The organism is Micromonospora sp. NBC_00821, from assembly GCF_036347035.1.
Classification (GTDB): domain Bacteria; phylum Actinomycetota; class Actinomycetes; order Mycobacteriales; family Micromonosporaceae; genus Micromonospora; species Micromonospora hortensis.
In genome coordinates this window covers 5,143,714-5,200,017 of record NZ_CP108880.1, presented here as the reverse complement: position 1 = coordinate 5,200,017, position 56,304 = coordinate 5,143,714, and the positions used below count along the sequence as shown (strand labels likewise).

The window sequence follows — 56,304 nt, the reverse complement described above, 5'->3', positions numbered from 1 at the left end:
ACCCAGCGCGTACGCGTTGAGCAGTGACACGGCGACGCCGAACACTGCCACCGAGCCGGCGATGATCGCCGAGTTCCAGAACTTCAGCGGGAAGTTCACTTCGGTCCAGTACGTGCGCAGGCCCTTCGTGTAGAACTCCGTCGGCCAGCTCAGCGGGCCGCCCGAGGAGTAGTCGCCGGGCGACTTGAACGCGTTGAGCAGCATGAACGCGAACGGCACCAGCATGACGAGCGCGCCGAGGGTGACCAGGGCGAGCACCACCCAGCGGCTGACGCCGCGGTGGTGTCGATCGCGTACGGGCCGGGCCGGCCGCACCGGCGCGGTGCTCGGTGTGAGCGTGACGGCCATGTCAGAACCCCCGGTCCCGGCGCTCGCTGCGGGCCTGCATCCAGATGAAGATCCCGGCCACCACCACGATGATCAGTGTCAGCACCATGGAGATCGCGGAGCCGTAGCCGACCTGCAGCTTCTTGAAGAACGTGTAGTAGGCGAAGTACGAGGGCACGTTCGTGGCATTGTCCGGGCCACCCCGGGTCAGGGCGAAGATCGGCCCGAACACCTTCAAAGCGGCGATCGTGCAGGTCAGGGCCACCACGAAGGTTTCCGGCCGGATCTGCGGAAGGGTGATCGCCCGGAACCGGTGCAGCCAGTTCGCGCCGTCGACCTCGGCTGCCTCGTACAGCTCGGGGTCGACCCGCTGCAACGCCGCCATGAAGACGACCACCGGGTAGCCGATCTGCACCCAGATCATCACCGCCATCACGGCCGGCAGGGCGGTGCCCGGGTCGCCGAGCCAGTCGTGGCGTAACGCGCCGAGACCGACCGCGTCGAGGAGGCTGTTGAACGCGCCGTCGGGGCGCAGGATCCAACCCCAGACGATGCCGGCGACCACCACGGGCAGCACCTGCGGGAGGTAGAACGCGGCCCGCAGCGCGGCGGCGGTGCGGGGCTTGAACCGGCGGCCGATGACGTCGAAGAGCACAGCGGCGAGCAGCAGCCCGAGCACTGTGGGCACCACCACCATCGCGACGAGCATCCAGACGGTGTTGCGGAACGACGCCCAGAACACGTCGTCCTGCAGCAACTGCTGGTAGTTGTCCAGGCCGACCCACCGGGGGTCGCCGATGCCGGACCACTTGGTCAGCGACAGGTAGAGGGTGCCGACCAGCGGCGCGCCGATGACCAGGAGGAAGAGCACAGCTCCGGGGAGCAGGTAGAGCCAGTACGCCGCGTTGCGGCCGCGGCGTCTGCGGCTGGGCGGGGGCGGGGTGGGGGTCGCGGCCGGCGGTGTGGCGGCGACCGTCTCGGAGACTGCCATGGAAGATCCTTCCCGGCGGGGCGGGCGGGCGCGCCGGTGGTGCCGGTCGCGCCCGCCGCTCGCCGTGTCACTTGCCGGTGATCTCCTTGACGCCATCGGCGTACGGCTTGGCGATCGTGTCGAGAACCTGGTCGGGCGACTTCGAGCCGTTGATCAGGCCCTGGAAGCCGGAGACCAGCACGTCGTAGTAGCCGGGGACCGGCCAGTCCGGGTAGAAGGCGAGCCCGTCGGCCTTGCTGACCGTGTTGAAGTCCTCGATCAGCTTGCGGTCCTTCGGGTCGCTGATCTTCGACGCGTCAGCGGCGACCGGAACGCCACCGTTGTTGCCGATCAGGTCCTGGATCTCCGGACGCAGGGTGATGTCGATGAAGTCGTACGCCAGGCTCTTGGCCTTGCTGTTCTCCGGGACCACCCAGAGGTTGCCGGAGGAGCCGGCCTGCAGGGTGTTGCCGGGGAAGAGGAAGGTGTCCCAGTTGGCCTTCATCTCGGTCTTGAACCGGCCGTACCACCAGCTACCCGAGACGATCATCGGAACCTTGCCGCCGATGAAGGCGGTGCCCATGTCCTCGGCCTTGAGGCTGGCCGAGTTCTTCGCGACGTAGCCCTTCTGCACCCACTGGGCGAAGGTGTCCGCGCCGTACTTGAGCGGGTCGGCCTTGAAGTCGACAGGGTTCTTGTAGAGCTGGTAGTTGTCGACGAACTGCCGGTCGCCCTTGGAGAGGGCGAGCTGGTAGAAGAGCTGCCCGGCCGGGTACTCGGCGCCGGCCATGCCCAGCGGGGTGACGCCCTTGCCGACGAAGGTGTCCATCGCGGCGGTCATCTCGGCCATCGTGGTCGGGACCTTGACGCCGTTGCTCTGGAACAGGTCCTTGTTGTAATAGACAGTGACGTACTCGCCGTAGTTAGGCACACCGAACCACTTGCCGGAGCCCATCACGCCCTTGTCGCTGTACCGGGCGGTGGTCTGCAGGCTGGAGCTGAGCTTGCCGGCCCAGCCGCGCTTGTCGGCCTCGCTGCTCAGGTCGGCCAGCAGGCCCTGGGAGGAGAGCAGCCCGGCGGTCGCGTTGCCCTTGTTGTACTCCATGATGTCCGGGCCCTCGGACGAGTTGATGATCATGCCCGCGTTCTGCTGGATCTGCTCGAACGCCTTGCGCTCGAAGCGCACCTCGACGCCCGGGTGCTCGGACTTGAAGATCTCGATCGCCCGGTCCCAGCCGATGCCCATGGCGCTGTTCTCGCTCTCGTAGTGCCAGAGCTTGAGAACCTTGGCGTCGCTGTTGTCCCCGTTGTCACCACTGCCGCAGGCGGCCACGGTGGTCGTCGCTGTCGCCGCCAGGGCGATCGCGGCGACGAGCCGGCGGAATCGCTGCATTAGCATCCTCCTCGTTGAGTACTAGCCGGTACTTCACGGGGCCCGTCGTCGCGTTGCAGCGCGGCGGCGGGCCATTTACTGATCGGCCCCCATTGGCTGGCGGCTTCGGGGCGCGGCGGTCGACCCCCGGATCTCCAACGCGCACGGCAGCAGTTGCTGGTGACGAAGGTCTGCGGGGCCGTCCAGGTGGCGCGTCAGCGCCTCGATCGCGATCCGGCCGAGCGCCGAACCGGGCGACGTCATGGCGGTCAGCGCCGGGGTGGCCAACTCGGCGACCTGCGGCGAGGTGACCATCGAGACGACGGAGACGTCGTCGGGCACTGACAACCCTCGGCCGGTCAGTTCGCCGAGGATGCCGAAGATCGCCGTCTCGTTCATGGCCAGCACCGCGGTCAGCTCCGGGGCCTGCGCGAACGCGGCGGCCAGGGCGGCCCGCCCGCCGGCGGCGCTGTCCTCGGCCGCGATCATCACCGGCTCCAGGCCGTGTCCGGTCATCGCCGCGGTGAAGGCGTCCCGGGTACGCAACGCGGGCCCGTAACCGCTGGCCAGCGTGGCGGCCGAGTGGTTGACGTAGACGATGCGCCGGTGCCCGAGGTCGACCAGGTGCGCGACGGCCTCCCGGACGGTCTGGTCGAAGTCGATGTCGACGTAGGAGAGCGTGCTGGTGTCGCCGGTACGGCCGATCAGCACCAGCGGCACCCCCGTCTCCTGGAGCACTGTGACCCGCTTGTCGGCCAACTGGACCTCCATCAGCACGACGCCGTCGAGCATCCGCTGACTGGCCAGCCGACGCAGGTCGTCGAGGTCGCCCCCGCCGACCGGCGAGAGCACCAGGTGATAGCCGGCGACGCTGGCCGCCGCGGCGGCACCGGTGACGAAGGCGGTTTCGGTGGCGCCGAGGCCGCGTTCGTCCATCGGCATCAGCAGGCCGAGGATCCGGCTGCGACGACTGGCCAGCCCACGGGCCATCGCGTTGGGCTGGTAGTCGAGCTGCGCCATCGCGGCGAGCACCTTGTTGCGGGTGGCCTGCGAGATCGGCCGGGTGCCGGTGAGCACGTACGAGACGGTGCTGACCGAGACCTGTGCGAGGCGGGCGACGTCGTGCATGGTGGCCACCGCGCACCTCCTCCGGCCTGGGGTGGGACCGCTCCCGAACGTCGTCGAAGCGTTTCGACGAAGCGGTTCGACAGGACGCTAGGCCACCTGTTACGGCGACGTCAATAGCCGATGTCGAAAACAATTCAGCGGGCGCGTGCGGCGCTCATCCAGCCGCGCCGCGCCGCGCCGCGGTGCGCCCGGTTCGGTCGGTCGGTGATGGTCGCGGCCAAGATCCGCGCAACATCGGGGATGTTGCGGCCTCCCAGCCGCCGCAGGCAGCTACATCCGGGAAGTTGCGCGGATCTTGGCCGCCGATCAAGGGGTGCGACGGCAAGATCGTGCTCGATCCTGGATGTAGTTCCCTCGGATCGTCGCGGAGGCCACTACATCAAGGATCGAGCACGATCTTGGGCGCAGGGCGCAGGGCGCAGGGCGCAGGGCGCAGGGCGCAGGGCGCAGGGCGCAGGGCGCAGGGCGCAGGGCGCAGGGCGCAGGGCGCAGGGCGCGAGGGCGCAGGGCGCGAGGGCGCAGGGCGCGAGGGCGCAGGGCGCGAGGGCGCGAGGGCGCGGGGCGCGGGGCGCGGGGCGCGAGGGCGCGGGGCGCGGGGCGCGAGGGCGCGGGGCGCGAGGGCGCGGGGCGCGAGGGCGCGGGGCGCGAGGGCGCGGGTGAGTGCCCGGCGCCGTGGGGCGGGGCGCGGGTCAGGGCAGGTTGAAGAGGGTGGCGGCGCTGGTCCAGCAGACCGCGCGTAGCCAGTCGTCGCCCAGGTCAAGTCGGGCCAGCCCGGTCACCTGGTCGGCGTACGGGTACGGGATGTTCGGGAAGTCGCTGCCCAGCAGCACCTTGCCGGCCAGACCCAACTCGCGTAACCGGGGCAACTCCTCGGCCGGGAAGGGCACGAACTGGTCGAAGAAGGGCGTGAAGGCCATTGTGGTGTCCAGCCGGACCCGCTCGTACGTCTCGGCGAGGGCCAGGAAGGCCCGGTAGTCCGGGGCGCCCATGTGCGCCACCACTGCGGTCAGCCGAGGGTGGCGGGCGAGCAGGGCGGCGAACGGGTCCGGGCCGGTGTTGGCGGTTCCCACCGGGGCGTGCCCGGCGTGCACCACCACCGGCACATTCGCGTCGGACAGCATCCCCCACACCGGGTCCAGCGCCGGATCGGTCGGCGCGAAACCGCCGACCTGTAGGTGCAACTTGAACACCCGTGCGCCTTCGGCGAGGGCCGCCTCGACGTACCCGGGGGCGTCCGGCTCGGGGTAGAACGTGGCCGAGGCCAGGCACCCGGGGGTGTCGCGGGCGAAGTCCAGCGTCCAGCGGTTGAGTTCCGCCGCCATGCCCGGTCGGTGCGCGTACGCCAGGGCACTGAACGCCAGCACCCCGAGCCGGCGCAGGTGCGCGACCCGGTCGGCGTCGCTCCACCGGTAGCGGATCGGCCACTCGGTGCCGACCAGTGGCCCGGCGGCGTCGAAGTAGGCCCACACCCGGCGCAGCAGGCGCGGCGGCAGGAAGTGCACGTGCACGTCGGCGAGGCCGGGCAGCCCCAGGGCGCGGCAGAACTCCGGTACGCGGTCGTCCTCAGCCGGCGGGATCGCCGACGCCGGATCGGTCATATGTCGATGTCGAAACGGCTCAGCACCGAGGGCGCGATCAGGCCGACGGTGGCGAGCGCGGAGACGACCGTCAGCGCGATGCGCATCCCGACCACTTCGGCCTTGCTGCCGACGCGTAGGGCGATGCTGTTCGGCAGGCCGATCATCATCCACATGCGCCGCTTGATGGGGATCGGCCAGAGGATCGGCACGCCCGCTCTGGTGATCATGTCGCCGAGGATGTGCACGAAGCAGCCCACGCCCAGCGCGGTGCCGATCAGCGGATAGCCGCGTCCGCCCGGCAGGTTGGCGAAGGTGAACCAGGCCGCCCCGGCCGACGCGAGAGTGATGATCACCCACCCGGCCCGCTCGGCCCACTCGTCGAACAGCCCGCGCAGCGCCAGGCCGAACATGAAGAACAGGATGGTGATGACCGCCCACTTGCCGTACGCGGCGCAGAGCGCCGTGGTGCCCCAGCCGACCAGCAGTGTGAACGGCAGCGTGTGGGTCAGCGTCCGGTGCCCGTTGCTGCGGCGTGGGTCCCTGCTGAGCTTGGTGGCGTAGTAGACCCCGAGAGAGATCTTCTCCATCACCTCGGCGGCGAAGAGCGAGAAGACTCCGAAGGTGCGGGCCACGGTGGCCCCACCCTGGTTCTTGGTCACCTTGCCCGACATGTCGAGGTCGGGAAAGAGCGCGCCGCCGGCGCACACAGCGGTGCCCACCGCCAACGCGAGCGGCGACTGGTGGTAGTCGGCGAACTGCTCCAGTGCCCAGGAGCCAGCCAGCCACACCGCCGCGCCGGACAGCGCGTGTTGCGGTCCCATCATCTCGGCTCACCCTCCCCAGGGATCTTGAGCGCCCAAAACTACGCCACTGTAGTCAGCGTCGGCGCCGCAGGGGCATCACCCGGGAAGTCCACATCGGACTGTGTTACTGGGTGGGGGTGAAGCTCTGCCGGATCATCGGCAAGTATGCCGCGTTGACCTGCCAGTCGAACTCTTCTGTCAACCACGAGACGGTGTAGGAGCGGTCGGCCGAGGTGTTGGCCAACAGCCGGAAGCTGTGCACCGGAACGCCGGCGGCGTTCTGCCAGCCGCACTCCCACACAGCGCCACCCTCGAAGATGTCCATGGCGGAGATGTCCACCTTGCGATAGTCCGGCAGAGCGGCACTCGCTGTCAGCCGAGCCTCCTCGGCCTTCCAGTGCGCCACCGGATCCGGGCGGGCCGGCCCCACCTCGACGCTGAGCACCCGGGACCCGCCGGATTTCCGGAAGCAGGTCACCGAGCCCTCGGTCCAGCGCGCCCACCCGACCGGCGCGGCGATCCGGAACCCGGTCGGGTCGTCGTACCAGGTCCAGCCCTCGCGCAGCCCGTACTTCACGTCGGGTGGCGGTGACACCGCCACCACCGGGGTCGCCGACGGTGGCGGGGACGACGTGCAGGCGAACGCCGCCGGACGGGAGGTCGGGGCGCCACCGCCCGCGCCGGACGGTGGGGTCCGGTCGTCGTGCCGGTTGACAAGCGCCAGCGCGACGCCACCCGCGGCGAGCACAGCGGTGGTCACGCAGCCCAGGGCGATCAGGCGCCCTCGCCGGCCAGGTGGGCGCCGAGGGCGCGGGCTCCGGGCTGGCGTGGCCGGCTCGCCCGACGGGGCCACCGGTGCGACCGGGTGCGGCGCGATGGCCCGCCCGGCGCTGCGGATCGCCGCGACCGCCGACGAGCGGACCGACCCGGCGGGCTCCTCGTCGCTTGCCGCGGCGCTGCGCAACAGCGGCTCCGCCTCGGCTGCCGTCAACCGCCGCCAGGGGTCGCGCTGCAACAGGCCGAGGATGGCGGGACGCATCGGGCCTGCTCGACGCATCGGATCCGGTGGTTCGGTGGCCAGCGCGCTGAGCGTCGCCATCGCGCTCGACCGTGCGTACGGTGACTGGCCCTCGACCGTCGCGTAGAGCGTCGCGCCCAGCGACCACATGTCGGTGCGGGCGTCGGAGACCCCTTCGCGGGCCCGTTCGGGGGCGACGAACTGCGGCGAGCCGAGCACCGTGCCGGGCCCGGTCATCACACCCTCACCGCCATCGAAGGTGGCAAGCCCGAAGTCGGTGAGCACCACCCGTCCGTCGTCGGCCACCAGCACGTTGTGCGGCTTCACGTCGCGGTGCAGCACCCCGGCGGCGTGCGCGGCCCGCAACGCGGCAAGTACCGCCAGCCCGATCCGGGCGGTGCGCTGTGGGCTCAGCGGCCCCTCGGCGCTGATGATCTGCTGCACCGACCGCGACGGCACGTACTCCATCACGATCCAGGGGCTCTCCCGGTCGTGGACCACGTCGTAGAGGCGGACCACGTTGGGATGGTTGAGCCGGGCGGCGGTGCGTGCCTCACGCAGGGTTCGGAGCCGCAACTCCTCACGCTCGGTCTCGGCCAGCCAGGACGGCGGCACGACTTCCTTCACCGCCACGTCGCGATGCAACATCTCGTCGCGAGCAAGCCACACCCGGCCCATCCCGCCGGTGCCGACCAGGTCGAGCAGCCGGTACCGACCCGCGATCAGCAACTGATGCACGGTCGCTCCCCCTCGGTCACCCCGGGATCCACGATAGCCACCAATGCCGGCTTTCTCATCCACTGAGCGGCCTCGATCCACGACGGACGGTGGTCCCGATCATGGCCATACGGTGCAGGTCAGCGGGGTGGTCGGAAACTCTTTCGCACCAGTTCCCAGTCGGCGGCGGCCCCGGCCCAGTCCTCGTCCCGGGTGATCCAACCCAACGTCCAGCGATCGGCGCCGAGGACCTGTTGTCGGGCGTGCAGCCACGTGTTGTGCGGCGTCTGCCAGCGCAGCTCCCACTCGGCTCCGCCTTCACCCGCGGCGAGCCGGATCTCGTCGTACCCCGGCAGGGAGCCTTTCCCGGCCGCCGCGTCGCGGGCGGTCCGCAGGAGTTCCAGGGGATCGGCGGCGCCGCCTTCGGCGACGCTGAAGGCCCGGCCGGTCGCCGGGTCCTGGAAGCACGCCACAGTGCCGTCGCGGGAGGTCAGCCACGTCGCCGGTACGGAGACCCGGAAGCCGGCGGTGTCGGCGTGCCAGACCCAGCCGGGCGGCGGCCGGAGTTCTTCGCCCGGGCTCGGCGTGCCGGCCCGCACCGGTGAACCGCCGACGTCCGGGCGGACACAGGCGAGCGGGGGCGGCGGGACGTTGCGCCCATTCGGCGGAGGGCCGGGCGGCGGGCCCGGGCCGAACGGCCCTTCGTCCGGGGGACGGTTCGGCGGCGGGGTGGACCAGCCGGTGGGGTTGCTGGGCTTGTCGCCGGCGAGGGTCAGCGCGGTGCCGACGCCGGCCACGACGGCCACCAGCAGCGCCACGGCGACCACCGCCACCCGACGCGCGGTACGCCCGGCGGCCGCCGGATGTGGGGCCGGCGTGGGGGAGGCGCCACCGGGTGCGGCCGGGTCGGGCAGCGGAACTGTGGGGTCCTGGTCGTCGGGGTCGTCCCCCGTGGCGGGCTGGCCAACCAGCCCCGGCCGGTCGGCCGAGGGGCGGTCGGTCGCCGGCGGCGGGTCGGCGCGGCCGGTCGCGGCCGTCTTGAGCAACCGACGGGCCGTCTCGTGGTCGAGGCGCTCGTGTGGGTCGCGGCGCAGCAATCCGTCCAGCACCGGTGCGAGCGTCCCGGCGTGCGGGGCGGGGTCTGGCGGGCCGGCGGCAAGCGCGCTGAGGGTGGCCATCGCGGTGCTGCGGGCGTACGGGGACTGACCCTCCACTGCGGCGTGCAGGGTCGCCCCGAGCGACCACAGATCGGCGGCCACCGTGGACACCCCCTCGGCGGCCCGCTCGGGGGCCACGTACTGCGGGGAGCCGAAGACCATGCCGGGGCGGGTCATCGCGCCGTCGCCACCGTCGAAGGTGGCGAGCCCGAAGTCGGTGAGCATCACCCGCCCGTCGTGCGCCACGAGCACGTTCTGCGGTTTGATGTCGCGGTGCAGCACCCCGGCGGTGTGCGCGGCCTGCAACGCGTCGAGCACGGCCAGCCCGATCCGGGCCGCGCGGGCCGGCTCCAGCGGCCCCTCGGCGTCCACGACGTCCTGCAGGGTGCGGGACGGGACGTACTCCATGATGATCCATGGGCTGCCCTCGACCGCGACGACGTCGTAGAGCCGGACCACGGCGGGGTGGTTGAGTCGGGCCGCGGCGCGCGCCTCCCGCATGGTGCGTGAGCGCACCTCGGCCCGTTCATGATCGGCCAACCAACTCGGTGGAACGATCTCCTTGACCGCCACCTCGCGGTGCAGCATCTCGTCGCGGGCGCGCCACACCCGACCCATGCCCCCGCGACCCACCAGGTCGAGCAGTCGGTACCGACCGGCGATCAGCACCTGTGCACGCTCCTCCTCAGCCGCTGTCCGGGCTACACCCTAACCAGCGGATCGGAAGTCACCTATCGGTCGTCCGACTCGGCTCAGCAGGCGGCGTGGTCGGCGGCGGCGGCGAGCAGGTTCCCTTCCGGGATGGCGATCCGGGTCCGCCCGCCGCTCAGTCGGGCGGCGGCGCGCCTGGCCTGCACCGGGCCGTGTTCGCGGCGAGCGGTGGCGTAGCTGGCGGCGGTGCGGGCCGCGATGGTGGCCCAGCCGTACCGCTCGCCGACCATCGTGCGGGCTCGGCGGGCCAACCGCCGGGCGAAGACCTCGTCGCCGAGCAGTTGGCCGACCGCGCCGGCGAGCGCGTCCGGGTCGCTGTGCGGGAACGTCACCCCGGTCACGCCGGGTTCGACGATCTCGGCGAGGCCGCCGGTACGGGCCACCGCGAGGGGCGCTCCTGCGGCCGCCGCCTCCAGCGCCACCATGCCGAACGGCTCGTAGAGGCTGGGCACCACTGTCGCGTCGGTGGCGCCGAGCATCGCCGGTAGTTGGGTGGAGTCGAGGAACCCGGTGAACCGGACGGTCGAGCTGAGCGCCAGCCGTCGGGCCTCGGCCTCCAACTCGGCGCGGTACGGGCCGTCGCCGGCGATCACCACGCGTAGCCCCGGGTGTCGTTCGCGCAGCCGGGGTACGGCGTGTACCAGGTGCTGGACGCCCTTCTCGTAGACCAGCCGTCCGGCGTACCCGACCAGCGGGCCGTCCCCGGCGAACCGTGCTCGGGCCGACGCGACAGCTCGGGGGCGGGCCCGCCATGCCCTGTCGTCGACCCCGTTGGGCACCACGTCGACCTGGGCGGCCGGTACGTCGAACAGGGCGGTCACCTGGTCGCGCATGTACCCGGAACAGGTGATCACCCGAATGGACGAGCTGCTGAGCCAGTGCTCGACGCCGTGGATGGTGCGGTTCATCTCCTCCGGCAGCCAGCCCTGGTGCCGCCCGGCCTCGGTGGCGTGCATGGTGGTGACCAGGGGGAGATCCAGGTGCTCGGCGAGGGTGACGGCCGTGTGGGCGACGAGCCAGTCGTGGGCGTGGATGACGTCGTAGGAGCCGGCCTCGGTGGCGCGTAGGGCGGTGCGGGTGAGGGTGTGGTTGAAGGCCATCGTCCAGGCCAGCAGCGAGTTGGTGGCGAGGGGGAAGGTGACCGGGTCCTCGGGGGCGCGCAGGATGCGCACGCCCTCGGCGTATTCCTCCAGGGGTGCGCCGTCGCTGTGACGGGTGACGACGGTGACCTCGTGGCCGGCGGCGGCGAGGGCGATGGAGAGGGCGTGCACGTGTCGACCGAGACCGCCGACGAGCACCGGCGGGTACTCCCAGGAGAGCATCAGCACCCGCAGCTGTCGGGCGGGGTTGATGTCGATCACGTGGGCATCGAGTGACATGCGGCCCCCTTTGAGTTGTCCCCGGGCGCGCGCCGACCGACACCGAATCGATGTCGCCGTCGCGTCTGGATCGAGGCCAATCCTGCCGGGATCGCGATAACCAGCGGCGACACCACCGTTGCGGTCGTGTAAAGCGCTACTGGCTCTTTCGCCGCACCCGCAGCAGCTCGGCCACCGACCATGCCTGGAACGGGCACCCGGTAGCGGTGTGCGGCGCGAGGCCATCGGCCGTCTCGCTTACCGAGCCTAACCCATATTCCATCAAATGGGCCTCAATGCCGACGAAAACGTCATCGACGGACATCTTTCCCCGGCGTGCGGCGTCCACGTACGGGCCGAGCAACCACGGCCAGACCGTGCCCTGGTGGTAGCCCCCGTCCCGGTCCGCCGGGCCGCCCCGGTGCCGGCCCACGAACTCCGCGGAATCCGGGGCCAGACTGCGCGGCCCGAGCGGGGTGAGCAGCCCGCCCCCGACCCGCCGCAGCGTCGCCTCGTCCAGCTCCATCGGCGCGTACGGCAGCGACCAGGCCAGCAACTGGTTGGGGCGCAACGCGTCGTCGTCGTGCAGGGCGGCGCCACCCAACGGGTACGCCGGCGCGGGCGCGTCCAGCACGTCGTGCAGCCAGCCGGTCGGGGCCGGGAACCGCTCCCGGAACGAGGCCGTGGCCTGCCGGTGGTGTCGCCACAGCTCGTCGGCGTCCTGCCCGGCCAGCTCGGTCAGCTCCGCGAGCCCGGCCAGCCCGTTGATCCACAGCGCGTTGACCTCGACCGGCTTGCCGGTCCGGGGGGTGACCGGCACCCCGTACACCCGGGCGTCCATCCAGGTCAGCGCGGTGCCGGCGGCGCCCTGGGTGAGCAGCCCGTCGGCCGGGTCGACCCGGATCCCGTACCGGGTGCCGGCGGTGTGGGCGTCGATCACGGCGCGCAGCGCTGGCAGCAGCTCGTCGCCGAGGTCGGTGTCGCCGGTGACGGTGACGTGCCGGCTCACCGCGTGCAGGAACCACAGCGTCCCGTCGACGGTGTTGTACTCCACCCGACCGGTGTCGGCCGTGTTGGCGAGCATCCCCTCGGACAGCGTCGCCGCGTACGCCCGCAGCAGCTCCCGACCCTCGTCGACGCGACCCGTGCAGAGGAACAACCCCTCGTACGAGATCATCGTGTCCCGCGACCACGCCCCGAACCACGGGTAGCCGGCCACCACGTCCACCGCCGCCTGGTTGGTGCGCACCACGAACGCGTCGGCGGCCAGCGCCAGTGTGGCGTCCACGTCGTCGGCCGGTTTCGCCGTCGCCACCACCCGCCGGTTACGCCGCCTCGCGGTCGCCACGATCTCCTCCGCCGGCGGCGGCTCCTCGTCGAGTCGACCGGCCCAGGCCCGCACCGACACCGTGTCGCCGGGGCGTTCCAGCTCACCGGAGAAGCGGCCCGCGTACCAGAGGTCCTCGTCGGCGTTGAGGCCACGGTTGGCCTCCTCGCGGTGGTGCACGCCCAGCCACCACTGCCCCTCGGGCGCCCAGCCCGGGCCGGCGAGCCGGTACGCGCCCTCGACCACAGCGCCGTCGGCCACCGCCTCGACCTGCGGGATCGGGCCGTCGGCCCGCCGTTCGCCGTGCGCGTCCCGCCAGGTGCAGGCGGCCGACAGCTCCAGCCGGACCGGACCACCGGCGACCAGCCGGTGCACCACGGCGACGCAGGAGCGGCCGGGCAGCATGGCCAGCTCCCGTTCGATCACGACCGCGCCGATCCGCCACCGCCACCGGGGTAGCCCGTCGACCAGGTCGAAGCGTTCCAACAGCTCGAAGCCGCGCGGGTCCACGTCGCCGGAGGCCCACTCGTGCGCGCCGAGGCGCACCCGCGCGCCGGACGGCAGGGTGACCGCCGGATCGAGGCTGACCAGTCCCACCTGGCGGGACGCCGGCGTTTCGCCGGGAACCACCAACAGACCGTGGTAGCGACGTGTCCGCAGCCCGCCGACAGTGCCCATCGCGTAGCCGCCGAGGCCGTCGGGGACCAGCCACTCCCGGCTGGCCGCGCTGGTCAGGTCGCCGCAGATCTGCGGGCCGAAGTGAATGTCGATCAACTTTCCTCCACCGGCGGCGGGGTGTAACACGCCACGACGAGAATGGCCGCTGTGGTCAAGTACCGCGGCGACGTCAAAGATGTGCACGTGATCACTGACCGATCGTCCTCCGACGCCTCGCCACCCGACGCTGAGCGGCTCCGGCTCGCCCAGGCCGACTCGGGGGAGCAGGACTGGCGTGCATGGGGTCCCTATCTGTCCGAACGGGCGTGGGGGACGGTACGTGAGGACTACAGCGAGCACGGTACGGCCTGGGACTACTTCCCGCATGACCACGCGCGGTCCAGAGCCTACCGGTGGAACGAAGACGGGATGGCCGGCGTCTGCGACGAACGACAGACCTTCGCGTTCGCCCTGGCCCTCTGGAACGGCAAGGACCCGATCCTCAAGGAGCGGATGTTCGGCCTCGGCGGCGACGGCGGCAACCACGGCGAGGACGTCAAGGAGTACTGGTGGTACGAGGACTCCACACCCACCCACTCCTGGATGCGCTGGCGCTACCACTACCCGCAGGCAGCCTTCCCGTACGACGAACTCGTCGCGGTGAACGCGTTGCGCGGCCGCGACGACACCGAGTACGAGCTGGTGGACACCGGGATCTTCGACGACGACAGGTACTGGGCGGTGACAGTCGACTACGCCAAGGCGTCCCCGACCGACCTCTGCATGGTGGTGACCGTCGCCAACCGGGGCGACCAGGCGGCCACCCTGCACGTCCTGCCCACCCTGTGGTTCCGTAACACCTGGTCCTGGGGCCTGCCCGGCGGCGACCGGATCCCCCGGCTGACCGGCCAGGGCACCCGACTCGTCGGCGAGCACCGGGTGCTCGGCCAACTGCTGCTGGAGGGCGACGGCGGCCCGGTGCCGCTGCTCTGCGACAACGACACCAACGCCGAACGGCTGTGGGGCCTGCCCGGCCGCTCCCCATACCCGAAGGACGGCATCAACGACCACGTCGTCAACGGCGCGGCCACCGTCAACCCGGCCCGGGAGGGCACCAAGGGCGCGCTGCACTACGTGCTCGACGTGCCCGCCGGCGAGCAGCGCCAGATCCGGCTGCGGCTGACCCGCACCGCGTCGCCGCCGGCCGCCGCGCCGCCACCCCCGGCCGACCTCAGCGACGGCTTCGAGGCAGTGGTGTGGGCCCGGCGGGCCGAGGCGAACCGGTTCTTCGCCGGCGTGATCCCGCCGGCCGCCACACCCGACGAGGCGCTGGTCGCCCGGCAGGCCATCGCAGGGCTGATGTGGGGCAAGCAGTTCTACCACTTCGACGTCAAACGCTGGCTCGAAGGCGACCCGGGCTCGACCCCGCCGCCGGCCGGACGTCGGCACGGGCGCAACAGCGCCTGGTGGCACATGACCAGCTTCGACGTCATCTCCATGCCCGACCCGTGGGAATACCCCTGGTACGCGGCCTGGGACCTGGCCTTCCACTGCGTGAGCATCGCCCGGGTCGACCCGGGCTTCGCCAAGGAGCAGATCCTGCTCCTGCTCCGCGAGTGGTACCTGCACCCCAACGGGCAGATCCCGGCGTACGAGTGGGCTTTCGGCGACGTGAACCCGCCGGTGCACGCGTGGGCGGCGCTGAAGGTGTTCGAGATCGACGGCGGCCGGGACTACGAGTTCCTGGCCCGGGTGATGCACAAGCTGCTGCTCAACTTCACCTGGTGGGTCAACCGCAAGGACACCGGCGGCAACAACGTCTTCGAGGGCGGCTTTCTCGGGCTGGACAACGTCGGGCCGTTCGACCGCTCGGCGGCGCTGCCGGTCGCCGGTGTGCTGGAACAGTCCGACGGCACCGGCTGGATGGGCATGTACGCGCTCAACCTGCTGGACATGGCGATCGTGCTCGCCGAACACGACCGGACCTGGGTGGACACCGCCACCAAGTTCTTCGAGCACTTCGCCTACATCGCCGCAGCCGCGTACGAGCAGGGGTTGTGGGACGAGGAGGACGCCTTCTTCTACGACGTGCTGCGCCTCGCCGACGGTACGAAGGTGCCACTGAAGGTCCGCTCCGTCGTCGGGCTGCTGCCGTTGGCCGCCACCACCCGGCTCACCGCCCGGACCCTGCACCACCTACCGGAGTTGGGCGCTCGGCTGCGCTGGTTCCTGACCAACCGCCCGGAGTACGCCCAGGTGATCGGCACCCGGCGACTCGGCCCCGACGGCCGGCAGCAGCGGCTGCTGTCCATGGTCGGCCCGGAGCAGGTGGTCCGCCTGCTCGCCCGGATGCTCGACCCCGACGAGTTCCTCTCCGACTTCGGCCTCCGTACGCTGTCGCGCGCGCACCTGGACAAGCCGTTCTCGGTCACCCTCGGCGGGCAGGAGTTCTCCGTCGGCTACGAGCCGGCCGAGTCGACCAGCGGGCTGTTCGGCGGCAACTCGAACTGGCGGGGTCCGATCTGGATGCCGACGAACTTCCTGCTGATCAGCGCGCTGCGCGACTACGCGGCGTTCTTCGGCGACGACCTCCAGGTGGAGTACCCGACCCGCTCCGGTGTGAAGCACACACTGGACGAGATCGCCGACGACCTCTCCGCCCGGTTGATCTCGCTCTTCACCCAGGACGACTGGGGTCGACGGCCGATCTACGGCGCCGCTCAGATGTTCCAGACCCACCCGGACTGGCGCGACCTGATCGCCTTCCCCGAGTACTTCCACGGCGACAACGGGGCCGGCCTGGGCGCCTGGCACCAGACCGGCTGGACCGCCCTGGTAGCCGACCTGATCCTCACCCTGCGCCGCTGACCCCGCCCGCTCACGCCCTCGCTCGCGGGCGTGCCCGAGCCCGGCCTGTGGCTCAGGCCCGCATGATCGTGCTCGATCCTTGGTGTAGTGGTGTCGCTGGCATCGGGAGGCCACTCGATCCTGGATCGAGCACGATCATGCGGGCGACGGGCGACGGGCGACGGGCGACGGGCGACGGGCGACGGGCGACGGGCGACGGGCGACGGTCAGGTGGTGACTACGCCGAGCTTGATGAGGCTGTCCGCGGTGTCGGTGATGGTCGTCTCCACCGGGCGGGGCCGCCAGCCGAGAACGGTGCGGGCCTTGTCGTTGCTGATCACCGGGACCTGACCACCGAGGACGGCGGCCTCACGCAGCGCCGGCTCGGTCTTCGCGCCCTCCCGGACCTCCTCGTTGTTCAACTCTCGGGCCGGAACCCGGTCGGCCAGGCTCGGCAGGTGCCGCGCGAGCATCTTCGCCATGTCGAGGAAGCTGATCGACTTGCCACTGACCCCGATGAACCGCTCACCGGCGGCGTCCGGGTGCAGCATCGCGCGTAGGTGCAGGTCGACCACGTCCCGGACGTCGACCACCCCGAAGTACATCCGGGGTACGACCGGCGTCGCCCCCTGGAGGAACCCCTGCACCAGGCCGATGGTCGCGGACGTCCGCGTCCCCAGGAGTGGCCCGAAGATGCCGGTCGGGTTGACGACGCTGAGCTCGACCCCACCGTTGTTTCGGACGTCGTCCCAGGCCGCACGTTCGGCGAGCGTCTTCGACCGGTGGTACGCCGGGATGTCGTCGTCGACGTTCGTCCAGTCCGCCTCGCTGTAGCGGCCGTCGGGCCTGACGGTGTAGCCCACCGCCGCGTACGACGAGGTCAGCACCACCCGCCGTACCCCGGCCTCGCGGGCGGCCCGCACGACGCGCAGCGCTCCGTCGCGGGCCGGCCGGACCACCTCGTCGTCGTCAGCGGGCGGGGTGAACGGGAACGGCGACGCGTGGTGCAGCACGTACCGTGCCCCGGCGACCGCCTCGGCCCAGCCCTCGTCGGCGGAGAGGGCCGCGGTGCGGACTTCGACCCGGCCGTCCGGGTTCACGCCCGACTGCCGGATCCGGTCGAGCACCTCGTCGCCCTGGCCCGGCTCGCGGACAGTGACCCGTACCCGGTAGCCCTCGTCGAGCAGTCGGGCGACGGAATGCCCGCCGAGATGGCCGGTCGCACCGGTCACCAGCACCAGGGCATCGTCGGTGGAGCGAAGCTGTAGATCGTTTGGCATGGTGTGTCCCATCGTTGCTCAGAATTTCTCAAGAGCGCGCTTGACGTGTGTGAGCGCGCGGGTCTCCGCAGCGGTGTCGCTTCGGTGTCGGGCATCCCACATGTCCGCCTTGGCGCGCAGGTACGCCTGGCGTACCCGTAGGCGCTCGATCTCGGCGGACAGCCGGTCGGCGTGCCGGGCGAAGAGGTCGCGCTGTTCGGCGGCGGCCGCCAGGTCGCCCTCGTCGAGCAGCGTCAGGTACCGGCGCATGTCCGCGACGCTCATCCCGGCGGACCGCAGGCAGGCCAGGGCGTCGACCCGCTCGGCGAGTGGGGTGTCGTAACGGCGGTGGCCGCTGCTGTCGTCGCGGGGCACCGCGCCGAGCAGCCCGGCCTTCTCGTAGTAGCGCAGCGTCGGCTCGCTGAAGCCTGACCGCTGGGCCATCTCCTGGATGGTCAGAGGCCCTTCGGCCTGCTCATGGCCTTCCTTCGTCGCTGCCATGGGTGAAGCGTCCCCAACTTCAAGCGCTTCAAGTCAAGGGATGTGGCGCGGAGCACCACTCAGCGGTTCGCCCGTTCGATTCCTCGTCGGACGAGGCCGCTGACGCCGGGCACTGTGATCGCCCGGATGGTCAGATCGCCCATCCAGACGTGGAATCGGCTGGGCGGCGCGTACTGGGCCATTCCCCGGCGGGCGAGTGCCTGTCGTTTGCTGACCTCCGGGCGCAGTCCGGTCTCCCACTCGGCGAGTGCGGCCGGGAGGTCGGCGGCGTGTCGGCGTAGGGCGGCGCCGAGCTGGTCGGCGCCGGCCAGGGCGAGGGCCGCGCCGTGTCCGGCGAAGAGCGTCACGCACCACGCCGCGTCTCCGAGCAGGACGACGCGTCCGCTGCTCCAGCGCGGCATGACCACCTGGCTGACCGCGTCGAAGTAGGCGCTGGCCGGGTCGGCCTCCAGGTGGTCGATCGCGTCGGGCACGCCACCCGACAGATCTCCGAACGCGGCCCGTAGCGCGTCGACCGGCCCGCGACCCAGGTCGGCGGTGGGCTCCGCGCTGCGGTAGGTGAAGAACGCCGATGACCGCTTCGGGCCCAGGTTGACCATCGCCGCGGTGCGTCCGGGGCCGATGTAGGTGGTGGCGGACGACTCGGGCACGCCGGGCACCGGGTGGGGCAGCGGAAAGGCGGCCACGAGGTACGGGAGGTCCACCCGGAAGTCGGGGCCGAACACGGCGGTACGGGTGGCCGAGTGCACCCCGTCGGCGCCGACCAGCAGGTCGGCCTGCTCGACGGTGCCGTCGCTCAACTCGACGCGTACCTGGTCGGTGTCCTGGTCGACGGAGGTGACGGTGGTGCCGAAGCGGATGTCGACTCGGTCCCGCACCGCTTCGTAGAGGCTGGATTCCAGGTCGCCGCGGAACACCGAGAGGGCTCGCTTGCCGAGTGCCGCCTCGGCGATGGCGGACGGCACTGTGAACTTGGGCCGCCCGTCGGCGTGGACCAGCACTGTGGTGAACAGCCCCAGGTCGGCGGCGGACAACGCGGGGAGCAGGCCGAGGCGTTCCGCGGCGTCGTAGCCCGGCCCGATCAGGTTCACCATGTAGCCGCTGCTGCGCCGGGCCGACGCCCGTTCGGCCACGAGGACCTGCCACCCGTCCTGGTCGAGTCGGAGGGCTGTGGCCAGCCCGGCTATCCCCGCGCCCACGATCACCGCACGTTTCATCCTGCACCTCACCACTGGAATGAGCATCTGCTCAAACCAGTATGAGCGTGTGTTCATACTGGCGCAAACGGCGGCTGCGGAACCGCCTAGACTTCAGCCATGCCGCGCGGAGTCGCCATCCCAGCGCTTCGACAGCAGCTCTTCGCTGCCGTCGAGCGGTTGATCGTGGAAGAGGGGCCGAGCCGGCTCACCGGCCGAGCCGTCACGCGCGAGGCCGGCGTCGCGACCGGCCTGCTCTACGCGCACTTCGCGAACTTCGACGACTTCCTGACCGGGTTCGCTGTCGATCGCGTCTTCCACATCACCGGCGAGGTGGCCAACCTGCCGGAGCGCGCCGGGTCCGGCACTGTCGCCGACAACCTGCGCCAGGCCGTCCTGGCGACACCGCTGGGCACGCTGACGGCGTTGACCCGGCTCACCGCCTTCCGCCCGGAGTTGACGGCGAACGTCGAAGCGGTCCTGGGCAGCGGGATGTCGGGGCTGCGGGGGGTCGAACGCGCGGTCGCCGACTACCTGGCCGCCGAGCAGAGCCGTGGGCGGGTGCCGGCCGGCGTCGACACCGAGGCACTGGCCCTGGCGGTGGTCAGCGTGCTGCACCACGTCGCGCTGACCGGCCCCACCGACTCGACAGCGGAGCACCGGATCCAGCGGGTGATCGGCGCGCTCACCGACGGTTTCCCCGCCGCCGCACCCTCCTGAGCGCCGCGCGGTGGAGCGGGCTCGCCCATCCAGCGGCACCGCCGAGGCCCGGAAGGACTCACTGATAACCGACGTGGACGATCAGCTTGCCCTCCTTGGGGCGGGCCCCCACGTAGACGGTCGCCGGGTCGAGCAGTGTCGGCGGCAGGCGCAGGCCCTCGGAGAGACCCATCTCGTGTGCCAGGTCCTCCGGAGACTGCCCCGCCGCCGGCACCAGCGTGATCGTCCGCCAGCATCCGCCCGAGGCGCACTCCATGCTCTCGTCGGCGACCGTCGCTCCGGATGGCACCCGCGGCGTCCGTGACTCCGGTGGCAACGCGCCCTCGGTCTTGGACATCTGCAACCACAGGAACGACAGGCACCACAGGCACGACAGCAGGCCCAGCGTGACGGACACGGCCACGAGGGTGCGCCTGGTGCGCCTCCTCGGCGCGGTCCGCGACGTCATCGCGCGAGGATAGCGGGGCACCGTCGGCCAGCCGGAGCGGGAGTGGGCCCGGGTCAGCCGGTGAAGGGCTCGGGTCCGAGGCGACCCCAGGCCACGAACGCGGCCAGCGCGAGATAGGCGAGATTCAGCACCATGAACCTCGCCTCGCCGTAGCGCAGGTGGGTGATCATCGCGCCGACCATCAGCAGAATCCAGCACATCGCGGTCACCGGCACGAGCACCGGTGCGATGTCGAGCACGCCGGGCAGGATGAGGCCGACAGCGGCCAGGAGTTCGAGAACTCCGAGGGTCTTGACGAAGCCGACGCTGGCGTCGCCGGTCCACCCGCCGCCGTTGGCGGCGGACAACCTCTGCTTGGGTACGAACGTCTTGGTGATGCCGCCGGCCAGGGCAATTGTGGCCAACAGGCCGGCCACGATCCACAGTGCCAGGTTCATGATTTGCCTCCGTATCGGTTCGCACAGGAGACACCGCCGGCCGGTGCGCTGTGACAGCTCGTGAAGTGACGAGGAGCACCGACGCCCGGTGTCACAGAAGTCGGGAGGCCGGTGTCTGGTGGGCGACGCGGTCGAGTTCGGCGAGACTGGAGGACGCATGGATGCGGGAGGCGGAATCGTGGGTGAGGACGGCCGGGGGGACGGTGCGGTCGACGCGTTCGTCAACCACCGCAACCTCCTCTTCACCGTCGCGTACGAGATGCTCGGTTCGGCTGCCGACGCGGAGGACGTCCTCCAGGAGACCTGGCTGCGGTGGGCGGACGCGGACCTCACGACGGTGCGGGACCAGCGCGCGTACCTGGTCCGGATCACCACCCGACTGTCGCTCAACCGGCTGCGTGCGGTCGGCCGGCGCAGGGAGTCCTACGTCGGCTCCTGGCTACCCGAGCCGCTGTTGACAGCGCCCGACGTCGCCGACGACGTCGAACTCGCCGAGAGCGTCTCGATGGCGATGCTGCTGGTGCTGGAGACGCTGGCGCCGACCGAGCGGGCGGTGTTCGTCCTCCGTGAGGTCTTCGACATTGGATACGACGAGATCGCCGGGGCGGTCGACAAGAGTTCGGCAGCGGTCCGTCAGATCGCCCACCGTGCGCGGGCGCATGTCGCCGCGCGCCGGCCGCGCGGGATGGTCTCCCCGGCGGACACCCGGCGGGCGTTGGACGCGTTCCGGCTGGCGGTCGAGACCGGCGACGTGCAGGGCCTGCTCGACGTCCTCGCGCCGGATGTCGTGCTCCTCGGCGATGGCGGCGGCATCAAGCAGGCCGTGCTGCGGCCTGTCGCGGGGGCCGACAAGGTGGCCCGCCTACTGTGCAGCACACACGCCAGGGTCGCGACCATGTCGCTGCACCCAGCCCAGGTCAACGGACACCCGGCGCTGGTTCTGCGGCTCGACGGCGCGGTCGACACGGTCCTCGCGCTGCGTATCGACGACGGTCTGATCAGCGGGGTCTACGCCGTGCGGAACCCCGAGAAGTTGTCGCACATGCGAAGCGAAGCGGCCCTGCGCCGCTGATCGACCGCTGGGTTCCGCTGACTCTCGCCTTGACGCAGCTCCTAGTACGGGGGCGTGGGCGTCTCCGGCGACCGGTGGCGGGAGCGTCGCGCGTCCGCCGCGGCGACGCCGAGCAGCACCACGGCGGCGACCGCGCCGGCGCTGAGCGGCTGGAGGTGCAGTGCTGCCGGGATCAGCAGGCCGAAGGCCACCAGGCCGGCCAGCCGGGACCGGGAGACCCGACCGAAGACCTGGTATTCGAGCGCCGATCGTCCGGCGAGGAAGAGCACCGGGCCGCCGAAGATGGCGATGAGCCAGGTCGCCGGGAGGTGCCCGAGCGGCTCGGCGATGAACAGCTCGAAGCCGACGCCGGTGAGCACGATCCCCGCGATCATGACCATGTGGGCGAACGCCATGTCGGTAGCGAGTCGGGCGGGGTTGCGGGAACGGTCGACGGCGGTGCCCAGCATCCCTCCCGCCACGTGGAAGTAGATCCGCCAGAGCAGGACGGTGCTCGCCAGTGCCAGGACGAACCCACAGGTCTGGTCGGTGTGGAACTCGCTGCCGCTGAAGGCGAGGCCGATGACGAAGATCGCCTCGCCGAGAGCGATGAGGAGGAACTGTTGGTACCGCTCGGCCAGATGCTCGGCCGCGATCATCTGGACGCCGAGCCGGTGCGCGCCGAGTCGGGGGGTCGGCCAGCCGAGGAACAGCCCGGTGTAGTCGGTCAGTATGGCGAGGGTCCAGAGTGCCCCGCGAAGAGTGCCGTCGTTGACCAGCCCGCCGACGACCCAGAGCGGTGCGCTCAGGCCGAACCAGAACAGGACCCGGATGGACTGTTGGGGGTCCGGCCGGCCGTGCCCGGCGACGTGGAAGAACACCACTCGGCCGATCTGGAGGGTCACCAGGGTGATGGCGAAAAGGGAGGCCCGTGCGCCGAAGCCGTGCGGCACGGCGACGGCCATCGTCATGGCGCCGACCAACGTCATGATGATGACGGTCTGGACAATCGGGGCGTCCGGGTCCAGCCAACTTGTCGACCAGACCGTCACCGACCAGACCGCCCACAGCGCCAGGAACAGCAGCAGAGCCTGGCCGAGGCCCGCGTACACGCCGCGTTGGCCGTCGGTGAAGTCAGCGATCAGCCGCGCGGAGATCCGGGTGAGGGCGAAGACGAAGACCAGGTCGAGGAAGAGCTCCAGGAAGGTGGCCCGCTGGCGAGTGACTTCGCTGCGCAACAGTCTGTCGGGGGTGTTCCTCATCGGCTCGTCACGCGCCGGTGCCGCCGAACGATCACGGGCCCCTCCCGTCGCGGTGATCTCCTCGCCTAACGAGCCAGGGGGCGGCTGTGGCACGTGGAGCGAGGCAGCCGGCCCACCACATGAGTCACCAATCCGTCACCCGGCCGCTACGGCAGGTGTACGCCTCTACGCTCGTGGGCGTGCCCGGACCTGCCGAGAAGGCCACTGAACAGGACCGGCGTGACCTCATCGTCACTGTCGCGCGAGAGTTGGCCGAGACGGAGGGCTGGGCGGGTGTGACCACCCGACGGCTCGCCGAACGCACCGAGATCGACATGGGCGACATCTATCGGCACTTCGCCGACCTGGAGGCGCTGATCGCCGCCGTCGCGGTGTGCGCCTTCGCCGATCTGGCCGCCGACCTCGCCGAGGCGCACGCGGAGACCGCCGGGGGCCCCGAGGGGGTCTGGCCGGCGGTCGCGACCGCGTACCTCGACTTCGCGTACACGAATCCTGAGGTCTATGACGCGATGCTCGCGCTGACCCCTGACCTGGCCCTCGGCGTGGATGGTGTGCCGGCCGCGCCGCGGGCGGTCTTCGCCGAGCTGCGGGCGGCCCTGACCCCGCTGGCCGAGGGGCGGGACCCGGACACCCTGGCCGAGGTGGGTTGGAGCCTGCTGCACGGCGTGGTGATGCTCACCCGTGGTGGCCGGCTGCGACCCGAGGGGCAGGAGGACCGCGAAGCGTTGATCGCGCAACGGTTGCTGCGGTGGCCCTGACCAGGCCGCCGCCGACGCCCCCGGTCGTGGTCAGTTGATGGGCTGGCGGTCGGCCGGGCCCTTGTCGGTGAACCGGAACGTGGTGTTCAGCTTGGCGTTGCCCAACTCCTTGAGGACGAGGCCGTTGCCGGGGAGGTGCTGCAGGAATCGGGTCTCGCTGCCGATCGCGTACGTGCCGTCGCCCTTGGCGATGATGGTGAACCGCTGGATCGGGTCGTCCTGGTCGCAGACGACGGCCCCGATGGTCAGCTCGGGCTCGATATCCAGGCCGTTCACCTGCCAGCAGGACGGGTCGTCATTGGCGGGGTGGTCGTCCCTGGTGCCGAAGGCCCGGATCACGTATCGGTCGCCGCCGATCGGTGTCGGCACGAACAGGATGCGACCGCCCGTGTCGCCGCCCTCCTCGAGCCGTCCGCTGATCTCCAACGGCTGCCCCGAACCCCGGACCCGGGTGATCGTGACCTCGCGCTTGCCGGACAGCAGTGGGTCGGTCACCGCTGCCGATGACGTGGTTGGCGCCGCTGCCGTCGGCGTCGGCGCGCCGGTCACGGTGCCCGACGGCGTCGGCGTGCCCGCCGCGGTGTCCGGCGCCTTGTCCGCACCGCCCTGGCAGGCCATCAGCGCGCTGGTGCAGGCCAGCATCGCCGCGCCGGTGACCCACTTCATGGTGACCATGCCGTACTCCTCAAGAGCCGTCCCGAACCTGGCGGGAATCATCATGGATGTCGCCTCCGCTTGACGACGGCCGCTCTGGAGCGGTTCACGAAAATCCGGAAGATCTCACATCGATCTCCCACCTATCCTGTCTCTCGGCCTTGGAGGCGGTGGCACGGGGAGGGCATGGCATGACGGTTGGCGTGGCGGCGCGACGACAGGCGCAGGTGTTGATCTTCGATGCGGACGACACGTTGTGGGAGAACAACGTCGTCTTCGAGCGGGTGATCGACGACTTCCTGGGCTGGCTGGACCACCCCACCCTGGACCGGAACGCGCTGCGGGCCGTCCTCGACGACATCGAGCGGGCCAACGCGGTGGCGCACGGGTACGGCAGCAAGGTCTTCCTGCGCAGCCTGGCGGAGTGCCTGGAGCGGCTGCGCGAGCGGCCGGCCACCGACTCCGAGCGTCAGGAGATCGGCCGGTTGGCGGTTGCCCTCGTCGAGCACCAGGTGGAGCTGATGCCCGGGGTGGCCGACGCGCTCGACGAGCTGGCCGGCCGGCACGAGTTGCTGCTGCTCACCAAGGGCGACCGGGAGGAGCAGCAGCGCAAGCTGGACGCCTGCGGTCTCCTGCACCACTTCGGGGCCGCGCACATCGTCGCCGAGAAGAACGTCGACACGTACCGGTGGCTCACTCGGGAGCACGACTTCGCTCCGGACGGCGCCTGGATGATCGGCAACTCCCCGAAGTCGGACATCCTGCCGGCGCGGGCCGCTGGGTTGAACGCGGTGTTCATTCCGAACGCGAACACCTGGGTGCTGGAGGACGACGAGTTGGACCCGACAGACGGCGGGGTACTGCGGCTCGCCGCGTTCCGGGACCTGCTGCGCCACTTCTGACCGTACCGAAGGCAAACAGCGTCGGCGATCATGGTCGCGTTACGCCAACCTGCCCGATTTTCAGCGTGGGATCAGTCCTGCCGCCGTTCGTCCGCCGCGGCTTGTCCGGCCGGTAGGAGCGCGCCTAACCTGGTCCGGCGCTCACGGCCCCTCGGGGTGTGTCGGGGCGCGTCGGCGTTCGGCGGGTGAGCACCGTGGAGCTGAGTGCGAAGTGGCTGGCTCACCCCGTTCTCGCGCGTGGCGTCGTGCCACGCCCGCGCGGCGGGGTGCCGGAGCTGTCCGCTTCCCTGCCGGACGGCCGAGGGTCAGGGCCGGGTAGTTGCGGACCCGGTCCTGACCCGGCCCGCGAATCGTTCGACGGCTGCGAGCGGGGCAGACCGCACGCGGTTCGACTGTCAGGATGGCGGCATGAAGCGCAGATCTCTCCTGCTCGGCGCGGCGGCCGGTCTGGTCACCCCGGCCGTGCTCACCCCGCCCGCGCCCGCGCTCGCGGCGGACCGGCCCCTGCGGCCGGGCTGGGGCACGGCCTCGGCGAAGCGACCCTTGCCGAAGTGGCAGCCCCGGGCCCGCGCCAGCGCGTTGACCACGCTGCCGGCGGAGACGAAGCAGGTGATCATCGTCGGCGCGAGCAGCTACACCACCACCTACGCCACGCTGGAGGCGTTCGTGCGGGTCCGGAGCAACTGGTGGCCGGCGTCGGCGTCGTTGCCCGCCCGGATCGGCTCGAAGGGCTTCAGCGACAACCACGTGGAGGGTGTGCCGACCACGCCGACCGGCGTCTACTCGATCGGCCCCACCATGTACGGCATCGCCGCCAACCCGGGCCTGCGATTCCCCTACCACCGGCTGGTCAGCGGGGACTGGTGGAACGAGAACCCATCGTCTCCGCTCTACAACACCTTCCAGCAGAGTGCGACCAACCCGGGCGGGGCCAGCGAGGCACTGTGGAAGGAGGTCCCCGCGTACACGCACTTCGCGGTGATCACCTACAACATGCCGCCGAACGTGCCGAAGCCGGTGCCGAACGCGGGCAGCGGGATCTTCCTGCACCAGTTCAGCACCAGCGCCGGCAACGCCACGGCTGGTTGCGTCTCCCTCGCCCACGATCACCTGGTCGACGTGCTCAACTGGCTGGACCCGGCGCTGTCACCCCGCATCGTGCTCAGCCCGTACGCCCAGCTCAGCCGATACTGAGAGCCGCCCCGGCTCAGCCGGCCTCGCGTCGAACGATCGCCACCGCGACCCGGCAGAACTCGTCCATGTCCGGGTTGAACCCGGCAGCGATGTCGGGGTGCAACCCGGAGCGGGTCTCCTCCAACAGTCGCTGGCAGACCTGCTCGACCGGTTCGCCGGCGTAGCCGGAGCGGACCCGATCGGTGGCCGCCTGAAGCGCCGAGGTCAGCTGCTCCTCCAGCGGGCCGCGCAGCTTCTGCTGCACAGGATCGAGCCCGCGGGGGTCGAGCGTGACATGTGGCTCCGACATCGGTGCTCCCTTCGTCGGCGTCCGCGATACCCCACCGCGGACGTCGGTCAAACCCCGGTCGGTACGGCGGCGACCCGCACCTGGTACGAGAATTCCTCCGCCGGCTCCTCGTGGTACGACAGCCGGCGGATCTGCCGGTCGTCGTCGTAGAGGGCGACGTCCACCAGCACGCCGAGGTGGGCGAGGCCGATGTTCGACACCCGCTTCTTGTCCTGCAACACCGCGCAGACGCCGCCGAGAAGGGTGCTGGCGTCGGACGTACGGTGCCCGGGCGGGCAACGCAACACCAGGTCCACCTCGATCGGCCCGGGCAACGGCGTCCAGCCGGTGCGCTGGGCCGCGGCGAGGGCGGCCTGGAGCAGGGTGCGGACCCTCGTCGCCTGCCGGTGCCCGGCGGCGAAGATGGACAACGCTTCGGTCTTGACCGGTGGCAGGCCGCTCACCTCGAACGTCAGGGCGAGAGCGCGGGTGTCCTGCACGACGGCACCTCCTCGTTGGGACGATCCTGCCGAACCGGGGGAGTGGCGGTGGGACGTTCCCGCGATTACCAACCGATCGGGCAGGCATGGGCCGGCCGGAGGCGTGTCGACGGCGGCGGCGAACGCGCCGGCTACGGCGCTAGGAAAACGCTAGCCGACGACGCCCGCGCTCGGTAGTCGGTCGTTCACCCGGTGGGGCGTGGGGCGAAGGCGCAGAACTCGTTGCCCTCGGGGTCAGCCAGCACCCACCACCAGTGCGTCTCGTCGAGAGGCTCGCTCAGCAGCGTCGCGCCCGCCGCGATCAGTGCCATCGGCTCCGGGTCGACCAGGTCGACGTCCCAGTGCAGCCGGTTCTTGACCACCTTGGGCTCGGACACCCCGACGAACACCCAGTAGTCCCACGGGAACCCGGACGCGCCGACCACCGACGAGGTGCTCGACTCGTGCTCGACGGTGCCGCCGACCATCCCGGCCCACCAGGTCGCCTGCGACGCCGGGTCGGTCGAGGCCACCACCAGCTCGAACGGGCCCGGTCGGGTGCCCTCTCGGGCCGGGAACGCGCAGAACTCGTTGCCCTCCGGGTCGTCGAGCACCCACCAGGTCGCCTCGCCGCCCGGTTCGCGGACCAGCCGGGCGCCGTCCGCGAGCAACGCCGCCGGGTCCGCGCCGGCCAACCGCAGATCCAGGTGTACGCGGGTCGTGCCGACCCGTGGCTCGGGCACCTTGTTCACCCAGATGGACTCGGCGTTCGAGCGCGCCGAGCGCGGGTCCACCCGGGTGTCGTCGTCACCGGCATCGGCCACGTCGCCGTCGAGTATCCGGGCCCAGAAGGCACCCAGCGCGAGCGGGTCGGTGGCGTCCAGGCAGAGGTCCTTGAAGCGCGCGATCATCGTCCCAGCATGCCTGGTCCGGGCGAACGTGTCCGGGCAGAAGGTCCTTCGCCGACCTTCCGTTGCGCAACTCAACGACGGCTGGGCGCAGAGCAGGCCCCTGTTCCTACCTCTGATCGTGATGGGCATCCTGATCGGACTTGTCGTCGGATGGCTGTTCGCAGCGGCACTCGCCTACCGGATCGTGGAGGCGTCGGCCGAACGGCGACGCGCCTCCGCCGGGCTCTGGGCCGTCGCTCTGATCGCGCTCGCTCTGCCGGCAGTAGCCCTGTACGGCAACGTGTTGCGGACATTCCGAGATCACGGCGACGTCGGTCCGGTCTTCACCGTGCACAGCGCATTCACACCCGGCCCCTACTACCCGTTGGGGCCGGCCTGGCAGATTCTCGCCCTGGCCATCGCCGGTGCCGTGCTCGCGGGTGCCGCGACCCGGCTCGCCCGTCCGGGCACCCAGCCGGAAACGCAGGAAGCAGCGATAGCAAGCTGAGGCTCAGGCCGCTGCTGTCCGATGGCCGGGGCGGTAGTTCGTCATCGAACTGACTGCCGGCGGTCGCGGGACCTTTCCGGGTAGATCTTGGACAGTTTCCGTTCTGTTATAACGGAAACTGTCCAAGATCTCAGAGTGCCCTAGGTCGAGGGGTCTTCTCCGAGCTTCGTGTTCAGTGCTGCTTGGCGTACGCGACGAACGCTTTCCAGGCCGTCGGGTCGACGTGCAGGGTGCCGCCGTCGCGGTCCTTGGTGTCGCGCACCAGCACCACGCTCGGCAGGTTGTCGGCGACCTCGATGCAAGCTCCGCCGTTGCCGCCGGACCGGGTCGACTTTCGCCACTGTGGGGTCAGCATGCCCATGACTTCGCCACTTCCTTGATCAGCTCGGTTGACTGCCGGCGGGGGAGCGCCTCGTTCCGCACGATCTCCCACGTCTTCGCCAGCTTAGCGACGTCGGCCGGTGCATCGACGATCTGCGCGGTGAGCTGGTTGTCGGCATAGGTCACGCGTTCACCGTCCGGCATCTCGGCGATGATGAACTGACCGCCCATCCCCAGGTACATCCCAGCATCCGTTGGGACGATGTGCACCTGGATATGCTCCGCCGTCGCCAACTGGACCAGGTGCTCGCACTGCTCGACCATGAGGCCCGGCTGGTCGAGCACCGGCCGGCGCAGCACCGCCTCGTCCAGCACGGCGATGAGCTGCGGCGGGCGTGGGCGGTGCAGGATCGCCTGCCGCTCCAGCCGGGAGGCGACGATCCGGTCCACGTCCTCGACGTCGAACCGTCCACCGGCCAACGTCGCGCGGGCGTACCGCTCGGTCTGGAGCAGGCCCGGCACGTACGCCAACTCGAACCAGCGCAGCGTGGTCGCCTCCCGTTCGAACTCGATCCACTCGCGCAGCCAGGCCGGCTCGGCGTCGAGCCGGGCCAACCCGTCCAGCATGCGGAGGAAGCGTCCGCCGGTCTGGTGGTGCGTGTCGACAGCCCTCATGTACTCCTTCGTGGGCGGTCGCCCGCCGGTCTCCACAGAGCTGACGTGCGAACCCGAATAGCCGATGCCCCGGCCGAAGTCGTCCTGACTGAGCCCGGACCCCGTCCGGAACAGACGCAGTTCCTCCAGCACGTAGTCGGTGACGGTCCCCATCGATTCCCCAACCTTCGCTCAGTCTGGCTCGGCGTGTCCGTCATGGGTGCTCACCTGGACCGCTGAGCTGCACAGATGGCGCGAGCACGTATCGACGGTAGTCGCCTCATCACCAGACTGTCACCAGTGGCGGGTCCGCTGGTGGCCGGAATGGCGGCGGTGGGCCCTGCCCTCCGGGGTCGCTCCCGTTTCCCCCTTGCGGGAGCGGCCCCGTCCCCGTCCCCGAGGAGGTCGATGTGCTCACCCCGACAGGCCAGCAGCCCTCGACGTGGTGGCGGTGATGGTGGTTCGGCCGCCCGTCCCGCATGTCGCCATGCGCCCGCTGTGGCGGTGCCGCAACTGTGGCGCCGAGTGGCCCTGCCAACCGGCCAAGCTCGCCCTGCTGACGGAGTACCGGACCAGCCGGACCGCGCTGCTGATCTACCTCGGCACTGTGATGCACGAGGCGACGAACCAGCTCACCCAACTCCACCCGGATCATCCGCCGACCGGGATGACCGAGCGCTTCCTCTCCTGGGCCAGGGCCCGGGGTTGACGCTCGGGCAGCCGTCGTTCATCCCGGAAAGGGGATCAGTGGCACCCCGTCGGAGTATCCGGGCCCCTCACTGGTCAGCACCGCGGCGTCGTGGGTCAGGCCCGCCACGGCGGCTGCGGCCAGGTCGAAACGGCGGGTCCTGCGCTGCCAGAAGGTCAGCTCCGGTAGATCCTCCGCCTGCTCGGGCAGAAGCGCGCAGGAAGTCAAGGCCAGCAGCTTGTGCAGCAGGGCCAGGTCCTTGCCGGTCGCCATGGTCAACGCTTCGGTCGCTGCCACCACCGGCACCCCGAACCGCACCCCGTCCTCAATCACCTCGTGGACGGGCTCGCCCACGTGCACCGTCCGGAGGACGGCGTATCCCAGCAGGGCCGACCGGTCCAGGATGAGCCGAACTGGTGGTGTTGTCTCCGAGGTCATGCGGCGTCGGCGCGGGGCGCGGTGTCGTCACCGTTCATCTCGGCCTCCATGGCGGCGCGGATCTTGGCGCGCTCCGCCTCGAACCGCTCCGCAGGCCACTCAGCCTCCACGCCCAGGCGGCGGGCCCGAGCCTCGGCCACACCCTGCTCAGTGATGTGAATGCCGGCGGCGAGCAACAACTCCTTGTGCTGCTCCACCCGCTTGCGCCGACGCACCGACTCGGTGACGTAGGCACTGGCCATGCGGTTGCCCTGGCTCTCCAGGATCTGACTCACGTCTGGGGGGACGGAGATCGTGAAGCGGCGCTGGGGCTCTGTCATACGCGCAGCTTACACCTGTCATACTCCGGCCTGGCGCTGCTCGTACCGTCAGGCGGGTTTGACTCTGGTGGCGTCCGGGTGCGGGCTGTCGGCGGCGGTCCGGCCCTCGCGCAGTGACAAGCGACGCGCCAGCACCGTGGCGCCCGCGAGCGCGGCCAGGACCATGGCGATCTCCGTGACCACCACCGGTGGTGCCGCGCTGTAGTCGGTGGTCCAGGCGAAGGTGACGGTGATCGGCGTGATGACGATGCCGGCCACCGGCAGGAGGACGCTCATCAACTGAGCCGTCCGCCGGATCCTGGGCAGGTCGCGGAGCCGGGTCCGCACCGCGATGACCGCTCCCGTGACGACCACGGCGGCCGGTATGCCGTAGTAGACGGCGACGGCGAGCTGGACCGGTACGTCGATCGAGCGGGGGATGTCGACCATGCGGACGAAGACCGGGTAGGCCGCCATCAGGAGGCCGTAGCCGAGCACGACACCGAGCACCGCGCCGATCAGCGCGGTGCCGAGAATGCGGCCGTAGTCGCCACGCACCCGTTGGACGCCAGCCTCGTCGGCGAGCCGCCGCGCGAAGCCGGCCACGTCACCGCCGATCAACTGTGCGGGATCGCCCCCGTCGGCAGCCGCTGCCCGCAGGTCGAGGCGCAGGTCCGCGGCGAGTGCCGCCCGATCGGCCGAGCCGACTCCGTCCCCGCGCCACGCCTGGTCGGCTTCGCCCAGAAGGCGGTCGATGGTGTCCATGGGTCAACTCCTCGTGGGGGTGTGGTCGAGCGGGCGGAGAACGGCGTCGACGGTGTCGGTGAAGCGGTTCCACTGGTTGTGCCAGGCATCCAGGTGGATCCGACCGGACCCGGTCAGCGCGTAGACCTTTCGGGGTGGGCCGGTTGGGCTCACCTGCTGTTCGTGAGCGACAAGGCCAAGTCGGCGCATGCGAGTCAGCAGGGGATAGATGGTGCCGTAGCTGATGGCGCCGAAGCCGGCCGTCTCCATTCGCCGAACCAGCTCGTAGCCGTGCGCTGGCTCGCGTGCCAGCAGCGCCAGCAGGCACATGTCCAGCGCGCCCCGCAGGAGTTGGGTCTGCCGGTCGTTGTCGTCGATGGACTGGCTCTCCGCCGCTACCATGCGACACATACTACCTTGCTATTCGGCGTCACGATATACCGGCGTCGACTTCCGCTGTGACAGCCAGGTTTCGCGACTTCACGGGTGGGGCAGAGTAGCCGCTACAGAGCATCCGGGCCGGAGTTTCCGCAGCTTGCCGACTCGGAACCGGCTCGCCGTGCGCCGGGGCACGGATGCCCTCCCCGGTCTTTCGCCGAGGAGAGGGGGAGGGCGATGACGGACCCCGAAACGGCTCGACACCGACGCCGGCCAGTTGTTCGGCTGGGCGCGGCGGCTGCCGCGCTGGCACTCGTGGCACCGCTGGCCGCGTGCGGCGCGGACGACGCTGGTGGCCCACCGACGATCAACCTGTACTACCCGCCCGAGCAGAACCTGCAGAAGGTCGTCGACGACTGCAACGCGCAGGCCCAGGGACGGTACGAGATCGCCTACCGGGTGCTGCCCCGGCAGGCCGACGACCAGCGGGTGCAGATGGTGCGCCGGCTGGCCGCCGAGGACAGCGGGATGGATCTGCTCGGGCTGGACGTCACCTGGACCCAGGAGTTCGCCAGCGCCGACTGGATCCGCGAGTGGACCGGTCAGGACAAGGCCGAGGTCGAGCAGGGCACCCTCGCCGGGCCGTTGGACACCGCCCGGTACGAGGACAAGTTGTACGCGGCGCCGAAGAACACAAACGTCCAGTTGCTCTGGTACCGCAAGGACCTGGTGCCGCAGCCGCCGACCACCTGGGACCAGATGATCAGCGCGGCCCAGCAGCTCAAGGACCAGGGCAAGCCGTACCAGGTGCTCACCATGGGCGCGCAGTACGAGGGTCTGGTCGTCCTCTACAACACCCTGGCCGAGAGCGCCGGCGGGAAGATCCTCAACGACGACGGTACGAAGGCCGTGATGGACGAGGGCACGGTCCGGGCGTTGGAGCAACTGAAGACGTTCGCCACGTCGGGCGTGACCTCGCCGTCGTTCAGCAACGCCACCGAGGACCCGGTTCGGCTGGAGTTCCAGTCCGGCGCGGGCGCGTTCCAGGTGAACTGGCCGTTCGTCTACCCGGCTCTTCAGGAGGCGAACCCGGAGCTGGCCAAGCAGGTCGGCTGGGCTCGGATTCCGGGCATCGACGAGGGCACCCCCAGCAAGGTCACCATCGGTGGGGTCAACCTGGCGGTCAGCTCCTACTCCAAGCACCCGGAGCAGTCCTTCGAAGCGGCCCGGTGCATCCGCAGCGCCGAGCACCAGAAGTTCTCCGCCATCAACGACGGTGTGCCGCCGACCATCGAAGCGGTCTTCGACGACCCGGAGATGACCGAGGCGTACCCGATGAAGGACACCATCCTGGAGGAGCTGAAGGAACCGGCGACGCGTCCGCTGACCCCCGCCTACCAGAGCATCTCCACAGTGATGTCGGCGATCCTGTCGCCGCCGTCCGGCATCCGCCCGCAGCAGACCGCCGACGAGCTGCGCGACGCCATCGCCGACGCCCTCCAATCCAAGGGGGTCCTGCCGTGAGCATCAACGCCACGCCGACCGGCGCCGACGTCGCCGCAGAAGAGACCCGCCGGCCCGCCGCCGTACCGAAGCAACGCGGTGGCCGTCGCAAGCCCCCGTTGAGCGAGAACAAGAAGGCCGAACGCCGGCTCGGTCTGCTGCTCTGCGCGCCGGCCGCGCTGGTCATGATCGCGGTGACCGCGTACCCGATCATCTACTCGGTCTGGCTGTCGTTGCAGCGCTTCGACCTGCGTTTCCCCGACCAGCGTGAGTTCATCGGGCTGGAGAACTACGTCACTGTGCTCACCAACGAGTTCTGGTGGACCGCGTTCGGGGTGACCACGCTGATCACGGTGGTCACCGTGGCCATCGAGCTGGTGCTCGGCATGGGCCTGGCGATCATCATGCACCGCACCCTGGTCGGGCGCGGCCTGGTTCGGACCTCGGCGCTGATCCCGTACGGGATCGTCACAGTGGTCGCCGCGTTCTCCTGGCGGTACGCCTGGACGCCCGGCACCGGCTACCTGGCCGACCTGTTCAGCGACGGCGCGCCGCTCACCGAACGGGCCAGCTCCCTGGCGATCATCATGCTGGCGGAGATCTGGAAGACCACCCCGTTCATGGCGCTGCTGCTGATGGCCGGCCTGGCGCTGGTCCCCGAGGACCTGCTCAAGGCGGCCTCCACCGACGGCGCGACCGCCTGGCAGAAGTTCACCAAGGTGATGCTGCCGGTGATGAAGCCGGCGATCCTTGTCGCGTTGCTGTTCCGCACCCTGGACGCGTTCCGGGTCTTCGACAACATTTTCGTGCTGACCGCCGGAGGCAACGAGACGTCGTCGGTGTCGATGCTCGCCTACAACAACCTGATCCGGGGCCTCAACCTCGGCATCGGTTCGACGATGTCGGTGCTGATCTTCATCACCGTGGCGATCATCGCCTTCGTCTTCGTGAAGCTGTTCGGCACCGCTGCTCCGGGCAGCGACGACGGAGAGAGGCGCTGACATGGCTGTCGAAACCACTACCAGGGCAAAGCTGCGCTGGGGTCTGCTCGACGTCCTCGTGGTCGTCTTCGCGCTGGTCCCGGTGCTGTGGATCGCGTCGCTGTCGTTCAAGACGCCGGCCACCCTCACCGACGGGAACTTCATCCCCCGCGAATGGACGCTGGACAACTACCGGACCATCTTCGACACCGACCAGTTCGTCCGGGCGCTGGTCAACTCGATCGGCGTCGCGCTGATCGCCACGCTGATCGCTGTGGTGCTCGGCGCGATGGCCGCGTACGCGATCAGCCGGCTGGACTTCCCCGGTAAGAAGCTGCTGGTCGGCGTCTCCCTGCTGATCGCGATGTTCCCGCAGGTGTCACTGGTGTCGCCGCTGTTCGAGATCGAGCGTCAGCTCAAGATCTTCGACACCTGGCTGGGGCTGATCCTGCCGTACATCACCTTCGCGCTGCCGCTGGCGATCTACACGCTGTCGGCGTTCTTCAAGCAGATCCCGTGGGATCTGGAGAAGGCAGCGAAGATGGACGGCGCCACCCAGGCCCAGGCGTTCCGGCGGGTGATCGCGCCACTGGCCGCGCCCGGGCTGTTCACCACCGCGATCCTGGTCTTCATCTTCTGCTGGAACGACTTCCTGTTCGCCATCTCGCTGACCTCGACCGAGCGGTCCCGCACGGTGCCGGCCGCGTTGTCGTTCTTCACCGGCGCGTCGCAGTTCGAGGACCCCACCGGGGCGATCTGCGCCGCCGCCGTGGTGATCACCGTTCCGATCATCCTGTTCGTTCTCTTCTTCCAGCGTCGCATCGTGTCCGGTCTGACCTCCGGCGCGGTCAAGGGATAGGTGGGTAGTCATGGCTGACATCGTGCTGGACAAGGTGAGCAAGAGCTTCCCGGACGGGACCGTCGCCGTGCAGGACGTCGACCTGGAGATCGCCGACGGCGAGTTCGTGATCCTGGTCGGGCCCTCGGGCTGCGGAAAGTCCACCACCCTCAACATGATCGCCGGGCTGGAGGACATCAGCTCCGGTGAGCTACGCATCGCCGGGCAGCGGGTCAACGACAAGGCCCCCCGGGACCGGGACATCGCCATGGTGTTCCAGTCGTACGCGCTGTACCCGAACATGACAGTGCGGGAGAACATGGCGTTCCCGCTGCGGCTGGCGAAGCTCGACAAGGAGACCATCGACCGCAAGGTCGACGAGGCGGCGAAGGTGCTGGAGCTGACCTCGCTGCTGGACCGCAAGCCGGCCAACCTCTCCGGTGGCCAGCGTCAGCGGGTGGCGATGGGCCGGGCGATCGTCCGCCAGCCGAAGGCTTTCCTGATGGACGAGCCGCTGTCCAACCTCGACGCCAAGCTGCGGGTGCAGATGCGCACAGTGGTGTCCCGCCTGCAGAAGCAGCTCGGCACCACCACCGTCTACGTCACCCACGACCAGACCGAGGCGATGACCCTCGGCGACCGTGTGGTGATCATGCGCGGGGGTGCGGTGCAGCAGGTCGGGCCGCCACAGGAGCTGTACGACCACCCGAAGAACCTCTTCGTGGCCGGCTTCATCGGCTCTCCGTCGATGAACTTTCTGCACGCCGCAGTGCAGGACGGCGAGCTGCACACCGCCCTGGGCACGGTGCCGATCGGTGACCGGGTCCGCCGGGAGTTGGAGGCGGCCGACGCGCCCCGCGAGCTGATCCTCGGCATCCGACCCGAGCACTTCGAGGACGCCGAACTGGTCGACGACGACACCCGTCGGCGGGGCATGGAGTTCGAGGCGCCGGTGGACATCGTCGAGTCGATGGGCTCGGACAAGTACGTCTACTTCACCGTCGAGGGGGAGAAGGCCAGCGCCGCCGAGTTGGAGGAGTTGGCCGCCGACGCGGGTGCCGCCGACTTCGCCGGCGCCGGCGGCAACCTGGTGACCCGGTTGTCCGCCGAGTCCCCGGTAGCCGAGGGGCAGACGCGCCGAGTCTGGTTCAACCTGGAGAAGATCCACCTGTTCGACCCGGCCAACGGCCGCAACCTGACCCTGCACGAGGGTCGGGCCGCCGGCGCGCTCGCCGACTGACGCCCCATTTTCGCGCCGATCTTGCACTTTCGGTTGTCGGCATGAGATGGATTGCCCCTTCTGTCGGGACAGAAAGTGCAAGATCGGCGCGGCGAGGGCGCGCGGGGCGCCGTGTCCTGCGGCGTGTGGGCTGGCGTGGCAGGGTGGTCGCAGGTTTCGTCGTGGAGCGGGGGCGGGATGAATCGACGATTGGCCGCGCTGGCAAACGCGCACGGTGTTTCCACCTGGTACGAGGATTGGCGGCACCGCCGCGTCGCCGTCGCGCCGGAGACCGTGGTGGGTGTGCTGGGGCTGCTCGGCGTGGACGCCACCAGCCCGTCGGCGATCGCCGACGCACTCGCCGCGGCCCGTGCGGTCGACCGGAGCGCCCTGCCGGAGACGGTCGTGCTCACCCACGGTCGCGGCCGGGCGCTGCCCGGCCCGGGGGTGGTGACCCTGGAGGACGGTGGCCGCCGCGCGGTCGACGGTGAGCTGCCGGCCGACCTGCCGCTGGGTTGGCACCGGCTGGCCTGCGCCGACCGCGAGGTGACACTGGTGGTGGTGCCGCGCCGGCTGCCGGTGCCGCCGTCGAGCTGGGGGTGGATGCTCCAGCTCTACGCGCTCACCTCGGAGCGATCCTGGGGCATGGGCGACATCGGTGACCTCGCCGAGTTCACCGGGTGGGCCGGTGCCACCGGGGCGGGGCTGGTGCTGCTCAACCCACTGCACGCGGTCGGGCCGGCGCACCCGGTGGCCACCTCACCGTATTCGCCGGCCAGTCGACGCTTCGTCAATCCGCTGTACCTGCGGGTCAGCGACACCGCCGCGTACCGGGAGGCCGACGCGGCCACCCGGGCGGTGGTCGACGCGTTGCGTCCCGACCGGGGGCACCTGATCGACTACGACGAGGTGTGGGCGGCGAAGCGGCGCGCCCTGGAGTTGCTGCACCCGTACGCCCAGCCGGTGGATCTTGCCGCGGACCCGGCGCTGACCAGCTTCGCCACCTGGTGCGCGCTCGCCGAGCGGCACGGCAACGACTGGCGTGCCTGGCCGGCGGAGCTGCACCACCCCGACGCGCCGGCGGTCGCCGAGCAGCGTCGGCGTCTCGCCGACCGGGTCGCCTTCCACGCCTGGCTGCAACATCTCTGCGACGAGCAGCTCGACGCCGTCACGGCGGCGGCCCGCTCGGCGGGGATGCCGGTCGGTGTCGTGCACGACCTGGCCGTCGGCATCGACCCGGGCGGCGCGGACGGGTGGCAGCTCGCCGACGTGCTGGCCCAGGGTGTGCGGGTGGGCGCGCCGCCGGACGACTTCAACCAGCTCGGTCAGGACTGGGGGCTCGCCGCGTGGCGCCCGGACCGGCTCGCCGCCACCGGGTACGCCGCGTACCGGGACATGCTGCGCCGCGTCCTGCGGCACGCCGGTGGCCTGCGGGTCGACCACGTCGCCGGCCTGTGGCGACTGTGGTGGGTGCCTCCGGGCGGCGGTGCGGCCGAGGGCACCTACGTGCGCTACGACGCCGAGGCGATGCTCGGCATCCTCGCGTTGGAGGCGCACCGGGCCGGCGCGGTGGTCGTCGGTGAGGATCTCGGCACTGTCCAACCCGCGGTGACCCGAGGGTTGCGGGGGCGCAACATGCTCGGCTCGACAGTGCTGTGGTTCGCACGTGACGAGGCCGGTGACTTCGTCCCGCCGGCCCGGTGGCCGCGAAACGCCCTGGCCACCATCTCCACCCACGACCTGCCCACCGCGCCGGGCTTCCTGACCGGTGAGCACGTGCGGGTGCGTGACGAGTTGAAGCTGCTCGGCACCGACGTGGCGGTGGAGCGGGCCCGCGCCGCCGCCGACCGGGACCGGCTGCTCACGATGTTGGCTGCCGAGAACCTGCTGCCCGCGCCGACGCCCGGGTCTGAGCCTGCCGAACCGGCGAAGACGCCCGACGACGGTGAGGTGGTGGTGGCGATGCACGCCGCGCTCGCGGCCAGCCCGACCCGGCTGCTCGGCGTCTCCCTCTACGACGTGCTGGGGGAGGTGCGCCAACCCAACATGCCGGGCACCGTCGACGAGTATCCGAACTGGCGTCTGCCGCTGCCGGCCAGCGTGGCGCAGATCCGCGCTGACCCCCGGGTGGCCCGGATCGTCGACCTGCTCAGCGCCGCCCGCCCACGACCGGCCGACCCGGCGCCGCCGCAGCAGTGACACCGCCGGGTCAGGTCAGCCAGTCGAAGCGGGCCGGCAGCCCGAGGAAGTCGGCGTAGCACCCGAGCGCCTGCTCCACCCGGGCCCGCGTGGCGACGTCGAGGGTCGTGAGCGGCTGGATCGTCACTGTGACAGCGGTGCGGCCGACCTTGCGTTTCCACACGCCCACCACGCGCCCGGAGCGGACCACTGTGGCCTGGAAGATGCCGTTGTTGCCCGGCACGACGGCCGCCTGGTGGGCGGGGTCGAGCATCAACGTGCGGTCCCGGAAGCCGAGCAGGTACTCGTCGAAGCCGGGCAGCGCCAGCACGTCGTCCGGCGCGGTGCGTGGTGCGTCGGCCACCGTCGCGTCGACGTACATCGGAGTGCCCTCGACGCGTACCGTGCTCAGGGCGTCGTCGGCGGCGGCCAGGCCGCGTCGGGCGTCGGTCAGGGTGAGGCCGCTCCACCCGGCGAACTCGCGGTCGGTGACCGGGCCGTGCCCGCGAACGTAGCGGTGGGCGAGCACTGCCAGCGCCTCGTCCCGCTCCAGCCGGTGGGACGTGGGCGCCCACTCGTCGAGCAGGGCGAAGGTCTGCTCGGTGCCGACGTTCGGCGCCACGCAGGTCACGCCGCGAACGCTCGCATACCACAGCAGGTGGTAGCCACGCTGCCCGTCGGTGCCCAGGCCGGCCGCCCGCAGGGTGGTCAGGCACTGCGCGCGGGTGAGCCGACCGCCGCCGGCCAACGCGGCGCCGAGGACGTCCACCGCCCGATCCGCGTCGGCCTCGGTGAGCCCGAGCTGCGCCCGCCGGGTCGCCACGCCGGCCAGGGATCGTACGCCGGTCAGCTCCAGCATCCAGCGGGCGTCGGCGGGCGGGACGAGGTGCACTGTGCCCCGCATCGGCCAGGTGCGCAGCGCCTCACGCCGCTCCAACGCCGCCTGCACGTCGGCCACGCTGCGACCGGGTAACCGGGCGCCCAACGACCACAGCCCGCTGGCCAGGTCCTGTGCCTGCATCGCGCCGAACCACTCGACCACCTCGGCGACGGTGCCGGGTTGGGTGCTCGGGTGCGGGCGCAGCAGCAGGCTGGTCATCCGCAGCGCCAGCGCGTCGGCCGCGCTGAGATCGACAGGCATCCTGCGCTCCTTTTCGTGACCGGGCGGCCAGCCTAGGGCCGACCACCGACACTCCTGCTGGTGGGAGGCGTAACGGCGGTCGCCGTGGGAATGCGCCTCGCCGGAAGTGCGCGCCGCGCGTACGGAAGGGAATCTCATGACTGCCGCAAGCGAGCCGGCGCGGGGCGCCGGCGTAACGGCCGGGTCCCGCGGCCATCGGGGGGACGCCCGCGCGAAGACGAGCGCCGCGGCGACCTTCGCCCTGGTGTTCGGGGTGGCCGGTCTGTTCAGTGTGTTGACGGCGATCCTCGCCTGGCTGGGGTTGGTGCTCGGCATCATCGGGATCATCCTCGGCATCGTCGGCCTCAAGATGGCGCGCCGACCCGGGGTCACCGGTCGTGGCGTGTCGATCGGCGGCCTGGTGCTCAGCATCCTGGCGGTGCTGATCGGGCTCGGTCTGGCCGCGGGCATCACCACGTTCGTCAACAACGAGAACGCCGTGGACCGCCTGCAGACCCAGGTCGACAAGCTGCGCGACAAGATCGACTGACCGCGCGTGCCGGTCTGGGCCGGCCCGCCACCCGGCCCGGCCGACCACAGTAAGGTGGGCGGCGTGCTCCGCCAGGTCACCGCGATCCGTTACGTCACCCCGCTGCGCGAGGGTGGGTCGCTGCCGGGCGTGGTGGAGGCCGACGACCTGGGCACCTACGTGGCGAAGTTCCGAGGCGCAGGCCAGGGCCCCAAGGCGCTGATCGCCGAGGTGATCTGCGGTGAGTTGGCGCGCCGGCTGGGGTTACGGGTGCCGCCGCTGGTGGTCCTCGACATCGACCCGGTGATCGGGCGGGCCGAGCCCGACCAGGAGGTGCAGGAGCTGCTGCGCAACAGCGGCGGCGCCAACCTCGGAATGGACTTCCTGCCCGGGGCGCTGGGCTTCGACCCGGTGGCGCACCCCGTCGACCCGGCGCTGGCCTCCCGGGTGCTGTGGTTCGACGCGTACGTGGAGAACGTCGACCGGAGTTGGCGCAACCCGAACCTGCTCGTCTGGCACCGGGAGCTGTGGTTGATCGACCACGGCGCCTCGCTGTACTTCCACCACAACTGGCCGCGCGCCGAGGCCGCCGTGCACCGGGCCTACCGCGCGGAGGACCACGTGCTGGCGCCGTACGCGTCGCGGCTGGCCGAGGCCGACGCCGAGTTGGCACCCCAGGTCACCCCGGAGCTGCTCACCGAGGTGCTGGCCCTGGTGCCGGGGGAGTGGTTGACCGCCGCCGACTTCGAGACGGCCGACGCGGCGCGCGGCGCGTACCTGGATCACCTGTCCCGCCGCGTCGCCCGCACGGCCGACTGGCTGCCATCGGGGAGCGGGGCATGAGGAAACCCTTCGAGTACGCGTTGATCCGGCTCGTGCCCCGCATCGAGCGCGGTGAGCAGATCAACGTCGGGGTGTTGCTCTACTGCCAGCAGCGCGACTTCCTGGCCGCGCGGACGCACCTGGACGCCGACCGGGTTCGCGCGCTGGCCCCCGACGTCGACCTGCCGGCGGTGGCCGCGGTGCTCGACTCCTGGGACCGGACCTGCTCCGGTGACGGGCCGGCGACCCGGATGCGGCTCGGTGAGCGCTTCCACTGGCTGGCCGCGCCGCGCAGCACGATGATCCAGACGGGACCGGTGCACACCGGTCTCACCGCCGACCCGGCGGCCGAACTGGACCGGCTGATGGCGACCCTGGTCCACTGAGCCGGAGCGGGTGCGGGAGCGGTGATCGTCCCCTGATCGCGCTACGCCAGCGCCGTTGCCGGCGGAGCGCGATCCCCCGTTCAGGTGCCCGGTGCGGGGCGGCGGCTCGATCCCGCCGGCACCGATGGCATCAGGATCGTCGTCCGGGCGCGACGTCGGGCCGGAACGACCGGGAAGTTGCGGAAAACTTGAGCCGGCGGACCGGTAGCCGGCAGCGCCGGAGGCTGTCGTTAGAGCGCGTCCGCAGCGGGTAGTCGCGGGAGCTGATCCGAGACGATGAGGGGACACTCTGATGGCTGCCCAGACCAAGGTAGCGGTGATCTACTACAGCGCCACCGGCACCACCTACCAGATGGCGCAGGCCGTGTGTGAGGCCGCCGGGGACGCCGGCGCCGACGTGCGCCTGCGCAAGGTGCGCGAGTTGGCGCCGGACGAGGCGATCCGCTCCAACTCCGGCTGGCAGGCGCACCACCTGGAGACCCAGGACGTGCCCGAGGCGATGCTCGACGACCTCACCTGGGCCGACGTGGCGATCTTTGGTGCGCCGACCCGGTACGGCATGATCGCCGCCCAGTTGAAGCAGTTCATCGACACCACCGGCCCGCTCTGGAGCCAGGGCGGGCTGGTCAACAAGGTCTACTCCGCCTTCACCTCGACGGGCACCTCGCACGGCGGGCAGGAGACCACGCTGACCTCGCTCTTCAACGTCTTCTACCACTGGGGCGGTGTCGTGGTCACCCCCGGTTACACCGACACCAGCCAGTTCATCGCCGGCAACCCGTATGGCGCCTCGCACACCAGCAACAACGGGGAGATCGCCCCGGACGCCGTGGCGCTCGGGGCCTGCGCGCTGACCGCCCGGCGCGCCGTGCAGCTGGGTGCCGCGCTGAAGGCGGGCCTCGCCGGCTGACCGGCTGACAAACGAGGGCGACCGGCGGCGCGGGCGGGGGCTCTCGACCCGGCCGCGCCACCGGTCCATCCAGCCCTACCCCCGGGCCGGGGCGACTATGCGCCTGGGCGCGTCGCGGACAGCTCGTCCGGACGCGACGCGGGCAACAGCCCGGTCAACAGCTCGCTGAGTACGGCGAGCCCGTCCGGGCTGAGCACCGACTCCGCGTGGAACTGCACTCCGGCGAAGCCGCGCCCCCGCAGGGCGTGCACGGCGCCGTCGTCCGGGTCCCGGGCCAGTTCCACCGGCCCGTACGCGGTGGTCAGCCGATCGGCGTCGGCGCGGGCGGTGAACGTCGAGTAGAACCCGACCCGGCGGATCCGGCCGAACAGCGTCACCTCCCGCTGCAACCCCTGGTAGGGCGCGTCCCGGCGGTGCAGTGTCAGCCCCAGCAGCCCGGCCAGCACCTGATGGCCGAGGCAGACCGCGAGGGTGGGGCGGCCGGTGGTCAGCAGCCCGGTCAGCAGTTTGCGCAGCGCCACCATCTTCGGCTCGTCCGCGCTGCCCGGATCGCCCGGCCCGGGACCGGCGACCACCAGGTCGTAGTCGTCGACCGGGCCGCTCGCGTGCCAGGGACGGGTGGTCACCGCGAGGCCCAACGCGCTCAGTTGGTGGGCCAGCATTCCGGTGAAGGTGTCCTCGGCGTCCACGATCAACACTCGGCGGCCGACCAGTCCCGGCAGTCCGGGTGCGTCCGGTGAGCGCTGGTCCAGCCAGAACCGTGCCAGCGGCGCGTTGCGCGCGGCCAGCGCGTCGCGTACCGCCGGGTCGTCGGCCAGCCGCGTGACCGGCCCGGTGTCGCCGACGGACGCCGCCGGCCCGAGACCGAGCGCGGCCAGCACCCCGGCAGCCTTCGCGTGCGTCTCAGCCACCTCGCCGGCCGCCGTCGAGTGCCGGACCAGTGTCGCGCCGACCGGCACCCGCAGACGGCCGGTGGGGGAGATCTCGGCGGTCCGGATCAAGATCGGGGCGTCGAGCGTCTGCCGGCCGGCCTCGTCGTGGCCGAGCAGCGCCAGCACGCCCCCGTAGTAGCCCCGGCCCCGGCGTTCGTGCCGGGCGATCACCCGGCAGGCGTTCTCGATCGGGCTGCCGGTGACGGTGGGGGCGAACATCGTCTCGCGCAGCACCTCCCGCACGTCGCGGGTACCCCGCCCGGCGAGCAGGTACTCGGTGTGCGCCAGGTGCGACATCTCCTTCAGCTGCGGGCCGATCACCTGCCCGCCGTGCTCAGCGACGGTGGCCATCATCTTCAGCTCCTCGTCGAGCACCATGTATAGCTCTTCGATCTCCTTCTCATCGGCGAGGAAACGCAGCAGGGCAGCCCGGTCCACGACGCCACCGGGGCAGCGGAAGGTGCCGCTGATCGGGTTCATCATCACCAGTCCGTCGTCGACGCTGACGTGCCGCTCCGGGCTGGCGCCGACCAGCGTCCGGGTGCCGGTATGCACTACGAACGTCCAGTACGCGCCGCGTTCGGCGATCAGTAGCCGGCGCAGTGCGGCCAGCGCGGCCCCCAGCGGTGGGCCCTGCACCGTGGCGTGCAGGGCGCGGTGGATGACGAAGTTCGCGCCCTCGCCGCGGCCGATCTCCTCGGACAGCACCCGCTGCACGGTCCGCGCGTACTCCTCGTCGCTGACGTCGAAGCCGGCGTCGGTGGTGTGCACCGGTTCGTCGGGCAGCGCGGTGAGGGCGTCGGTCAGGGTGATCCGTTGGTGCTCGCGGACCTGGAGGAACTCCAGTGGGGCGCCGTCGTCGACGCACGCGAACCCGCGTTCGGTGATCTGCCGGTACGGCACCAGGGCCAGCGTCCGTGCCCCGGGCACGCCCGCCGGCAGCGGAAGGTCGGTGAGCGCTTCGACGGTGCCGACCGGGCCGGTGAACAGGTCCAGGTCGTCCGCGCCCTCGCGGCGCAGCAGTGCGAAGGGTCCGGGGTCGACGCCGCGCGCGACGGCGGCGAGCAGGTCGGTCAGGTGGGTCATCGGAGTCTCCGTCGGGCTGGGTGCCGCCGTCGGGCGGCCCCGGAGCCGGGAGATCCGGCGACCGCCTCGATGGCGGCCGCGTGGATGGAGCTACGCGCGGGAGATGGCCGCCGGGTCGGCGGGCCACCAACTGGTCAACTGCGCGAGCATGTGATCCACCCTACGCGCCCGTCGGCCGGCTGGCACGGGGTAACTTGACCGGCGATGAACATTCTCGCGCTCGACCTGGGCACCTCCTCGGTACGCGGGCTGGTGCTGGACGCGGACACCCAGCCGCTGCCCGGCGCACTGGCCCGCCGCAAGGTCGACCTCGCCATCGGCGACGACGGCACCGGCACGCTGTCCGGTCGGGACTATCTGGCAAGCCTGGTCGAGTGCCTGGACGAGTTGGCCGACTCGGGGCACCTGCACGACGTCGGCCTGGTGGCGGTCTCCGCCCAGTGGCACTCGGTGCTCCCGCTGGACCGCGACGGCGCCCCCATGGGCCCGGTGGTCACCTGGCTGGACACCCGGCCCGCCCCGGTCGGGCGCACCGCCGGGCCGGCCGACCCGGACGGCTTCCACCAGCGCACCGGCTGCTGGTGGCACCGTTCGTACTGGTCGATGCGGTTGCCCTGGTTGCGTGAGCAGTCCGGCACCCCGATCGCCCGGTTCGTGGGTCTGCCCGAGTACGTGTTGGGCGAGTTGCTCGACTCGGCGCCCATGTCGATCTCCCAGGCCTCCGGGACCGGGCTGCTGGATCTGCGCACCCTGCGCTGGGACGAGGAGGCGCTGACGCTGGCCGAGGCGCGACAGGCGGAGCTGCCGGCGCTGGGCGAGCTGGACTGGCACGGCCGGCTCCGGGTCGACCTGGCTCGTCGGTGGCCGCAGTTGGCGCAGGCCCGGTGGTCACCTCCGGTGGGCGACGGTGGGGCGTCGAACGTCGGCTCGGGCTGCGTCGACCCCAGCCGGGCCGCGGTCACAGTGGGTACCTCCGCGGCCGTACGGCTGATGCAGCGGATTCCGGCGGGCGAGCCCATGCCGCGCCTGCCCGAACGGTTGTGGCGGTACCGGGTCGACCACGACCACGTGGTGACCGGGGCCGCGTACGCCAACGGCGGCAACCTCTTCGCCTGGGCGGACCGGGAGCTGCGGTTGCCTCGGGGAGCCGAGCTGGACGCGGCGCTGGCGCTGGTGCCGGCGGGCGGTGGCCGGCCGTCGGATCCCCGCTTCGGTGGCGACCGGGCGCCCGGGCTGGCGCCGGCGGGCAGCGGCGAGCTGCGCGGTCTGAGTTTCAGCACCACCTCGGTCGACATCCTGGCCGGGCTGATGCAGGGGTTGTGCGAGCTGGTCGCCGAGGATCTCGGGGTGCTGGAGTCCACAATCGACAAACCGGTCGGGGTGGTGCTGGGCGGCGGTGCGGTGGCCGCCTCGGTGTGGTGGCGGCAGGCCTTCGCGACCGCGCTCGCCCCGCGACCGGTGTCGCATCAACGCAACCCGGAGATCGGTGCCACCGGTGCCGCGTTGGTGGCGCTGGGGCGCTTCGGTGACGCGATCGAGCTCGCCGACATCGGCCGGACGGACGAGCTGGTTTTACCGACCACGGCAGGACGTTCCCACCCGCAGTATCCTTCCTGAACCTCGGCCTCGCCCGGGCCGTTGACAGCGGTACCGAGCCTGGTTGGATGGACTGCGCTCCCCCGACCGCGGTGGACGCGGTAGGACGGAGGAGGCAGGGTGGCGGCAGGTCCCGACCCGGCGAACGGCGCGGTGTCGAACCATCGCCGACGCCGCTTCGATGTCCGAGTCGTTCCGCATCGACGGCGGTCGCCGTTCCGGCTGCGCGACTGGCGGATGAGCACGAAGCTCGCCACCGTGCTGCTGGTGCCGTCGATGGCGTTCCTCCTACTCGCCGGGGTGCAGACCAGCACCCTGGTGGGGCGGACGACGGCGTTGAACGACTTCTCCAGTCAGGTCGGCATCGGCCGGCAGATCACCGCGGCGGTGCACCAGCTCCAGCAGGAGCGTGACCGTTCGGCCGGGGAGCTGGGTGAGCTGCGTAAGGGTGGTGACCGACAGGCCGCCGCGAACGATTTGAAGCCGTTGCAGGCGGCCACCGACAAGGCCATCGTGGATTTGAGCCGGGCCGCCGAGCCCCTGGCGGACGCGGACGCGTCCTGGCGGGTGGCCTTCTCCGAGGCGCTGGAGGCGTACGACCAGGTGGTGGACATCCGCTCGGCGATCCCGCCGGCGGTGCTCAGCACCGAGACCATCCTGAGCAACTACCACCGGGCCGTCGGGGCGTTGCTCGACCTGCTCGCCGAACCGACGCCCGGGCAGAACCAGCCGGCGTTGAACGACGCGGTGCTGCGCTACGTCCAGTTGGCCCGGGTCAAGGAGCTCTCCTCCCGGGTGCGGGGCCAGCTCTACGCCGCCGCCCGCGCCGGTGCGTACGGCACCGAGGACCGGGTGGTCCTCGCCGACCTGCGCGGTCAGCAACTCACCGCGCTCGGCGCGTTCCGGGTGGCAGCGACCAGTGCGCAGATCCGCCGCTACGACGAGACCTCGGTGTCGCCGAGTTTCCTGGTCGCCACCGGGTTGGAGGAGCGCAGCCTGTCCTCCGGCGCCGCGTCGCCGCAGGTGCTGCCGTCGGAGCAGTGGTGGTCGGCCAGCCAGCAGCGTCAGGAGCTGCTGCGTCAGCTTGAGGCGGGTGTGCTCGACGACGCCGTACGGCAGGCCGAGGATGCCAGCGACGATCAGCTGCGGACGACCCTGCTGGTCGTCGGCGGGGTGGTCACGGTCCTGCTGGCCGCCCTGCTGATCTCGTTGCTGATCGGGCGATCGGTCGCCCGGTCGATGCGGCTGCTGCGCAGCCAGGCGCTGCGGATCGCCCAGGTCGAGTTGCCGGACGCCCTGGACCGCCTGAAGACCGTCACCGGTGGGGTGCCGCGCATCGATGTCGCGCCGGCGGTGGTCCGCTCACTCGACGAGATCGGCGAGCTGGCCGAGGCGTTCGTGGCGGTGCACCGCAGCGCGGTCACTGTCGCCGTCGAGCAGGCGCTGATGCGGCGCAACGTCAACGCGATGTTCGTCAACCTGGCTCGCCGCAGCCAGGTGCTGGTGGAGCGTCAGCTGGAGCTGCTGGACGACCTGGAGCGCGAGGAGAGCGACCCGGACCAGCTGGAGAACCTGTTCAAGCTCGATCACCTGGCCGCCCGGATGCGCCGTAACGACGAGAGCCTGCTGGTGCTCGCCGGCACCGACTCGACCCGCCGGTGGAACCGGCCGGTCGGGCTCGGCGCGGTGCTGCTGGCCGCCGCCGCGGAGATCGAGCAGTACCAGCGGGTCCGGATCGAGTCGGTCGCCGACGTGCACGTGGTCGGGCACGCGGTGGGGGAGTCGGTGCACCTGCTGGCCGAGCTTCTGGAGAACGCCACTGCCTTCTCCCGCCCGGACACCGTCGTGGTGGTGACCGCCCGGGTCGAGGCGGGGGGTGCGCTGATCGAGATCGTCGACCGGGGTCTGGGTATGAGCCCGACCGCGTTGGTGCAGGCGAACGAGGTGCTGGCCAGCCCTCCGGCCGCGGACGTCGCGGCGGTGGAGCGGATGGGGCTCTTCGTGGTCAGTCACCTGGCGGCCCGGTTGGGCGTCCGCGTGCGGTTGGAGGGCGGCGAGGACGGCCTGGTCGCCCGGCTCGCCCTGCCCGCGGTGTTGCTGGCGCCGGCGGGCAGTGTGGAGTTGGACGCGCCCCCGTCGGCGCGGATGCTGGCGGCCAGCGCGGCGCGGGGGCTGGTGCCGCAGCCGGGGGCAGCCCGGCAGGCCACTGCCCCGATGTCGAACGGCGCGGTGCGGGACCTGCCGGTGGCCGGCCGCCCGCCGGGCGTCGGCGTGCCGCGTCAGGGCCGCCCGGTGCCGGTACGCGCTGAGGACGTGTTGACCCCCGCCGCTGCTCGCGGTGCCGGCGGGGGCTGGTATTCGCGGCAGGGCCCGACCGCGCCGGTGGTGCCCGCCGCGGCGGCGCCACCGACGATCCCGGTGACCGCCGGCACCAATGAGCGGGGATTGCCGGTGCGGGTGCCCATGGCGCAGTTGAGCGCTGTCACCCGTTCGGCACAACCGATGACGGCACCGACCCGCACCGACCCGGACCCGGAGGCGGTCGGCGGCATGCTCTCGCGGCTCTACAGCGGAGTACGGCGCGCCGAGGCTGAGGACACCACCGAGATACCCGTGCCACCGTCCGGGGGGCACGACGAAGGGGGACGACGACAGTGACGACGTTGAGCCAGGAGGCGCGTGACCTGAGCTGGCTGGTGAGCGCGTTCGCGGAGCGGGTGCCGGGTGTGGCGCACGCGGTGGTGGTCTCCTCCGACGGGTTGCTGGTGGCGATCTCCGACCACCTGCCGCGCGACAACGCGGACAAACTCGCCGCGGTGACCTCCGGGCTGATGAGTATCACCGCGGGCGCGGCCTCGATGTTCGACGGCGATGTCGTCAAGCAGACGGTGGTCGAGATGGGCCGTGGCTACTTCCTGGTGATGCAGATCCGCGACGGTTCGATTCTGGCCACGCTGGCCGCCGGGGACGCGGACATCGGCGTGGTGGGCTACGAGATGGCCCGGCTGGCCAAGCAGGCGGGGGAGATGCTCACCCCGGCCCTGCGGGCGGAGTTGCAGCAGGCGCTGCCCCGCTGAGTGAGCCGGCCGAGGCCCGGACGGTAACGGCTCACCGGAGCCGAGCCGTCCGGGCCCGGCCATCCGGGTGGCGGCGCGGTCAGAAGCCGCCGTCGGCGATGACGGAGCGGTACCAGGTGGCGGAGTTCTTGAGCACCCGACGCTGGGTGGCGTAGTCCACGTAGACCAGGCCCCAGCGCTGGTCGTAGCCCTGGTCCCACTCGAAGTTGTCCAGCAGTGACCAGACGTGGAAGCTCTCCAGCGGCACTCCGTCGGCGATGGCCCGGTGCGCGGCGGTGAGGTGGTCGCGGAGGAAGCTGATCCGGCCGGAGTCCTGGACGGTGTCGTCCGCGCCCAGGGTGTCCGGTGTGGGCAGCCCGTTCTCGGTGATGGTGAGCGGGATCGGCCCGTATTCGCGGGTGATCCGGGTCAGCAGGTCGTACATCCCCTCGGGGTAGATCTGCTGCCATTCGGCCTCGGAGGTCGCCCAGCGGTGCGCCGTGCCGCCGTCGCCGGTGACGTAGATCGGGGTGTAGTACTGCACGGCCAGCAGGTCGATCGGCGCGGAGATGGTCTTCAGGTCGCCGTCGCGGATGCCCTTGACCATCCGGCTCTGCGGGCCCAGGTCGGCCAGCAGGTCCTCCGGGTAGCTGCCCTTGAGCAGGGAGTCGAGGTAGAGGCGGTTCTCGTAGGCGTCGTAGAGGTCAGCGGCCGCGGCAGCCTGCGGGGAGTCGTCGGCGGGGTAGCAGGGGTGCAGGTTGAGTGCGGGGCCGATGCGGCTGTCGCTGCCGGTGGCCCGCAGCGCGGCGACGGCGTACCCGTGGGCGAGTTGCAGGTGGTGGGCGACCAGGTAGGCGGCGTCCGGGTCCTGCCGCCCGGGGGCGTGGTGGCCGGTGAGATAGCCGTTCTGCACCACGGTCTTGGGTTCGTTGATGGTGAGCCAGGCCGGCACCCGGTCGCCGAGGGCGCGGAAGACCACGTCGGCGTAGTCGGCGAAGCGGTGGGCGGTGTCGCGTGACTCCCAGCCGCCGGCGTCTTGGAGCGCCTGCGGGAGGTCCCAGTGGAACAGGGTGGCCATCGGGGTGATTCCGCGCTCGTGCAGGCCGTCGAGGAGGCGGCGGTAGAAGTCGAGGCCGCGTTGGTTGGGCGTGCCGGTGCCGTCGGGCTGGATCCGGGGCCAGGAGATGGAGAAGCGGTAGCTGCGCAACCCGAGGTCGCGCATGAGGTCGAGGTCCTCGGCGTAGCGGTGGTAGTGGTCGATGGCCACGTCGCCGGTGTCGCCGTTACGGGTGCGACCTGGGACGCGGCTGAAGGTGTCCCAGACCGACTCGCCGCGCCCGTCCTCCTTGGCGGCGCCCTCGATCTGGTACGCGGAGGTGGCCGCGCCCCAGCCGAAGTTGTCCGGGAAGCGCAGCGGGCCGGCGGGCCCAATAGGTATCGACATGGATTCTCCTCATGGATACGGGGCCACCGCCGAAAGATTCGGGAGCGCTCCCATGATAGGGCAGACGCTGCCGGCCGGTCAGCCGGCCGTCAGAACGGCCGGCGCTGGCGGGTGGGAGACGGGTGTGGCCCCGAGCAGCGAACGAGGCCGTCCGGGCGGCGCGGCGCGCCTGTCCCGTCGGCCTCTTTTCCTATCGTGTACGGGGGTTTAGTGTGGGGACGGGGGAGGGCAACCCCCGTCCCCACCGTAACTGCACACACACGGGCGGAATTTGGGTCCTGCCGTGCGTGTCGCGCGGGAGCCGGGCCACGCGAGTGGCTCTGGTTCCACCTCCCTCCCTGTGGCGGGACGATGGCTGACGACGGCGTCCGGGCTGGCCCGTCGTCGGCCCTCGGTCTGGTTCCCTGGGCTCGTCAGGACGACCCCAGCGATCTTCTTGTTGGAACCTTGTCGATGGAAGCGCTCCCATCGACCGATGTTGCGACTGTAACGCCCGTCACGCCTTTGTGAAAGACCCAAAACGAGATCGAAACAAGGAGCTGATCCGGCGCTCCGCGCGCTTGTTGTGGGAGCGCTTCCATGGCACACTGTCGATTCGACGCGACAGGAGCCACATCGCGTGAAGTGCGGGTCCACCGAGGGCAACCGGCAGCACCAGCTCCGGCACGGTCACCCGAGCGCAGCCGACGGGACCCCCTCCCGTGCGGGCCGCACGCCCTACCCCGGCCGGGCCCGGGGAAGACCACCTTCCCGGCGCCTCGACATCCCCGCGGACCACCACCACCCTCGCGGGCAGGCGCCTCGCCGGGGACCATCCCGGCCTGGTCCGAGGAGACACCGCGCACATGAGACAACTGGCAATACGCCGGCGCGTGGCGCTCGCCGCCGCCGCGCTGCTCGCCGTCGGCGGGGTGACCCTGCCGGCCGGCGCCGCACAGGCCGCACCCGCCTGCGACGTGGTCTACGCGACAAACGACTGGAACACCGGCTTCACCGCGAACGTCACCATCAAGAACCTGGGTGACGCGGTGAGCAACTGGACGCTCAAGTGGACCTTCCCGACCAGCGGTCAACGGGTCACCCAGGGCTGGTCGGCCAGATTCAGCCAGACCGGCAGCGAGGTCACCGCGACCAACGAGTCGTACAACGGCAACCTTGCCACCGGGGCCTCCACCACCATCGGCTTCAACGGCGCCCACTCGGGCAGCAACCCGAAGCCCACCTCGTTCACTCTCAACGGCACCCCCTGCAACGGCACCCCGGCCAACCAGCCGCCGACGGTCTCCCTCGGCCTGCCGACCGGGCCGTTCACCGCGCCGGCCGACGTGCCGCTGACGGCCACCGCCAGCGACCCGGACGGGACGATCAGCAAGGTCGAGTTCTACCGCAACGGCCTGCTGATCAACACCGACACCTCCGCTCCGTACGCGTACACGCAGGAGGACCTGCCGGCCGGCAGCTACACCGTCCAGGCCAAGGCGTACGACAACGGCAACGGCATCGGGGTCGACGAGAAGGCGTTCACCGTCGGGGCCGCCAACGGCCCGACACTGGTCGCCACCCCGTCCGCGGTGAGCGTCACCGAGGGTGGCAGCGCCACCTTCAACCTGAAGCTCAGCGCCGCCCCGACGGCCAACGTGCCGGTCACCCTCACCCGCACCGGTGACACCGACGTCACGGTCTCGCCGGCCACCGCCACGCTGACCCCGAGCAACTGGAACACCGGGGTCACCGTCACCGTCGCCGCGGCGGAGGACACCGACACCGCCGGCGGCGCCGCCACCATCACCGCCTCCGCCACCGGTCTCGCTTCGCTGGCGGTCAGCGCCACCGAGATCGACAACGACACCCCCGGTGGCGACAACGCCTACACCGCGAAGTTCCTCGAGCAGTACGGCAAGATCAAGAACTCGGGCTACTTCAGCCCCGAGGGCGTGCCGTACCACTCGGTGGAGACGCTGATCGTCGAGGCGCCCGACCACGGCCACGAGACCACCTCGGAGGCGTTCAGCTTCTGGCTCTGGCTGGAGGCCTACTACGGCAAGGTCACCCAGAACTGGGCGCCGTTCAACAACGCCTGGACGGTGATGGAGAAGTACATCATCCCCACGCACGCCGACCAGCCGACCGCCGGCTCCGCGGGCACCCCGCAGTACGCCGCGGAGTACAACCTGCCCAGCCAGTACCCGTCGGCGCTGAACCCGAACGTCTCGGTCGGCCAGGACCCGCTCCGCTCGGAGCTGCAGTCCACCTACGGCACCGGCGACATCTACGGCATGCACTGGCTGATGGACGTCGACAACACCTACGGCTTCGGCCGCTGCGGTGACGGCACCACCAAGCCGGCCTACATCAACACCTTCCAGCGGGGCACCCAGGAGTCGGTGTGGGAAACCGTTCCGCAGCCCTCCTGCGACACCTTCGAGCACGGCGGTCAGTACGGCTACCTCGACCTGTTCGTCAAGGACACCGGCGCCCCCGCCAAGCAGTGGAAGTACACGAACGCCCCGGACGCCGACGCCCGGGCCGTGCAGGCCGCGTACTGGGCGCTGACCTGGTCCAAGGCGCAGAACAAGCAGGCCGACGTCGCGGCCACCATCGCCAAGGCCGCGAAGATGGGCGACTACCTGCGGTACGCGATGTTCGACAAGTACTTCAAGAAGATCGGCAACTGCGTCGGGGCCAGCACCTGCCCCGCCGGCAGCGGCAAGGACTCGGCGCACTACCTGCTGTCCTGGTACTACGCCTGGGGTGGCGCGTACGACGCCAGCCAGAACTGGTCCTGGCGGATCGGCTCCAGCCACAACCACTTCGGCTACCAGAACCCGTTCGCGGCCTGGGCGCTGACCAACACGCCGGAGCTCAAGCCGCAGTCGTCGACCGCTGTCGCCGACTGGACCAAGAGCTTCGAGCGGCAGTTGGAGTTCTACACCTGGTTGCAGTCCGCCGAGGGCGGCATCGCCGGTGGCGCCACCAACAGCTGGGACGGTAGCTACGCCCAGCCGCCGGCCGGCACCAGCACCTTCTACGGCATGTTCTACGACGTCGACCCGGTCTACAACGACCCGCCGTCGAACCAGTGGTTCGGTATGCAGGCCTGGTCGATGCAGCGCATCGCCGAGCTGTACCAGCAGACCGGCAACGCGAAGGCCAAGGCGCTGCTGGACAAGTGGGTGCCCTGGGCGATCGCCAACACCACTCTCGGCACCAACTGGTCGATCCCGTCGGACATGGCGTGGACCGGTCAGCCGACCACCTGGAACCCGTCCAACCCGCAGCCCAACACCGGCCTGCACGTCGAGGTCATCAGCAAGGGTCAGGACGTCGGTGTCACCGCCGCCTACGCCCGGATCCTGATCGCGTACGCGGCCAAGTCCGGCAACGTGGCGGCCAAGGACACCGCCAAGGGACTGCTCGACGCGCTGTCGGCCGCCAGCGACGCCAAGGGTGTCTCCACCACCGAGAAGCGTGGCGACTACCGGCGCTTCGACGACGTCTACAACGCGTCCACCGGGCAGGGCCTCTACGTCCCGCCGGGTTGGACCGGGACGATGCCGAACGGCGACGCCATCGCCGCCGGCAAGAGCTTCCTCGACATCCGGTCCTTCTACAAGAACGACCCGGACTGGCCCAAGGTGCAGGCGTACCTGGACGGTGGTCCGGAGCCGAGCTTCAACTACCACCGGTTCTGGGCGCAGGCTGACGTCGCCATGGCGTACGCCGACTACGGCAGCATGTTCCCGAACGGCTGAGACGACCCGGGGTGGGTGGCGTGGACCGCCCACCCCGGGATCCGGCCCGGGTCCGGGGAACGACGGACCGGGGCTGGCGGGACGGCCTGACACCCACGGTCAGGCCGGGGTGGGCCGGCCATCTGGCCGACGCAGCGGATCGGCTGGCCCACCCCACCGCCCGGACTGGAGCCAGCCGCGAAAAAGCCCAGAAATTCGGGCCCTCGCGGGATCACACCGAGGTCCGTGACGGAGTAACGTACGTCACCGGAGAGGCCGCTCCCCCCGTGGCGGCCTCTCCACTTTTTTGCCCCCAGTCCGGCCGCTTCCCTGCCCGAGTCCGGCCGCGCGGGGCGGGTTTCAGCGAGGCGGCGCGACCGGGTGACGCAGCCCCGGGTGCCCGGCCGGCAGCGAGCGTCGCAGCACCACCCAGCTCAGCGCCAGCGCCGCGGCGACCAGCGGCCAGGTCAGCGCCACCCGGGCCACCACCAGCGCGAGCACCTGCCCACCGAGGTAGAGCGGCACGAACACGGCCAGCCGCAGCAGGTAGGTCGCCGTCCACACCCAACTGGCCCGGCCGTACCCGCGCAGCAGCGCCGGGTCGCGTCGCCACCCGGCCCGTTGGCCCAGCACCGCGCCGACCAGCACACCGAGCAGTGGCCACCGCACCACGATGCTGACCGTCCACGCCAGAGCGCTCGCGGCGTTGGACAGCACCTGGATCAGAAAGAAGTTCTCGGCCCGGCCGGTGCGCACCGCGATCAACGCCGCGACGCAGACGGCCAGCAGCCCGATCAGCACGGAGCGCGGCCGGTCACCCCGACGTAGCCGTACGCCCGCCACCACCGCCCCCACGGCCAGCGCCGTGCCGACCCCGCCCCACAACGACTCGCCGCCGAGCAGCCAGCCCGCCGCGAACGCCAGCGGCGGCAGGGTGGCGTCGACGGCGCCGCGTCGTCCGCCCAGCAGATCCGTCAGCGACTCGGCCCGCGCTGGCCCGTCCGGACCGGTGTCGGCGCCGGCCCGCACCGGCCCTTCCGACGCCGGATCGTCGCCTTCACGCTGCTCCGGACCGGGTTCGGCCGGGCCGCTGTCGCGCTCCGGTGTTCCGCTCACCACCGCCTCCTCGCCTCCGGCACAACCTAACCGGCGATTGGCGGCGGGCCACCGGTCGGACCGCCGACACCTGCCGCTACGGTGTGCGGATGCGCGCGACGGCACGGGGTTGGACCGCGGTCTGGTTGGTCGTACTGGCCCTCGTCCAGGCGGCCGCCTTCCTCGCCGTGTGGCGGGTGGCCGTGCACTCCGAGATCGGTCAGTGGGTGGACACGGTCGCCCTCACCGGCAACCGGATCGGGCAGGACACCATCGAGGGTCCGGTCGACCGGATCCTCAACGCGATGTCGGTGGTCTCCCTGCTGGCCGCCACCGCGACGATCGGGTTCATCGCGCTGATCCGGGGGCGGATCGCCCTGGCGATCACCGCGACCCTGCTGATCGCCGGAGCGAACGTCACGACCCAGCTTCTCAAGTACGGGCTGAACCGGCCCGACTTCGGTGTCGACCCGGAACGCGCGGCGGTGGGCAACAGCCTCCCGAGCGGGCACGCCACGGTGGCCGCCTCGGTGGCCGTCGCGCTGATGCTCGTGCTGCCGCGCAAGGTCCGGGCCGTCGGCGCCTTCATCGGTGCCGCCTACGCCGCCGTCGCCGGGGTCGCCACCCTCTCCGCCGGTTGGCACCGACCCAGTGACGCTGTCGCCGCGTACCTGGTGGTGGGTGTGTGGGCGGCGTTGGCCGGGTTGCTGCTGCTGGTCACCCAGCGGGAGCAGGCCGAGATCGCCCCCGGCGACGCGCACCGGGTCGCGGCGCTGGTGCTCGGCCTCGGCGGTGTGCTCGCCCTGGTGGCCTGTGGGCTCTCCCTGGCCTGGTTGCTCGACCTGCGAGACACCGGGC

General features: G+C 71.1%; 52 protein-coding genes (2 of these 52 cut by a window edge). 22 read left to right on the top strand and 30 right to left on the bottom strand.

Annotation, left to right across the window (positions count from 1 at the left end; genetic code table 11):
* The 10 genes from OHB44_RS23615 to OHB44_RS23570 all read right to left on the bottom strand — a co-directional run.
* Positions 1-348, bottom strand: the start of a protein-coding gene (locus tag OHB44_RS23615; protein WP_238687081.1) for a carbohydrate ABC transporter permease. Its footprint begins 540 nt before the window's first position; only the first 348 of its 888 coding nucleotides appear in the window; it begins with the start codon at positions 346-348; the stop codon falls past the left edge of the window.
* Between the two features lies 1 nt (position 349).
* Positions 350-1,318: a carbohydrate ABC transporter permease gene (locus OHB44_RS23610; RefSeq protein ID WP_330438326.1), complete on the bottom strand. Its 969-nt coding sequence runs from the start codon at positions 1,316-1,318 to the stop codon at positions 350-352.
* A gap of 67 nt (positions 1,319-1,385) precedes the next feature.
* On the bottom strand, positions 1,386-2,690 hold the full coding sequence (locus OHB44_RS23605) for an ABC transporter substrate-binding protein (RefSeq protein WP_266305012.1): 1,305 nt from the start codon (positions 2,688-2,690) through the stop codon (positions 1,386-1,388).
* A 75-nt stretch (positions 2,691-2,765) separates the two neighbouring features.
* Positions 2,766-3,797, bottom strand: a complete 1,032-nt coding sequence (locus OHB44_RS23600) for a LacI family DNA-binding transcriptional regulator (RefSeq protein WP_238687088.1) — start codon at positions 3,795-3,797, stop codon at positions 2,766-2,768.
* A 689-nt stretch (positions 3,798-4,486) separates the two neighbouring features.
* Positions 4,487-5,395, bottom strand: a complete 909-nt coding sequence (locus OHB44_RS23595) for an amidohydrolase family protein (protein ID WP_238686668.1) — start codon at positions 5,393-5,395, stop codon at positions 4,487-4,489.
* Positions 5,392-6,201 (bottom strand): metal-dependent hydrolase, encoded by an 810-nt coding sequence (locus tag OHB44_RS23590; RefSeq protein WP_238686669.1) that lies wholly within the window; start codon positions 6,199-6,201, stop codon positions 5,392-5,394. Before OHB44_RS23590 ends, OHB44_RS23595 begins: the two co-directional genes overlap by 4 nt.
* A 103-nt stretch (positions 6,202-6,304) precedes the next feature.
* A complete protein-coding gene (locus tag OHB44_RS23585) occupies positions 6,305-7,936 on the bottom strand; it encodes a serine/threonine-protein kinase (RefSeq protein ID WP_266305013.1) in 1,632 nt (543 codons plus the stop codon).
* 119 nt (positions 7,937-8,055) lie between these two features.
* Positions 8,056-9,741 carry a serine/threonine-protein kinase gene (locus tag OHB44_RS23580; RefSeq protein ID WP_308193741.1) on the bottom strand — a complete coding sequence of 562 codons (1,686 nt, stop codon included), beginning with the start codon at positions 9,739-9,741 and terminating at the stop codon, positions 8,056-8,058.
* A gap of 83 nt (positions 9,742-9,824) precedes the next feature.
* Positions 9,825-11,162: a glycosyltransferase family 4 protein gene (locus OHB44_RS23575; RefSeq protein WP_330438325.1), complete on the bottom strand. Its 1,338-nt coding sequence runs from the start codon at positions 11,160-11,162 to the stop codon at positions 9,825-9,827.
* Between the two features lie 136 nt (positions 11,163-11,298).
* Positions 11,299-13,242: an amylo-alpha-1,6-glucosidase gene (locus OHB44_RS23570; RefSeq protein WP_238686672.1), complete on the bottom strand. Its 1,944-nt coding sequence runs from the start codon at positions 13,240-13,242 to the stop codon at positions 11,299-11,301.
* A gap of 42 nt (positions 13,243-13,284) precedes the next feature.
* Between OHB44_RS23570 and OHB44_RS23565 the strand changes: the two genes are divergently transcribed.
* Positions 13,285-15,993 carry an MGH1-like glycoside hydrolase domain-containing protein gene (locus OHB44_RS23565; protein WP_238686673.1) on the top strand — a complete coding sequence of 903 codons (2,709 nt, stop codon included), beginning with the start codon at positions 13,285-13,287 and terminating at the stop codon, positions 15,991-15,993.
* Between the two features lie 206 nt (positions 15,994-16,199).
* Here OHB44_RS23565 and OHB44_RS23560 read toward each other — a convergent pair whose 3' ends face one another.
* Genes OHB44_RS23560 through OHB44_RS23550 form a run of 3 tightly spaced genes read right to left on the bottom strand, consistent with a single transcriptional unit; the run spans position 16,200 to position 18,949 of the window.
* Entirely contained in the window at positions 16,200-17,252 is a 1,053-nt protein-coding gene (locus tag OHB44_RS23560) for an NAD-dependent epimerase/dehydratase family protein (RefSeq protein ID WP_266305017.1), read from the bottom strand.
* An 18-nt stretch (positions 17,253-17,270) separates the two neighbouring features.
* Entirely contained in the window at positions 17,271-17,732 is a 462-nt protein-coding gene (locus OHB44_RS23555; protein ID WP_330438324.1) for a MerR family transcriptional regulator, read from the bottom strand.
* Positions 17,733-17,791: 59 nt separating this feature from the next.
* Positions 17,792-18,949 carry an FAD-dependent oxidoreductase gene (locus OHB44_RS23550; protein WP_330438323.1) on the bottom strand — a complete coding sequence of 386 codons (1,158 nt, stop codon included), beginning with the start codon at positions 18,947-18,949 and terminating at the stop codon, positions 17,792-17,794.
* Between the two features lie 99 nt (positions 18,950-19,048).
* Here OHB44_RS23550 and OHB44_RS23545 point away from each other — a divergent pair, with 99 nt between their 5' ends.
* On the top strand, positions 19,049-19,648 hold the full coding sequence (locus tag OHB44_RS23545) for a TetR/AcrR family transcriptional regulator (protein ID WP_266305019.1): 600 nt from the start codon (positions 19,049-19,051) through the stop codon (positions 19,646-19,648).
* A gap of 58 nt (positions 19,649-19,706) precedes the next feature.
* Here the strand turns inward: OHB44_RS23545 and OHB44_RS23540 are convergent, their stop codons facing one another.
* Both OHB44_RS23540 and OHB44_RS23535 read right to left on the bottom strand, forming a co-directional pair.
* Entirely contained in the window at positions 19,707-20,096 is a 390-nt protein-coding gene (locus tag OHB44_RS23540) for a hypothetical protein (RefSeq protein WP_238686678.1), read from the bottom strand.
* A gap of 53 nt (positions 20,097-20,149) precedes the next feature.
* Positions 20,150-20,533, bottom strand: coding sequence for a DoxX family protein (locus tag OHB44_RS23535; protein WP_238686679.1), 384 nt, complete (start codon positions 20,531-20,533; stop codon positions 20,150-20,152).
* Between the two features lie 157 nt (positions 20,534-20,690).
* Here OHB44_RS23535 and OHB44_RS23530 point away from each other — a divergent pair, with 157 nt between their 5' ends.
* Positions 20,691-21,605 carry an RNA polymerase sigma-70 factor gene (locus OHB44_RS23530; RefSeq protein WP_330438322.1) on the top strand — a complete coding sequence of 305 codons (915 nt, stop codon included), beginning with the start codon at positions 20,691-20,693 and terminating at the stop codon, positions 21,603-21,605.
* A 41-nt stretch (positions 21,606-21,646) separates the two neighbouring features.
* Here OHB44_RS23530 and OHB44_RS23525 read toward each other — a convergent pair whose 3' ends face one another.
* Positions 21,647-22,846: a low temperature requirement protein A gene (locus OHB44_RS23525; protein ID WP_330438321.1), complete on the bottom strand. Its 1,200-nt coding sequence runs from the start codon at positions 22,844-22,846 to the stop codon at positions 21,647-21,649.
* Between the two features lie 179 nt (positions 22,847-23,025).
* On the opposite strand from OHB44_RS23525, the gene OHB44_RS23520 reads away from it, so the two are divergent.
* Positions 23,026-23,604: a TetR/AcrR family transcriptional regulator gene (locus OHB44_RS23520; RefSeq protein WP_330438320.1), complete on the top strand. Its 579-nt coding sequence runs from the start codon at positions 23,026-23,028 to the stop codon at positions 23,602-23,604.
* 30 nt (positions 23,605-23,634) lie between these two features.
* Here OHB44_RS23520 and OHB44_RS23515 read toward each other — a convergent pair whose 3' ends face one another.
* A complete protein-coding gene (locus tag OHB44_RS23515) occupies positions 23,635-24,279 on the bottom strand; it encodes a hypothetical protein (RefSeq protein WP_330438318.1) in 645 nt (214 codons plus the stop codon).
* Positions 24,280-24,449: 170 nt separating this feature from the next.
* Here OHB44_RS23515 and OHB44_RS23510 point away from each other — a divergent pair, with 170 nt between their 5' ends.
* Together OHB44_RS23510 and OHB44_RS23505 are read left to right on the top strand one after the other, a co-directional pair.
* On the top strand, positions 24,450-25,160 hold the full coding sequence (locus OHB44_RS23510) for an HAD family hydrolase (protein WP_330438317.1): 711 nt from the start codon (positions 24,450-24,452) through the stop codon (positions 25,158-25,160).
* A 408-nt stretch (positions 25,161-25,568) separates the two neighbouring features.
* Positions 25,569-26,354, top strand: a complete 786-nt coding sequence (locus OHB44_RS23505) for a L,D-transpeptidase family protein (protein WP_330438316.1) — start codon at positions 25,569-25,571, stop codon at positions 26,352-26,354.
* A 13-nt stretch (positions 26,355-26,367) separates the two neighbouring features.
* Here OHB44_RS23505 and OHB44_RS23500 read toward each other — a convergent pair whose 3' ends face one another.
* From OHB44_RS23500 to OHB44_RS23490, 3 genes are all read right to left on the bottom strand, one after another.
* Positions 26,368-26,643, bottom strand: a complete 276-nt coding sequence (locus OHB44_RS23500; RefSeq protein WP_238686685.1) for a hypothetical protein — start codon at positions 26,641-26,643, stop codon at positions 26,368-26,370.
* A gap of 47 nt (positions 26,644-26,690) precedes the next feature.
* Positions 26,691-27,122, bottom strand: a complete 432-nt coding sequence (locus tag OHB44_RS23495; protein WP_210781928.1) for a hypothetical protein — start codon at positions 27,120-27,122, stop codon at positions 26,691-26,693.
* 185 nt (positions 27,123-27,307) lie between these two features.
* Positions 27,308-28,012, bottom strand: a complete 705-nt coding sequence (locus OHB44_RS23490; RefSeq protein ID WP_330438314.1) for a VOC family protein — start codon at positions 28,010-28,012, stop codon at positions 27,308-27,310.
* Here OHB44_RS23490 and OHB44_RS23485 point away from each other — a divergent pair.
* Positions 27,996-28,499, top strand: coding sequence for a hypothetical protein (locus OHB44_RS23485; RefSeq protein WP_330438313.1), 504 nt, complete (start codon positions 27,996-27,998; stop codon positions 28,497-28,499). The two genes, OHB44_RS23490 and OHB44_RS23485, sit on opposite strands and share 17 nt — an antisense overlap.
* Positions 28,500-28,671: 172 nt before the next feature.
* Here the strand turns inward: OHB44_RS23485 and OHB44_RS23480 are convergent, their stop codons facing one another.
* A complete protein-coding gene (locus tag OHB44_RS23480; protein ID WP_330441271.1) occupies positions 28,672-28,854 on the bottom strand; it encodes a DUF397 domain-containing protein in 183 nt (60 codons plus the stop codon).
* A complete protein-coding gene (locus OHB44_RS23475; protein ID WP_330438312.1) occupies positions 28,848-29,648 on the bottom strand; it encodes a helix-turn-helix domain-containing protein in 801 nt (266 codons plus the stop codon). Before OHB44_RS23475 ends, OHB44_RS23480 begins: the two co-directional genes overlap by 7 nt.
* Before the next feature lie 280 nt (positions 29,649-29,928).
* Here OHB44_RS23475 and OHB44_RS23470 point away from each other — a divergent pair, with 280 nt between their 5' ends.
* Entirely contained in the window at positions 29,929-30,183 is a 255-nt protein-coding gene (locus OHB44_RS23470; RefSeq protein ID WP_330438311.1) for a flavin reductase, read from the top strand.
* Between the two features lie 18 nt (positions 30,184-30,201).
* On the opposite strand, the gene OHB44_RS23465 is transcribed toward OHB44_RS23470, so the two are convergent.
* From OHB44_RS23465 to OHB44_RS23450, 4 genes are read right to left on the bottom strand one after another with little or no spacing between them, the layout of a single operon-like run.
* Positions 30,202-30,600, bottom strand: a complete 399-nt coding sequence (locus tag OHB44_RS23465) for a hypothetical protein (protein WP_238686690.1) — start codon at positions 30,598-30,600, stop codon at positions 30,202-30,204.
* On the bottom strand, positions 30,597-30,920 hold the full coding sequence (locus tag OHB44_RS23460) for a hypothetical protein (RefSeq protein WP_266305026.1): 324 nt from the start codon (positions 30,918-30,920) through the stop codon (positions 30,597-30,599). Before OHB44_RS23460 ends, OHB44_RS23465 begins: the two co-directional genes overlap by 4 nt.
* 48 nt (positions 30,921-30,968) lie before the next feature.
* On the bottom strand, positions 30,969-31,664 hold the full coding sequence (locus OHB44_RS23455) for a hypothetical protein (protein ID WP_266305027.1): 696 nt from the start codon (positions 31,662-31,664) through the stop codon (positions 30,969-30,971).
* A 3-nt stretch (positions 31,665-31,667) separates the two neighbouring features.
* Positions 31,668-32,045 (bottom strand): PadR family transcriptional regulator, encoded by a 378-nt coding sequence (locus OHB44_RS23450; RefSeq protein WP_238686693.1) that lies wholly within the window; start codon positions 32,043-32,045, stop codon positions 31,668-31,670.
* Between the two features lie 213 nt (positions 32,046-32,258).
* Here OHB44_RS23450 and OHB44_RS23445 point away from each other — a divergent pair, with 213 nt between their 5' ends.
* The 5 genes from OHB44_RS23445 to malQ all read left to right on the top strand — a co-directional run bounded on the left by OHB44_RS23445 (position 32,259) and on the right by malQ (position 38,760).
* On the top strand, positions 32,259-33,545 hold the full coding sequence (locus OHB44_RS23445; protein ID WP_238686694.1) for an ABC transporter substrate-binding protein: 1,287 nt from the start codon (positions 32,259-32,261) through the stop codon (positions 33,543-33,545).
* Positions 33,542-34,525, top strand: coding sequence for a carbohydrate ABC transporter permease (locus OHB44_RS23440; protein ID WP_330438309.1), 984 nt, complete (start codon positions 33,542-33,544; stop codon positions 34,523-34,525). The genes OHB44_RS23445 and OHB44_RS23440 overlap by 4 nt, the downstream gene beginning before the upstream one ends.
* 1 nt (position 34,526) lies before the next feature.
* Complete coding sequence (locus OHB44_RS23435) at positions 34,527-35,363, top strand: carbohydrate ABC transporter permease (RefSeq protein WP_238686695.1); 837 nt, start codon at positions 34,527-34,529, stop codon at positions 35,361-35,363.
* A gap of 10 nt (positions 35,364-35,373) precedes the next feature.
* A complete protein-coding gene (locus tag OHB44_RS23430; protein WP_124858596.1) occupies positions 35,374-36,582 on the top strand; it encodes an ABC transporter ATP-binding protein in 1,209 nt (402 codons plus the stop codon).
* A 177-nt stretch (positions 36,583-36,759) separates the two neighbouring features.
* The gene (gene malQ, locus OHB44_RS23425; protein WP_330438306.1) at positions 36,760-38,760 is read left to right on the top strand and encodes a 4-alpha-glucanotransferase; all 2,001 of its coding nucleotides are present in this window, start codon (positions 36,760-36,762) and stop codon (positions 38,758-38,760) included.
* A 10-nt stretch (positions 38,761-38,770) separates the two neighbouring features.
* Here malQ and OHB44_RS23420 read toward each other — a convergent pair whose 3' ends face one another.
* Positions 38,771-39,880, bottom strand: coding sequence for a winged helix DNA-binding domain-containing protein (locus tag OHB44_RS23420; protein ID WP_330438305.1), 1,110 nt, complete (start codon positions 39,878-39,880; stop codon positions 38,771-38,773).
* Between the two features lie 136 nt (positions 39,881-40,016).
* Here OHB44_RS23420 and OHB44_RS23415 point away from each other — a divergent pair, with 136 nt between their 5' ends.
* The 4 genes from OHB44_RS23415 (at position 40,017) to wrbA (ending at position 42,506) form a co-directional block, all read left to right on the top strand.
* Complete coding sequence (locus OHB44_RS23415) at positions 40,017-40,409, top strand: hypothetical protein (protein ID WP_238686698.1); 393 nt, start codon at positions 40,017-40,019, stop codon at positions 40,407-40,409.
* A 63-nt stretch (positions 40,410-40,472) separates the two neighbouring features.
* Entirely contained in the window at positions 40,473-41,231 is a 759-nt protein-coding gene (locus OHB44_RS23410; protein ID WP_238686699.1) for a HipA family kinase, read from the top strand.
* The gene (locus OHB44_RS23405; protein WP_266305030.1) at positions 41,228-41,596 is read left to right on the top strand and encodes a DUF3037 domain-containing protein; all 369 of its coding nucleotides are present in this window, start codon (positions 41,228-41,230) and stop codon (positions 41,594-41,596) included. The genes OHB44_RS23410 and OHB44_RS23405 overlap by 4 nt, the downstream gene beginning before the upstream one ends.
* Before the next feature lie 292 nt (positions 41,597-41,888).
* Positions 41,889-42,506, top strand: coding sequence for an NAD(P)H:quinone oxidoreductase (gene wrbA, locus OHB44_RS23400; protein ID WP_238686701.1), 618 nt, complete (start codon positions 41,889-41,891; stop codon positions 42,504-42,506).
* A 95-nt stretch (positions 42,507-42,601) separates the two neighbouring features.
* Here the strand turns inward: wrbA and OHB44_RS23395 are convergent, their stop codons facing one another.
* Positions 42,602-44,524 carry an anthranilate synthase family protein gene (locus tag OHB44_RS23395; RefSeq protein WP_266305031.1) on the bottom strand — a complete coding sequence of 641 codons (1,923 nt, stop codon included), beginning with the start codon at positions 44,522-44,524 and terminating at the stop codon, positions 42,602-42,604.
* A gap of 204 nt (positions 44,525-44,728) precedes the next feature.
* On the opposite strand from OHB44_RS23395, the gene OHB44_RS23390 reads away from it, so the two are divergent.
* The 3 genes from OHB44_RS23390 (at position 44,729) to OHB44_RS23380 (ending at position 49,197) form a co-directional block, all read left to right on the top strand.
* Positions 44,729-46,141 (top strand): FGGY family carbohydrate kinase, encoded by a 1,413-nt coding sequence (locus OHB44_RS23390; protein ID WP_238686703.1) that lies wholly within the window; start codon positions 44,729-44,731, stop codon positions 46,139-46,141.
* Positions 46,142-46,240: 99 nt separating this feature from the next.
* Positions 46,241-48,778: a sensor histidine kinase gene (locus tag OHB44_RS23385; protein ID WP_238686704.1), complete on the top strand. Its 2,538-nt coding sequence runs from the start codon at positions 46,241-46,243 to the stop codon at positions 48,776-48,778.
* Positions 48,775-49,197, top strand: a complete 423-nt coding sequence (locus tag OHB44_RS23380; protein WP_088988684.1) for a roadblock/LC7 domain-containing protein — start codon at positions 48,775-48,777, stop codon at positions 49,195-49,197. Before OHB44_RS23385 ends, OHB44_RS23380 begins: the two co-directional genes overlap by 4 nt.
* A gap of 79 nt (positions 49,198-49,276) precedes the next feature.
* On the opposite strand, the gene OHB44_RS23375 is transcribed toward OHB44_RS23380, so the two are convergent.
* Positions 49,277-50,620, bottom strand: a complete 1,344-nt coding sequence (locus tag OHB44_RS23375) for a GH1 family beta-glucosidase (RefSeq protein WP_330438296.1) — start codon at positions 50,618-50,620, stop codon at positions 49,277-49,279.
* Positions 50,621-51,465: 845 nt separating this feature from the next.
* Between OHB44_RS23375 and OHB44_RS23370 the strand changes: the two genes are divergently transcribed.
* Positions 51,466-54,372, top strand: a complete 2,907-nt coding sequence (locus tag OHB44_RS23370; RefSeq protein ID WP_238686706.1) for a glycoside hydrolase family 48 protein — start codon at positions 51,466-51,468, stop codon at positions 54,370-54,372.
* A gap of 339 nt (positions 54,373-54,711) precedes the next feature.
* On the opposite strand, the gene OHB44_RS23365 is transcribed toward OHB44_RS23370, so the two are convergent.
* Positions 54,712-55,380: a DUF3159 domain-containing protein gene (locus OHB44_RS23365; protein ID WP_266305309.1), complete on the bottom strand. Its 669-nt coding sequence runs from the start codon at positions 55,378-55,380 to the stop codon at positions 54,712-54,714.
* Positions 55,381-55,550: 170 nt separating this feature from the next.
* Here OHB44_RS23365 and OHB44_RS23360 point away from each other — a divergent pair, with 170 nt between their 5' ends.
* Positions 55,551-56,304, top strand: the 5' portion of a protein-coding gene (locus OHB44_RS23360; RefSeq protein ID WP_238686707.1) for a phosphatase PAP2 family protein. It continues 134 nt past the right edge of the window; only the first 754 of its 888 coding nucleotides appear in the window; the start codon lies at positions 55,551-55,553; its stop codon lies beyond the right edge, outside the window.

What these genes read in the sequence shown, in the direction of transcription:
- OHB44_RS23610 (WP_330438326.1), bottom strand. Translation starts at nt 1,318, where the DNA reads ATGGCAGTCTCCGAGACGGTCGCCGCCACACCGCCGGCCGCGACCCCC.
- OHB44_RS23605 (WP_266305012.1), bottom strand. Translation starts at nt 2,690, where the DNA reads ATGCAGCGATTCCGCCGGCTCGTCGCCGCGATCGCCCTGGCGGCGACA.
- OHB44_RS23600 (WP_238687088.1), bottom strand. Translation starts at nt 3,797, where the DNA reads ATGCACGACGTCGCCCGCCTCGCACAGGTCTCGGTCAGCACCGTCTCG.
- OHB44_RS23595 (WP_238686668.1), bottom strand. Translation starts at nt 5,395, where the DNA reads ATGACCGATCCGGCGTCGGCGATCCCGCCGGCTGAGGACGACCGCGTA.
- OHB44_RS23590 (WP_238686669.1), bottom strand. Translation starts at nt 6,201, where the DNA reads ATGATGGGACCGCAACACGCGCTGTCCGGCGCGGCGGTGTGGCTGGCT.
- OHB44_RS23575 (WP_330438325.1), bottom strand. Translation starts at nt 11,162, where the DNA reads ATGTCACTCGATGCCCACGTGATCGACATCAACCCCGCCCGACAGCTG.
- OHB44_RS23565 (WP_238686673.1), top strand. Translation starts at nt 13,285, where the DNA reads ATGGCCGCTGTGGTCAAGTACCGCGGCGACGTCAAAGATGTGCACGTG.
- OHB44_RS23560 (WP_266305017.1), bottom strand. Translation starts at nt 17,252, where the DNA reads ATGCCAAACGATCTACAGCTTCGCTCCACCGACGATGCCCTGGTGCTG.
- OHB44_RS23555 (WP_330438324.1), bottom strand. Translation starts at nt 17,732, where the DNA reads ATGGCAGCGACGAAGGAAGGCCATGAGCAGGCCGAAGGGCCTCTGACC.
- OHB44_RS23550 (WP_330438323.1), bottom strand. Translation starts at nt 18,949, where the DNA reads ATGAAACGTGCGGTGATCGTGGGCGCGGGGATAGCCGGGCTGGCCACA.
- OHB44_RS23545 (WP_266305019.1), top strand. Translation starts at nt 19,049, where the DNA reads ATGCCGCGCGGAGTCGCCATCCCAGCGCTTCGACAGCAGCTCTTCGCT.
- OHB44_RS23540 (WP_238686678.1), bottom strand. Translation starts at nt 20,096, where the DNA reads ATGACGTCGCGGACCGCGCCGAGGAGGCGCACCAGGCGCACCCTCGTG.
- OHB44_RS23535 (WP_238686679.1), bottom strand. Translation starts at nt 20,533, where the DNA reads ATGAACCTGGCACTGTGGATCGTGGCCGGCCTGTTGGCCACAATTGCC.
- OHB44_RS23530 (WP_330438322.1), top strand. Translation starts at nt 20,691, where the DNA reads ATGGATGCGGGAGGCGGAATCGTGGGTGAGGACGGCCGGGGGGACGGT.
- OHB44_RS23525 (WP_330438321.1), bottom strand. Translation starts at nt 22,846, where the DNA reads ATGAGGAACACCCCCGACAGACTGTTGCGCAGCGAAGTCACTCGCCAG.
- OHB44_RS23515 (WP_330438318.1), bottom strand. Translation starts at nt 24,279, where the DNA reads ATGGTCACCATGAAGTGGGTCACCGGCGCGGCGATGCTGGCCTGCACC.
- OHB44_RS23510 (WP_330438317.1), top strand. Translation starts at nt 24,450, where the DNA reads ATGACGGTTGGCGTGGCGGCGCGACGACAGGCGCAGGTGTTGATCTTC.
- OHB44_RS23505 (WP_330438316.1), top strand. Translation starts at nt 25,569, where the DNA reads ATGAAGCGCAGATCTCTCCTGCTCGGCGCGGCGGCCGGTCTGGTCACC.
- OHB44_RS23500 (WP_238686685.1), bottom strand. Translation starts at nt 26,643, where the DNA reads ATGTCGGAGCCACATGTCACGCTCGACCCCCGCGGGCTCGATCCTGTG.
- OHB44_RS23490 (WP_330438314.1), bottom strand. Translation starts at nt 28,012, where the DNA reads ATGATCGCGCGCTTCAAGGACCTCTGCCTGGACGCCACCGACCCGCTC.
- OHB44_RS23480 (WP_330441271.1), bottom strand. Translation starts at nt 28,854, where the DNA reads ATGCTGACCCCACAGTGGCGAAAGTCGACCCGGTCCGGCGGCAACGGC.
- OHB44_RS23475 (WP_330438312.1), bottom strand. Translation starts at nt 29,648, where the DNA reads ATGGGGACCGTCACCGACTACGTGCTGGAGGAACTGCGTCTGTTCCGG.
- OHB44_RS23470 (WP_330438311.1), top strand. Translation starts at nt 29,929, where the DNA reads ATGGTGGTTCGGCCGCCCGTCCCGCATGTCGCCATGCGCCCGCTGTGG.
- OHB44_RS23465 (WP_238686690.1), bottom strand. Translation starts at nt 30,600, where the DNA reads ATGACCTCGGAGACAACACCACCAGTTCGGCTCATCCTGGACCGGTCG.
- OHB44_RS23460 (WP_266305026.1), bottom strand. Translation starts at nt 30,920, where the DNA reads ATGACAGAGCCCCAGCGCCGCTTCACGATCTCCGTCCCCCCAGACGTG.
- OHB44_RS23455 (WP_266305027.1), bottom strand. Translation starts at nt 31,664, where the DNA reads ATGGACACCATCGACCGCCTTCTGGGCGAAGCCGACCAGGCGTGGCGC.
- OHB44_RS23450 (WP_238686693.1), bottom strand. Translation starts at nt 32,045, where the DNA reads ATGGTAGCGGCGGAGAGCCAGTCCATCGACGACAACGACCGGCAGACC.
- OHB44_RS23445 (WP_238686694.1), top strand. Translation starts at nt 32,259, where the DNA reads ATGACGGACCCCGAAACGGCTCGACACCGACGCCGGCCAGTTGTTCGG.
- OHB44_RS23435 (WP_238686695.1), top strand. Translation starts at nt 34,527, where the DNA reads ATGGCTGTCGAAACCACTACCAGGGCAAAGCTGCGCTGGGGTCTGCTC.
- OHB44_RS23430 (WP_124858596.1), top strand. Translation starts at nt 35,374, where the DNA reads ATGGCTGACATCGTGCTGGACAAGGTGAGCAAGAGCTTCCCGGACGGG.
- malQ (WP_330438306.1), top strand. Translation starts at nt 36,760, where the DNA reads ATGAATCGACGATTGGCCGCGCTGGCAAACGCGCACGGTGTTTCCACC.
- OHB44_RS23420 (WP_330438305.1), bottom strand. Translation starts at nt 39,880, where the DNA reads ATGCCTGTCGATCTCAGCGCGGCCGACGCGCTGGCGCTGCGGATGACC.
- OHB44_RS23415 (WP_238686698.1), top strand. Translation starts at nt 40,017, where the DNA reads ATGACTGCCGCAAGCGAGCCGGCGCGGGGCGCCGGCGTAACGGCCGGG.
- OHB44_RS23405 (WP_266305030.1), top strand. Translation starts at nt 41,228, where the DNA reads ATGAGGAAACCCTTCGAGTACGCGTTGATCCGGCTCGTGCCCCGCATC.
- wrbA (WP_238686701.1), top strand. Translation starts at nt 41,889, where the DNA reads ATGGCTGCCCAGACCAAGGTAGCGGTGATCTACTACAGCGCCACCGGC.
- OHB44_RS23395 (WP_266305031.1), bottom strand. Translation starts at nt 44,524, where the DNA reads ATGACCCACCTGACCGACCTGCTCGCCGCCGTCGCGCGCGGCGTCGAC.
- OHB44_RS23390 (WP_238686703.1), top strand. Translation starts at nt 44,729, where the DNA reads ATGAACATTCTCGCGCTCGACCTGGGCACCTCCTCGGTACGCGGGCTG.
- OHB44_RS23375 (WP_330438296.1), bottom strand. Translation starts at nt 50,620, where the DNA reads ATGTCGATACCTATTGGGCCCGCCGGCCCGCTGCGCTTCCCGGACAAC.
- OHB44_RS23370 (WP_238686706.1), top strand. Translation starts at nt 51,466, where the DNA reads ATGAGACAACTGGCAATACGCCGGCGCGTGGCGCTCGCCGCCGCCGCG.